Genomic DNA, 56,115 nt, shown 5'->3' on the forward strand with positions numbered 1-56,115 from the left:
AGACCACGGGCAAAGTCATCCCCCTCGCGGGTGAGGCAGGTAAACGGCTGGATCTGCAAAATCGGACAGCGCACGCCAAGGCCCTTGGGCCGCAGCCGCTGATACGCCAGGCGATAACAACCGGGCGGGATACTCAAGCGCACCGGGTCTTGCTGGCCGTTGCTGGCGTAATGCGCCGCGAGCTTGCGCCGCAGTCGCCCTACCTGCACCCGCACCACCGGGTCGTCGCCGGTGCAATACACCGCCGGATCGCGACGAAACACCGCGATGCCGATGGCGTGCTCGGTAAGAGGAATGTTTGAAGCTTGCAGGTCATGCTCGACCAGAAAACGCAACAGACTGCCCATTCGCCGGGACTTGGCAAACTGGGGACTGGCCAGCAACGACGCCAGTACCCGTTCCACCTCTTGTTGATCGAGCGGGTCGGGATGCCCGTCCGCACTCGACCCGGCCATGTGATTGATCACCATCGCCTGCCTCCGTGCAGGTTATCGACAGGAAGGGAGGTCGTACTCCGTGATTACCAACACAACGCAAGCCCGGTCGGGGTCGTGCGCTGCAACGTCCAAGCGTAGCAGCCATGGGGAGATCGGCTGGCAATCGCACTGATAGCAACCTGACATCCGACAAACGTTGAAATGAGCGTTTGCTCGTCGACGGCAGTCACGAGCCTGTCACTACTCGCTGATAACGTCCGGGGGTTTGCCCCGAAACATTCTCTTGCAAATGCCCTGCAGAGTAATCCGCCAACCGTTCAAGGTGACACTTCAGGTGTACTCAAGCCCGACTCGCAAGCCCTTCATCCTCAGGTCCGACGACATGAGCAGCGACGACTTTGGCGCGCTGTTCTCGAAGATGTTCGGCAACCGTTATTCCGACTCGCCCCCCATCCCCCGCCACATCATCATCGGCGGCGTCTACGGCAGGCACGAAGGTGTGAGTTTTCGGCGCATGCATTACCGGGGCGACTTCACGGTGGAATTTCCCGATCCCTTTGACGAGATCACCTTTGTCATCCCCACCGCCGGCAAGATCATCTTCAACCACGCCACCGAGTCGGTGGGCTTTAGCCAGGTGGGCCTGGCCATCGACAAGGTCGATATCCGCTCGATGCGCTTCATCGATGATCATGCGCAGCACGGCCTCTCGATCAGCCGGGCGCTGCTCACCGAGCGCCTGTCTGCGCTGCTGGGCAAGCCGATCCTGCACAAGCTGTGCTTCGAACCCGTGGTGGATTTGAAGGCGTCGGCGTTCCAGGGCATCCGGGCGCTGGTGGACCTGGCCACGGGCAACGAGTTCGACCTGCTGCTCAATGCAGGCTCGCTGATGCCCTCGCGCCTGAGGGAAATGCTGGTGGATGCGGTACTGGAGAGCTGGCCGCACAATTTCACCGAGGCCCTGCGTCAACCGGCTCCGCTGATCGCGCCACGCCACGTGAAGCTGGCGGTGGAATACATTCAGGATCATCCCGAGAACCTGGTCAGCGGCACCGACCTGGCCCGCTTGACCAACGTCAGCCTGCGTGCGTTGCAGGACGGTTTTCAGCGCTTCATCGGCACTTCGATCGTGGCCTACCAGCGGCAAGTGCGCCTGGAGCGTGCCTATGCAGCGCTGGCCCGCAACGCCGCACCCTCGGTGACCGACGTGGCCGTGCAGTTGGGCTTCAGCAACGTCGGGCGTTTTTGCCAGTATTTCCAGAAAGCCTATGGCGTCAGCCCGGCGGATGTCAGGAAGGGTCTGCGAACCGCCCAGTCGTGATGACGGGCCCAAGCCGCAGCCCGGGCCCTGAACGAGCGGTCAGAACAGATAGCTGGCCTTGAGACTGCCGTAACTGCCGTGGCTGTCGCCGCCACCGGCGGCACCCACTTCAGCCCCCACACTCAATGCCCCCAGACTGGCCATGATGTTGACGCCGCCGGTGAACTGGTCGCGGTTGTCAAAGGCTGCTCGCTGCTCGACATCCAGGCCCAGCAGATGGCCTTGGCTGTCCACTTCGTGATCGCCCAACACGTGCTCGTAACCCACCTGCACACCCGGCACCAGTTGCCAGGCGCCCATGCCGATGGCCGCAAATGACGCGTTGAGGTTGGCCACGGCACTGTGGCGGGTCTCATGGATGCCGTCGACATCGAGGGCCAGCTCGCTGCCCTTCTCCTGGAAACCCGACAGATCCAGGTGGCTGACACGCACGCCGAGGCTTGGCTCCAGGGTCACGGTGCTGACCGGCACACGATAGCCCAGCGCCAGGGTCAACCCCGAAAGCGTGCCATGGCTATCGCCCTTGGCCGTGCCCAGGCCACCGCCGAGCTCGCGCTTGCTCTCGTAGTCCAGATAGCCGGCGCTGGCGTCGGCATCGACAAACAGCCCGCGTTCCAGACCATTGGGTGCGAAGCGTGCGCCGACGCTGAAAAAAGTCAGGTCGGTATCCGCCTCGCCACCCGCCCCGCCGACGTTGCCACGGCTGTAACCGAAACCGCCATGGGCGCTGAGCTGCTCGGAGAAGCGCTGGGTGATGCCGACCATCATCCCCTGGCTGTGCTCGTTACTGCTGGAGGCCTGGGATGAACCGTCGGTGCCCAGGTAGCCGGCCAGCGCGGTGCTCCACAGGCGATATTGGCCGACCTTCAGGTCCGTGCCGCTGGCGTAGGGTGCCGCGGCCTGCTCGATCAAGGCGTTCTGGCGCAGCAGGTAGCTGGCAGCGTCGGCATGCACTTGCCCGCCGACGGTGGACTCCACACCCGCGAGTGTGCCGGCGTCGATTGCCGATTGCAGGTAGTAGTTGTAGGCACTGTAGGTGCCCGACAGGCCGGTGTTCTGCAACTGTTGCAGCAACTGCGCACCGGCCGCGGCGTTACCCAGCAGGCCCGCCTGCCCCGGCAGGCTGTTGTACTCGACCATCTTGCCGCGCAGCACATAGATGGTTTCCTGGGACAGCCCCAGCCCTTGCTTGAGGTAGTTGTCCATGGTGCCGTACTGCGCCGTCACCTGGTCCAGGCCAGCCTGCAGGTAACTGGCATCCACCCCGATCATCGGCGCATAGATGGCCGCCATCGCCGGTGGCATTGCCGCCAGGGTCGCCTTGATGCGGGCGGCGGTGTAGTCGTTGGTGGCCAGGTAGTTGCTCATGATGGTGGCGTCATCAACGCCGGCGATGCTTTGCAACACCGCGGCGGTCCAGCCGGTGCGGTCCTTGCCGGCGGTGCAATGGAACAGCGCGGCACCGTCGACTCCGGCCAGTTCGTTGAACAACACACCCAACTGGCCACGCATCCCCGCATCACTGACAAACGCGCGGTTGGTTTCCTGCATCAGCGCGATGGCGTTGGCGGCGCTGGTGATCGAGACCGTGGTGATGTTCGAACCGGACGTGGTGCTGCCGATGATGTCGATGTTGCTGTAGGTGGCACCTGTCAGCAGTGTATCGGGTGTGGCGGCGATTTCCGCGGGGGTGCGCAAATCGAAAATCGCCTTGATGCCCAGGCCGTTCAAGGTGGCCAGGTCCGCCGGCGACGGGGTCAGCGCATTGGAACGGTAAAACACTCCAGCGCGCATGGTGCCGTCATGGGCCGTGGTGTAGGCGGTGGTGATGCCGGCGATATCCCGGAAATTGTCGATGCTCCTGAGCCTCGGGGTATCGAGGAGCACAGGCTCGGCGGCCTGGGCGGCAGCGATGGACAGGCTTAGAACGGACAGCGAACACAGAAGACGTTGGAACACGAGACAGCCTCATTCAAAACACATTGGGCTGCCTACTATCTGTATCGAAACGCTTGCGAACATGACAAATTCCGCAAAAACGCAAATCACAGCGCGATCTGTCCGCGCCATTCGCGTTCTGTCCGTGGAGCGGGCCTTTGCGCGAATCCCGAGACGAAAAAAAACCGCATCGCTGCGGTTTTTTTGGGGCTCAAGCTTGTCGCTTCAGGCATTCACTCAATGAGACTTGTGCGAACCCGTCATTCCGGTCTTGCTCAGGCCCTTGGTGTTGTGATCGCCTGGCGTAGTGGCCGAGATAGCCCGGGCCTTGCTGATGCCGCGGGTGTCCTTGGAATGGGCGATGCCGGAAGTCGCGACGCCATGACCATTGTCATCGTTGCGCTCGCTGCCGAAGTGGTTTCCGCTTGCCCCGTGATTGCGGGTCGCCTTGCCGGCATGATCGGCGGCCAGTCCCTTGCCGTGGCCATTGCTGGACGTGTTGCCGGCGTGATCCGAACCGCTACGACCGCCGCCAACACCAGCGCCATGACCGCCACCGTTGCCACCGCCGTTTCCGCCGCCGTGACCACCGCCATTACCGCCGCCGCCACCGCCACCGCCACCGCCACCGCCGTGACCACCGCCACCTTCCTTCGCAGCTGCTGAACCAATGACTGAAAAATCAGCAGGCAGTAGTGGAGCTGCGGCCAGCATCAACGCGCAGGACATGACAGCGACGAGACTCTTGTTTTTTAAAAGCATGATGGCTTCCGTAGGGGGTTGATATCGCGAGCTGTAAGACGCGCGCCCCGCCGGACAGTTCAACTTTGTCGACGGGCGGAAGGGGTCTCCCGCCCTCTTGCCAACACTCCCGCAGATCCACTAATCGAACGCACCATTGAGCACTTCATAGATGAGCCCGGTTGCCAGCGCCACCAGGATCAAATCCGTGCCCACTTGCTGCCATTCATAACCGTCATAGTGAGGCAACTGGCCAATCAATCGGCCGTCGAGCTTTTTCGCGATCCCTGGAGGAAGCGGCTTGCCGCGCGCGAGGTTTTTCTGAATTCCGGGTGGCAAGGCAGGGCCCGGGCTCCAGTAATCCCGATAGCCATCGACAATCCCCAGAACGCTGGTGCGATTGATACTCGGGCCGTTATGCCAATCGCCCTCCCCGGACTTTTTGCCTTTGCCACCATGACCGCCCTGGTTGCCATGATCCTGGGAATGCGCCGAATTGCCCTTGGCGTTGCCCTGACCCTTGCCATTGCCGGGGTCAGCCAATGCTGTCACAGAGCCACAAACCAGCGCGAGGCAGGTAACCGCGGTCGTCATCGAGCGAAAAATGGACATTAGTCATTCCTTCGTCTGGGGGGTCTTAATGAAATATAGCTGTCGTGAAAAGACTGGCCCTGGCATGACCATCACCAGCGGCTGAGATCAAATGTTGGCGTAAACAATCTTCAGCCAAGGCCAGCGTGCCTGATAACTCTTGGCCTTCAGTTCGAACAGATCCGGTTGCAATATCCTGCCCGATACAGGTCCGCGCCACCAGATAGCGATCAACCCCCTCTCTGGAGGATTGAAGCGCCGGGTACGCTTTGCCAAAGCGCTGGCCGTACCATCGATGCGATAAAGGTGGCCTGGGCAAGGCAGCAAGCACGGGCGGTTTGAATGAACTTAACTATTGAATTCTGACACTGCCCTTTAAACAGCAGGGCAAATTCAACAGAGATTGATTTAATTATCACCGAAGGAAACGAGTATTCAAAAAACCACTTCGTGCGTTTTTTTGCGCAGTAAAATCGTTTATCAATATGCCCTGCAAACCGTCTACGCTCACCCTATCGAAGTCCCACTCCCACCAAGCAGCTCGCCGGTTTGAGCGCAGCCGTTTGCGGTGAATGGGCCATCGCGATTCTGTGCATCTCACGTCGGTGCCTGCCGTCAAGTGATGCATTCCAGTTCGACCACTATTTAATCTGGAAACATCGCAATGATTCGCATACTGCTAACCGCCTTCACACTGCTCGCCCTGAACCTCCCGGCAAACGCCGCAGTAACGCCATATCCGGAGTCATTCCGCATTCAGGACATTCCCGTCGACGGCGTCACGATGCACGTCCGCGTCGGCGGAAAAGGCCCAGCCGTGGTGCTTCTGCATGGCTTCGGCGACACCGGCGATATGTGGGCGGCGCTGGCGACTGATCTGGCGCGGGACCACACCGTCGTGGTGCCGGACTTGCGTGGCATGGGTTTGTCGTCGATTCCCGAGGGCGGTTACGACAAGAAGACCCAGGCCGGTGATATTCGTGGGGTGTTGGCGGTATTGAAGATCGACCATTCAGTGGTCATTGGCCACGACATCGGTACCATGGTCGCCTTCGCCTACGCCTCGCGCTATCCCGAGCGTACCGATCGCCTGGTGGTGATGGACGCGCCGGTGCCAGGTGTCACGCCGTGGAGCGAGATCGTGCGTTCGCCGATGTTGTGGCACTTCGATTTTGGCGGACCGGATATGGAGCGGCTGGTGGCCAGCCGCGAGCGGATTTATCTGGATCGGTTCTGGAACGAGTTTGCGGGCGATCCAGCCAAAGTCGATGAAGAGATTCGCCAGCACTACGCCAAGCTCTATGCCCGCCCCGGCAACATGCACGCAGCATTCGCCCAGTTCCGCAGCATTCGTCAGGATGCGGTGGACAATGAGGCCTCGATGAAAACGAAGTTGACCATGCCGGTGCTGGCGATCGGCGGGGAAAAATCCTTCGGGGCCAATGAAGCGATCGTGATGCGCAATGCGGCGGACAAGGTCACGGAAGTGGTGATTCCTGGCGCCGGGCATTGGTTGATGGAGGAAGCGCCGGAGCCGACCATTGCGGCGATTCGCGGGTTTATGGTGCCGTGACCGCCACACTCATGTCGCCAGCATTTTGAGCCAAGGCCAGCGTGATTGATAACTCTTCGCTTTCTGCTCAAACAGATCCGGTTGCGGATTCTTCGGGTTGATCCGCAGTATCCCCTGCTCCGTATCTTCCAAACCGTTTGGCGCATAGAGCTCGCCAGTTGCAACATCCAGCCCGATACAGGTGCCTGCCACCAGATAGCGATCAACCCCGTCTCTGGAAGACTGAAGCACCGGGTACGCTTTGCCAAAGCGCTGGCCGTACCAAAGGTGCACACGCGCCTGATTCTTGATTTCAATATTGACGCCCAGATCCTCGAACAGCGATTGAGCTGACTGGATCACCTCGTTCTCGGCTTCCCAGGACAGGTCTGTGTCGAAATAGAAAACGTCGTAATCCTTGATGCCCCAGTCCACCGGATGATCAGACTGGTGGTTCCACACGGCCTGGAACAGGCAGCCGGCGGTGAGCATGCATTGGTTCAGGCGCAGTGAAGGCATGCGGGAGGCGATTGTCGCGTTGACTGGATTGGTCATGGCGATGCTGACCAGTTTTTCGGCAGTCAATGTCATCTTCATTCCTTGAAAAGCATTGGCAATCTGGAGCGGGCGCTGCAGGAGCTGCACTACACAGCTCCCCGCAAAAGGCGTGTTATCAGAAGTTCGCCGGGGTGTTGGCGCTGATGATCTCGGCCTCGTCCTGGCCGACATTTCGGAAGCGGTGCGGCAAGGTGGTCGGGAAATAGTAGCCATCCCCCGCCCCCAGAATGCTGACCTGGCCATCCACGGTGAGCTCCACCGTACCCCGCGTGACCAACCCGCACTCCTCGCCTTCGGCGTGCACGATCGGCTCTTCCCCGGAGCTGGCGCCGGGCGCGTACTGCTCGCGCAGCAGGCGCATCTGGCGGCTCGGGATGGAGGCACCGATCAGCAGCAGGCGCAGGCCGTGGCGGCCCAGGTCAGGCTGTTCGTTGGCGCGGAAGACGTATTGGTGTTCGCGCGGTGGCTGGTCGAAAGTGAAGAAGTCCGCCAGGGACATGGGAATGCCTTCGAGCAGTTTCTTCAAGGAACTGACCGAGGGACTGACGCGATTCTGCTCGATCAGCGAGATGGTGGCATTGGTGACGCCGCTACGCCGGGCCAGCTCGCGCTGGGACAGTTTGTAGCTTTCGCGTACTAATTTGAGTCGTGAGCCCGTATCCATGACAGCCTTATGTGCCAACCCGTAGGAATGAGCTTGCTCGCGATTTGGATCTGACCTTCAACATTGATGTTGGCTGGACCTACGCTATCGCGAGCAAGCTCGCTCCTACAGTGATAATGGAAGGGTGGAGAGCAGGCGCGGATCACGCCGTTTTCCGGTCCCGGAAACGTGAAAGGCGGCTATTAAATCACGTTTGTCGGTGTTGCAAAGCAGCTTCGATAAACGGCAGAAAAAAAGACCTTGTGGGAGCGGGCTTGCCCGCGAAGGCGGAGTGCCAGAAGACATAAATACTGTCTGGTCTGGCGCTATCGCGGGCAAGCCCGCTCCCACAGGTCAGTCAGTGTTCATGCAGACACTGACAGGCATTAAAAAGCCGGCGACGGCCTTGGGGGCCACCGCCGGCGAGGTAACGCTTAGATCCCGAACCGATCGCGCAACGAGTAGTACGCAGCGCCCATGGCGGTGAGCGGCGCCGAGAACGTACGGCCGCCGAGCATCGGCATGTGTGGCAGGGAGGCGAAGGCGTCGAAGCGCTCGGCGTCGCCGCGGATCACTTCCGAGATCAGTTTGCCGGCCAGGTGCGAGCACGTGACGCCGTGGCCGCTGTAGCCCTGCATGTAGTAGGCGTTCTTCTCGATACGGCCGAATTGCGGCATGCGCGACATGGTCAGCAGGAAGTTGCCGGTCCAGCTGTAGTCGATCTTCACGTCCTTCAATTGCGGGAAGGTCTTGAGGATTTTCGGGCGGATCAGTTGCTCGATGTCATTCGGCTCGCGGGCGCCGTAGACCACGCCACCGCCGTACAGCAGACGGTTGTCGGCGGTCAGGCGGAAGTAGTCCAGCAGGTAGTTGCAGTCTTCGACGCAGTAGTTGTTGGTGATCAGGCTCTTGGCCTGTTTCTCGGTCAACGGCTCGGTGACGACGATCTGCGAACCGCACGGCATGCTTTTGCTGGTGACGCGATTATCCAGGCCTTGCGGCAGGTAGGCGTTACCGGCGATCAGCAGGTACTTGGCCCGCACCACACCCTTGGCGGTGCGCACGGTGTTCGGCTCGCCGTAGGTGATTTCCACCGCCGCCGATTGCTCGAAAATCTTCCCGCCCAGGCCGATGATCGCCGAGGCTTCGCCCAGCGCCAGGTTCAGCGGGTGAATGTGCCCACCCTGCATGTCCAGCAGGCCGCCGACGTAGTTGTCGCAACCCACTTCGCGCTTGATGTCCGATTCGCTGAGCAAGGTCAGGTTCTTGTTGCCGTAGCGTTCCCAGGTTTTCTTTTGCTCGGCCAGGCCCTTGAACTGCTTCTTGTTCAACGCAGCGAAGATGCCGCCCGGACGGTAGTCGCACTGGATGTCGTAGTGCTGTATGCGCTGGCGAATGATGTCGGCGCCTTCGAAGATCATGCTGCCGAGCACTTCAGCGGTCTTGTCGCCATAACGCGATTCGATCACATCGACGTCGCGGCTATAGGAGTTGACCAGTTGACCGCCGTTGCGACCGCTGGCGCCGAAGCCGACCTTGGCCGCTTCGAGCACGGTGACGCTGTAGCCCGCTTCGGCGAGGAACAGCGCCGAGGACAGGCCGGTATAGCCAGCGCCGATCACGCAGACGTCGCATTCCACCAGTTCTTCGAGCACCGGGAAATCGCCGGTGAAGTTACGGGTGGCGGCATAGTAGCTGTTTACATGTTTCATAAGATTCTCCGATGGCCGCCGGGTTTTACCTGCGGCCGCCGCTTTTATTGTTGTTAGAGCTTGATCCAGGTCGCCTTGAGCTCGGTGTACTTGTCGAACGCGTGCAGCGATTTGTCCCGACCGTTACCCGACTGCTTGAACCCGCCAAACGGCGCGGTCATGTCGCCGCCGTCGTACTGGTTGACCCACACGCTGCCGGCGCGCAGGCCACGGGCGAAGGTGTGGGCCTTGCTCAGGTTGCTGGTCCACACGCCCGCGGCCAGGCCGAAGATGCTGTCGTTGGCGATCTGCAGGGCTTCTTCAGCGGTGTCGAAGGTGATCAGCGACAGCACCGGGCCGAAAATTTCTTCGCGGGCGATGGTCATGGCGTTGGTCACGCCGTCGAAAATCGCCGGCTCCACGTACAGGCCACCGGTGTCTTCCAGGGTGCGCTGGCCGCCGGCAATCAGCTCGGCGCCTTGCTCGCGACCGATGTCGATGTAGCGCAGCACGTTGTCCAGCTGACGCTGGTCGACGACCGCGCCGACGGTGGTTTCAGGATCCAGGGCATGCCCCGGTTTCCAGGCTTGCAGCGCTTCCACCAGCAGCGGGATGAACTGATCGCGGATCGAACGCTCCACCAACAGGCGCGAGCCGGCGGTGCAGACTTCGCCCTGGTTGAAGGCGATGCCGCTGGCCGCCGCCTGAGCTGCCACGCGCAGGTCCGGCGCGTCGGCGAACACCACGTGCGGGCTCTTGCCGCCGGCTTCCAGCCAGACGCGTTTCATGTTGCTTTGCCCGGCGTAGATCATCAGTTGCTTGGCAATCGCAGTGGAGCCGGTGAAGGCCAGCACGTCGACGTCCATGTGCAGCGCCAGTGCCTTGCCGACGGTGTGACCGTAGCCCGGCAAGACGTTGAACACGCCTTTGGGAATGCCTGCCTCCAGCGCCAGCTGCGCGATGCGAATCGCGGTCAGCGGCGACTTTTCCGAAGGCTTGAGGATGAACGAGTTGCCCGCTGCCAGCGCCGGTGCGAATTTCCAGCTGGCCATGATCAGCGGGAAGTTCCACGGCACGATGGCCGCGACCACACCAGCCGGTTCGCGGGTCACCAGGCCGAGTTGATCGTGAGGCGTGGCGGCGACTTCATCGTAGATCTTGTCGATGGCTTCGGCGGTCCAGCGGATCGCATTTGTGGTCGCCGGAATATCGACGTTCATCGAGTCGCTGATGGGCTTGCCCATGTCCAGGGTTTCCAGCAGCGCCAGTTCTTCCCGGTTGGCCAGGATCAGATCGGCAAAGCGGATCAGGGTGCGCTTGCGCTCGACCGGAGCCAGCTTGGCCCAGACACCGGATTCAAAGGTACGGCGAGCCACCGCGACCGCGGCGTTGGCATCGGCTTCGTCGGTGCTGGCGACATTGGCCAGGAAGCGACCGTCCACGGGGCTGACGCATTCAAACGTGGCACCGCTGGCAGCCGCGCAATATTGACCGTCGATGAAGGCACGGCTTTCGATGGTGAGGGACTGGAAGCGTTGTTCCCAGTCGCTGCGGGTGATTGTCATGGTAGTGACTCGACGCAGGGAAAAAGATGAATGCCAGAGTGGTGGCAATCAGTAATTGCTTGCTGAGATCCCTGTGGGAGCGGGCTTGCCCGCGATAGCGGCGGATCAGTCACCATCAATGCTGGAGGTGATGGCCCAATCGCGGGCAAGCCCGCTCCCACAGGGATGGATGGCGTACACAGGTTTTGTGTACGCCTCCAACACCGTTAAACGGTATGCAAGTACCAGTTGTACTCAAGGTCCGAGATGGAGTTTTCGAACTCGGCCAGTTCGCTTTCCTTGCACGCCACGAACACGTCGATGTACATCGGGTCGATGTACTTGGCCATGACTTCGCTGTCGTCCAAAACGCGCAGTGCATCGCGCAGGTTGTTCGGCAGGCTCTGTTCGTTCTGCTCGTAGCTGTTGCCTTCGACCGGGGCTGGCGGCTCGATCTTGTTGGTCAGGCCGTGGTGCACGCCGGCCAGGACCGAAGCCATCAACAGGTACGGGTTGGCGTCGGCACCGGCGACACGGTGTTCGATGCGCACGGCGTCCGGCGAACCGGTCGGTACGCGCACTGCCACGGTGCGGTTGTCGATACCCCAGCTCGGCGAATTCGGCACGTAGAACTGTGCGCCGAAACGACGGTACGAGTTGACGTTCGGGCACAGGAAGGCCATCTGCGCGGGCAGGGTCTCGAGCACACCGCCGATCGCGTGACGCAGCGCGGCGTTCTGCTCGGGATCCTCGCTGGCAAAGATGTTGTTGCCTTCCTTGTCGAGAATCGAGATGTGGACGTGCAGACCGTTGCCCGCCTGGCCTGGGTACGGCTTGGCCATGAAGGTGGTGTCCATCTCGTGGTCGTAGGCGATGTTCTTCACCAGACGCTTGAGCAGGACCGCGTAGTCGCAAGCCTTGATCGGATCGGCCACGTGATGCAGGTTGACTTCGAACTGCGCCGGGGCGCTTTCCTTGACGATGGCGTCAGCCGGGATGCCCTGCTCTTTCGCGCCTTCGAGGATGTCTTGCAGGCAGTCGACGTATTCGTCCAGGTCATCGATCAGGTACACCTGAGTCGACATCGGGCGCTTGCCGGATACCGGCGAACGTGGCGATTGCGGACGACCGTTCACGTTGTCCTGGTCGATCAGGTAGAACTCCAGCTCGAACGCGGCGCAGATGGTCAGGCCCAGATCGTCGAATTTACGCACGATATTGGCCAGTACCTCACGCGGGTCGGCGAAGAACGGCTCGCCTTCCAGTTCGTGCATGGTCATCAACAGTTGCGCGGTCGGGCGCTTCTGCCAAGGCTCGATGCTCAGGGTGCCCGGGATTGGGTAGCAGATACGGTCGGAGTCGCCGATGTCCAGGCCCAGGCCGGTGCTTTCCACCGTGGAACCGTTGATGTCCAGGGCAAACAGGGACGCCGGCAGGTTGATGCCTTTCTCGTAAACCTTATGAAGACTGGTGCGCTCGATGCGCTTGCCGCGCACCACACCGTTCATATCCGCAATCAGAAGGTCGACGTACAAAACCTCAGGATGTTTCTTAAGGAATGCGTTTGCTTCGTTGAGTTGAACGGCACGCAGAGGGACCGACATGATGCACCTATTTTTTACTGTTAATTATTATGTTCACCGCCCTTTCACGAAGCCAGTCAATCCGAAAGGCCAAGTGATGTCAATAGTTAACACCTAGCCACTCAGCGTTTATTTTTGGGCCTCTCAGAGGCACTGATGTACCAATATTATTGCCAAACGTGCGTAAAGACTGGGGATCAGACGAGCGACGTTTAGAATTTTTGACATTAGAGTTGTTAATTAAAATCAACGAGGCTAAGCTCCGGAAAAGCTCGTCCAAGTGTCAAACTTCGAGGTGAATAAAAATGGCATTCAAGCCATTGATCGGCGTTACTGCGTGCGTCAAACAGATTGGCCTGCACCCCTACCACGTCAGCGGCGACAAGTACTTGCGTGCTGTCAGCGTTGCGGCGCTGGGGCTGCCCGTCGTCATTCCTTCCCTGGCCGAACTGACCGAAATCGATGATCTGCTACCGCAGCTCGACGGTCTGTTGCTGACCGGCTCGCCATCGAATGTGGAACCTTTCCACTATCAAGGCCCCGACAGCGCTCCCGGCACCGAACATGATCCCCAGCGGGATCGCACCACCCTTCCCCTGATTCGCGCGGCCATTGCCGCTGGCGTTCCGGTGCTCGGCATCTGCCGTGGATTTCAGGAGATGAACGTGGCGTTCGGCGGCAGCCTGCATCAGAAGGTGCATGAACTCCCCGGCTTCCTCGATCACCGTGAAGCCAACCATCCTGACCTGGCCGTGCAATACGCACCGGCCCATGCGGTCACCGTGCAGGCGGGCGGCGTGTTCCAGGCGCTGGATCTGCCACCGGTGTTCCAGGTCAACTCGATTCACAGTCAGGGCATCGACCGACTCGCTACCGGCCTGCGCGCCGAAGCTGTCGCACCCGATGGCCTGATCGAGGCGGTCTCGGTCGAGCACAGCAAGGCGTTTGCCCTCGGTGTGCAATGGCACCCGGAATGGCAGGTGCTGGACAACCCGCCTTACCTGAGCATTTTCCAGGCGTTCGGCCAAGCGTGCCGACAACGGGCGGCGCTGCGCAACTCGCGCTGACTTAAAGCACTGAGAATCCATTTACTGCCCCCGTGAGTCAGTCGGGCGTGCCTTCGCGCGCCCGTCCTTCACGACAACAACACACTGCAATAACAACAAGTACCGCAGCCAGGAAGGCGGCACCGAATAAACCCGAACGGATCGGAAACGCTATTCCCTGTAGGAGCGAGCCTGCTCGCGATGGATGTCCGGACAACGCGGGCATTCAGGCTGCCAGCGTCATCGTTGGCGCCCATCGCGAGCATGCTCGCTCCTACAGAAGAGCAGCGTCGACCGGAAAGCTCCGGGTTTGCAATCAACTATTAAGTCGGGCCGTGTTGGCCCGGCGACTGAAATCTGTTGGGAGTTTCACATGGCAAACGCCTCCAGCACCTACAGGAAGGCCCTCGAAGGTCACCAGGCTCCGAAAAAGGTCTTGGTGAAAGTCGATCGCGTCACCAAGAAATTCGACGAAACCACCGCCGTGGACGATGTGTCCCTGGAAATCCACCAGGGCGAAATCTTCGCCCTGCTAGGCGGTTCCGGTTCCGGTAAATCGACGCTGCTGCGCATGCTCGCCGGCTTCGAGCGCCCGACCGAAGGCCGGATTCTGCTTGATGGCGTGGACATCACCGACATGCCGCCCTACGAGCGGCCGATCAACATGATGTTCCAGTCCTATGCCCTGTTCCCGCACATGACCGTGGCGCAGAACATCGCCTTCGGCCTCAAGCAGGACCGTTTGCCCGCTGCCGAAATCGACGCCCGCGTGCAGGAGATGCTGCGTCTGGTGCACATGACCCAGTACGCCAAGCGCAAACCCCATCAGTTGTCCGGCGGCCAGCGTCAGCGCGTGGCCCTGGCCCGCTCCCTGGCCAAGCGTCCGAAACTGCTGCTGCTCGACGAGCCGATGGGCGCACTGGATAAAAAGCTGCGTTCGCAAATGCAACTGGAGCTGGTGGAGATCATCGAGCGCGTTGGCGTGACCTGCGTGATGGTGACCCACGACCAGGAAGAGGCCATGACCATGGCCCAGCGCATCGCCATCATGCACCTGGGCTGGATCGCCCAGATCGGCAGCCCGGTCGACATTTATGAAGCACCGGTCAGCCGCATGGTCTGCGAGTTCATCGGCAACGTGAACGCCTTCGACGGCACCGTGGTCGAGGATCTGGAAGGCCACGCGATCATTCACAGCCCGGACCTGGAGCAGAAGATCTACGTCGGCCACGGCGTCAGCACCTCGGTGCAGGACAAGTCGATCACCTACGCGATCCGCCCGGAAAAACTGCTGGTCAGCACCACCAAGCCCGACACCCGCTACAACTGGTCCAGCGGCAAGGTGCATGACATCGCCTACCTGGGCGGGCATTCGGTGTTCTACGTCGAACTGCCTGGCGGCAAAGTCGTGCAGTCGTTCATGGCCAACGCCGAACGCCGTGGCGCGCGACCGACCTGGGACGATCAGGTCTACGTGTGGTGGGAAGACGACAGCGGCGTGGTACTGCGCGCATGAAAACCTTCAATCAGCAATTCCTGCGCCTGGTGCCCAGCGGCCGCAAGGTCGTGATCGGTATTCCATTTTTGTGGTTGTGCCTGTTCTTCATGCTGCCGTTTTTCCTGGTGATGAAGATCAGCTTCTCGGAAGCTGCCCTGGCCATTCCGCCCTACTCGGAGATCTACACCTACGCCGAGCAGAAATTCAATCTGCTGCTCAACATCGGCAACTACACCCTGCTGGGTGAAGACGAGCTGTATCTCTCGGCCTACCTGGGTTCATTGAAGGTCGCATTCTTCAGCACCCTGATGTGCCTGGTGATCGGTTTCCCGATGGCCTATGCCATTACCAAGGCGAGCAAGGAAGCGCAAAACGTCTTGATGCTGTTGATCATGATGCCGACCTGGACCGCGATCCTGATCCGCGTTTACGCGTGGATGGGCATCCTCAGCAACAACGGCCTGCTCAATGGCTTCCTGCTGTGGACCGGGCTGATCGATCATCCGATCGAGATCCTCAACACCAACACCGCCGTCTATATCGGTGTGGTGTATGCGTACCTGCCGTTCATGGTCCTGCCGCTGTACGCCAACCTGGTCAAACACGACCAGAGCTTGCTGGAAGCTGCGTCGGACCTGGGTTCGAGCACCTTCAACAGCTTCTGGAAAATCACCGTGCCACTGGCCAAGAACGGCATCATCGCCGGCTGCATGCTGGTGTTCATCCCGGTGGTCGGCGAGTTCGTGATTCCAGAATTGCTGGGCGGTCCCGAGACGCTGATGATCGGTCGCGTGCTGTGGCAAGAGTTCTTCAATAACCGCGACTGGCCGGTGGCGTCCGCCCTGGCTGTGGTCATGCTGTTGATCCTGATTGTGCCGATCATCCTGTTCAACCGCAGTCAGGCCAAAGAGATGGAGGCACGGGGATGAAACGTTTCGGTTTCTCAAAAATGATGCTGTGGCTGGGCCTGTCGTTTATCTACCTGCCGATGCTGATTCTGGTGATCTACTCGTTCAACGCCTCCAAGCTGGTGACGGTGTGGGGTGGCTGGTCGTTCAAGTGGTACGCCGGCCTGCTCGACAACGCACAGCTGATGGGCTCGGTGGTGCGCTCGCTGGAAATCGCCTGCTACACCGCGATTGCCGCTGTGGCGCTGGGCACCCTGGCCGCGTTCGTGCTGACCCGGGTGACACGCTTCAAGGGTCGCACGCTGTTCGGTGGCCTGGTCACCGCGCCGCTGGTGATGCCTGAGGTGATCACCGGTCTGTCGCTGTTGCTGCTGTTCGTGGCCATGGCTCAACTGATCGGCTGGCCGATGGAACGCGGCATCGTGACGATCTGGATCGCTCACACCACGTTTTGTGCCGCTTACGTTGCAGTGGTAGTCTCCGCCCGCCTTCGCGAGCTGGACCTGTCCATCGAAGAAGCGGCCATGGACCTGGGTGCCAAGCCGTTCAAGGTGTTTTTCCTGATCACCATCCCGATGATCGCGCCGTCACTGGCAGCGGGCGGCATGATGTCGTTCGCCCTGTCGCTGGATGACCTGGTGCTGGCCAGCTTCGTGTCGGGCCCGGGTTCCACGACCCTGCCGATGGAAGTGTTCTCGGCGGTGCGCCTGGGCGTGAAGCCCGAGATCAACGCCGTGGCCAGCCTGATTCTGCTGGCGGTGTCGATCGTGACCTTCATGGTCTGGTACTTCAGCCGCCGCGCCGAAGCCAGCCGTAAACGGGCGATTCAGGAAGCGATGGAGCAGACGGCGAGCGAATCCTGGCAACAACCGAAAAAACCAATGGTCGGAGCAACGGCCTAGCACCACCCCCTGTAGGAGCGAGCCTGCTCGCGATGGACGTAAACGATGACGCGGGCTAGCTGAATTAACGCGTCGTCATTAGGTTTTTCGCGAGCAGGCTCGCTCCCACAGGAAGTGTGATTTTGAATAAGAAAAGAAATGGAGTTGTACCGATGAAAATGTTTGGCAGGACTCTGCTGACACTGTCCTTAATGGGCGCGATGGCAACCGGCGCCCAAGCCAATGACAAGGTACTGCGCGTCTACAACTGGTCGGATTACATTGCCCCGGATACCGTCAAGAAGTTCGAAGACGAGACCGGGATCCAGGTGACCTACGATGTGTTCGACAGTAACGAAACCCTCGAAGCACGCCTGCTGGCGGGCAAATCCGGCTACGACATCGTCGTGCCGTCCAACAGTTTCCTGGCCAAGCAGGTCAAGGCCGGTGTCTACCAGACGCTGGACAAATCGAAGCTGACGAACTGGAAAAACCTCAATCCGGTGCTGCTGAAAAACGCCTCGGCCAGCGACCCGGACAACGCTCACGCCTTCCCGTACATGTGGGGCTCGATCGGCATTGGTTTCAACCCGGCCAAGGTCAAGGAAGTGCTCGGCGCCAATGCCCCGACCAACTCCTGGGACTTGTTGTTCAAGCCGGAGAACGCCGAAAAGCTCAAAGCCTGCGGCATCAGTTTCCTCGACTCGCCGACCGAGATGATCCCGGCCGCCCTGCACTACCTGGGCTACCCGGTGAACGATCAGGACAAGGCGCATATCGCCGAAGCCGAAGCACTGTTCATGAAGATTCGTCCGTCGGTGTCGTACTTCCACTCCTCGAAGTACATCTCGGACCTGGCCAACGGCAACATCTGCGTGGCCGTGGGTTACTCCGGCGACGTGCTGCAGGCCAAGGCCCGCGCCCAGGAAGCCGGGGACACGGTAAAGATCGACTACAGCATTCCGAAGGAAGGCGCCGGCAGTTTCTACGACATGGTCGCCATCCCCCGCGATGCCGCCAACGTCGAGAACGCCTACCTGTTCATGAACTTCCTGATGCGCCCGGACATCATCGCCGAGATCACCAACAACATCGGCTACAGCAACGCCAACGCGGCCGCCACGCCATTGGTGGATGAAGCGATTCGCAGCGATCCGGGTTCGTACCCGTCGCAGGAAGTGATGGCGACCCTGTATGCGATTCCGGATATGCCGATTGGTGTGCAGCGGGTCATGACCCGGGGTTGGACCAAGGTGAAGCTGGGCAAATAATTCACTGGAAACAACTGCTGAAACTGACACCGCTATCGCGAGCAGGCTCGCTCCTACAGTTGAAATGCATTCCCCTGTGGGAGCGAGCCTGCTCGCGATGAGGCCGGAAGATTCAATACAAATTTCAGATCTGTCTTTTTCTCTTCATGCAGCGCCTTACCACCGCTGCATTGCTCACCTGGCTCCTCGGTTAAGGTGAAGTTTGGCGCCCTCGGGCGCCTTTTTTATTGCGTGCGCAACGGCCATTCGGCCAGTGCCCGATAGCGGCCCTTGTGGGACTCGAACAGGGTGAAGCGATCGGCGCGCAGGAAGAACTCCGGTGCCACGGACGACTCCGGTACGAGCGCGCGATAGTCCCGGGCCAGGGTCAGGTGCGGGCGAAATTCCTTCGATGTTTCTTCCAGGCCGAACGGCAGGAGCGCCTGCTCCAGGTCATACACCAGGCGCAACAAGGCTGGCGGCGCCTGCTCCGGGGCCAGTACCAGCACCCCTGCCCTGCGCCAGACATCCAGCCGATCCAGCACCACGGTCAAACGCTCGGCCGAGCTGCGCACAGACGCGACAGCCTCACCGATCGCAGCGATCTGCGCGGTATCGACCGAGCCCAGGAACTTCAGGGTCAGATGAAAGTTCTCCGCCGGCACCGGACGCCCGCTGCGCAGTTGCAGGGCGCTGCGCCATTGGGCGATGGCCTTGCGTTGCGCAGGCGCGCAGTCCAGCGCGAAAAACAGCCGTTTGAACGGTTCACGGGATTCGTCATTCATGACGGGGCTTTCCTCAAGGGCTTTGTTGCGACAATCCCCTGAGTGTACAACCCCACAATTCCCTGCTGGCCGTTTCTGGCGCCTGCCGACATGCGCGTTATAGTTGATGCAAGCCAATTATCCGGAGGCTGCCATGCGACAGATCCTCAGCAAGGAACCCTGGTGGGCCGCGCCGCCCAAGCCCGGCCAGGACGAATTCGAACTGGAATGGGGCTGGCTGGTGCACTACAGCGAGGGCGAGCCGCGTTTCGAATTCATCCGCGAACGACCAACGGACGACGAAATCCAGCAGCGCAAGAGTTGCAGGATCACCCCGGTGGAGTGATCCCTGGTCGAGCGGTACTTCAAGGCACCTGCATGAGCAAATCGAAACCACCATAGATCATCCGCTGGCCATCGAACGGCATCGGATTGACGTCTGGCTTCATGCGCGGATCCTGCATCATTTTTTCCATGCCGGCGTTACGGGTCGCCTTGTCCGGCCAGACGATCCAGCCAAACACCACGGTTTCGCCCTCCTTGCGCTTCACCGCCATGGGGAACGAGGTGACCTTGCCTTCCGGCACGTCCTCGCCCCAGCACTCGGCAATGCTCAGGGCGCCGTTTTCCTTGAAAATCGCGCAGGCGATTTCGCAATGCCTGAGGTATTGCTCGCGCTTGTCGGTAGGGACCGCGGCGACGAATGCATCGACATAAGACATGGGTGCTCTCCTTGATTCACGGGTTGGTCTGCTGGCTAGTCGATTGGCCAGGCTGCCATTCGACATGTTCGGCTTGCAGGCCGACCGGCGGTTGCGCGCTGCTGGCCAGGCTGCCTTCGATCTGCCCCGCCATGTACAGGGTCCCGGCCATCACTCCCGACGTCGGGTTCTGCAGCAGCTTGGCCCAGGCCTTGTCGAAGGTGTTGCCCAGGCTGCTGCGAATCAACGCCTCGCTGTCGGGCCGGTCGTTGGCCTGGATCAGCGCGCGGATGCCGGCCACACCGACCGTGATCAAGCCCCCGGCGAGCTTGCCTGCGGCGGCCGCCACGGCACTGGCGGCGCCACGGGGAGCCATTTCGGCCTCGATGCGTCGGCTGGCGCGCCGAGCCACCGGCGCCATGGCGGTGTCGGTGGAATCGACGCCTTTCTCGCCACCGGCCTTGTGGATCTTGTCGATCAAGGCTGCATACGCCGGCAAGGCATTGAGCGATTCACTGCGCACCACCTGATACAGCGAAGCATCCCGGGCCGGCGGCGGCCCCAGGGCGATGGCCGGGATTTTCTGGATACGCCCGTTGAGCTGGGCAATCGGCACGCCATGTCGCTGGGAGATTTTCTGCAGTTCTTCCTTGAGGATGTCCACGTAGAACGCCGATGCCAGGCTGAGAATCGCGTCAGGATCGATTTCCACCGCGACCGGCGCCAGCACCTTCTCCTGATAGGCCTCCAGCAGGTAGGCGGCCAGGCGCTTTTCCGAGGCATCCTGTTCGCCCTGGGCGCTGAGGGTGTACCAGCTGACTTTCATCGACAGCCATTCCTGGGTCCAGTAGCTGCTGAACCAGGGGATGAAGTTTTCTTCGGTGAGCTGATAGACCCGCGTGCGCCAGTACTCCATGGCGCCGCGAGCGTAGATTCTGGTCTGCTCGGTGGCGGACTGCGACGCCTCGACGATCTCCCGGTCCACCTGCTGCCAGGTGCTCGGTGCAATCATCACCTGCGGCACTTCCACCGGCGCGCGCGGGGGCGTGGCGCACCCCGCCAATACCACCAGCACGGCGACGATCAGCGAACGCAGGTTCAAGATCGCGGCTCCTTGAAGTCGGCGCCGAGCCGGGTAGCCGGCGCTTAAAGCCCCTGAATTGAGTATAGGTGGCGGCAGGTGGTGCCCTCACTGCCGCCATCGCGAGCAGGCTCGCTCCCACAGTGGAGCTGCTGATCGCCTCGGTTCCTTGTGGGAGCGGGCTTGCTCGCGAAAGCGGTTTGTCAGTCGCCATCCATATCGAATGAATTGGCGCCTTCGCGAGCAAGCCCGCTCCCACAGTAGTCAGTGGTGCAAATTGGATTGGTGAATGTCTGCGATTCCCTGTGGGAGCGAGCCTGCTAGCGATAAGGCCGGCAAAAACACCCTGCAAAAAAGCCGGAATCCGGACCATCACTCCCATCGATATTCACAATCGCCACGATTGCCTTCCGCCCGGCAGCCGTCAGCGTAGGATCAATCACAACCCAACACGAAACCCTGTAGCGGAGGGTCGAATCATGCTAGTTCATCTCCTGACCTGTCTGGCCCTGACGGCCTTCACGTTGAGCGCATTTGCCTGGTTCGTCCTCTCCGAGGAGCGCACGTCATGATCAACGAAGTCACCCTGGCCGTGAGCTTTCCGGTGTTCGGCAACAACTACTACGATCAGACTTTCGAGTCCCGTAAGGTGTTGACCCTCGTGTTCGACGAAAAATTCGAAGCCTTGCTGATTCCCGCTGCCGAACATCATTTCAGCAACGAAGTGGTCGGCCTCAACGATCAGTTCCGCTTCCTCAACGACGTGCTGGCCGAGCATTTGCTGGAGGTAGAACTCGCAGCGACCGCCCGTCGCAATCATCAATATTTCTGAGTCGACGCCCTCCGCCGCCGGCCCATCCTGAACTCCGTGTGCTTGCTCCCCCTCACTGAACTTTGACGGGGAGCTTTTTTTTGCGCTCGCTATTGCGCGCACACCTCCCGCAAACAACCCCGCAGCCAGCGATGCACCGGATCGGCATCCAGCCGCGGGTGCCAGAGCATGGCCACGGTAAAGCCCGGCAACGTCAGTGGCAGCTCGAAGCTGTGCAGGCCCGCCCGCAGATTGGCCGTGTGGCGTTCCGGCACGCTGGCGATCAGTTCGCTGGTCCGGGCCAGTGCCAGTGCGGTGGAGAAACCGGGGACGATGGTCGCGATTTGCCGCGAAAGGCCCAGCGGCGCCAGGGATTCATCGATCGGCCCCTTGTCCAGCCCCCGTCGCGAAACACTGATGTGGCTGCCGGCCGCATAGCGCGCCGGGGTGATCCTGCCCTCGCCCAGCGGATGGCCGATCCGCACCACGCCGATGAAACGATCACGAAACAAACCCTGGGTGCGCAGCTCCGGGCTGGCGGCCTTGCCGACGACGCCGGTTTCCAGATCGACGGTGCCGTCGCGCAGTGATGAGCTGTCCTTGTCGGGCTTGTGCATGAAGCGCAGGCGCACGCCCGGTGCCTGCTCGGCTATGCGGGCGATCAGTGCGGCACCGAAGTTTTCGACAAAGCCTTCGCTGGTGCGCAGGGTGAAGGTACGCAGCAGATGCTGGAGGTCTGGCTGCTCGGCTGGGCGCAGCACCGCTTGGGTGTCCTGCACCAACTGGCTGACCCGCTCGCGCAACTCCAGCGCCCGCGGTGTCGGCACCAGCCCGCGCCCTGCCCTGACCAACAGCGGATCACCGGTGGTTTCCCGCAGGCGCGCCAGGGCCCGACTCATGGCGGACGGGCTCAGACGCAGGCGCTTGGCGGCTGCGGCGACGCTGCCTTCGGTCAGCAGGACATCGAGAGTGATCAGCAGGTTGAAATCGGGCGTGGACATGCCTGGCCCCTTTTGGCTTAAGTGAGGTGGCGTTCAATGCATGTATTGAGTGCAACCCATGCGTCTTCCGCCATGTTAGGCGTGGACGTAGATTTGCGGTAGCTCCAATCGGGAGCGGGCACAAAGGGCTACACCATGAATTCCACGGCAACCGTCACTGCAGATGGCCAACGAACCCGGTCAACCAGGTGGGCGCTGGCCAGCCTGTCGCTGTCGATGTTGTTGTCTTCCCTGGGCACCAGCATTGCCAATGTCAGCCTGCCGACGCTGGCCCAGGTATTCGATGCCTCTTTTCAGCAAGTGCAATGGATCGTTCTCGCGTACTTGCTGGCCATTACCACGCTGATTGTCAGCGTCGGCCGGCTGGGCGATCTCATCGGTCGGCGCCGCCTATTGCTGTCCGGCATCGGCCTGTTCAGCCTGGCCTCGGCCCTGTGCGGCCTGGCGCCGAGCCTGGAATTGCTGATCGGTGCGCGGGCGCTCCAGGGTCTGGGCGCGGCGATCATGATGGCGCTGACCCTGGCGTTTGTCGGGGAGACGGTGGCAAAGGACAAGACCGGCAGCGCCATGGGCCTGCTCGGCACTATGTCGGCCATCGGTACGGCGCTGGGGCCATCGCTGGGTGGCTTGTTGATTGGTGAATTCGGCTGGCGCGGGATTTTCCTGGTCACCGTGCCGCTGGGGCTGCTGACCTGGCTACTTGCGAAGCGTTATCTGCCTGCCGATCAACTGAAAGCCAGAACCCCTGAGGCGGCTTTCGATTCTCTGGGCACTGTGCTGTTGGCCTTGACCCTCGCCACCTATGCGCTGGCCATGACTCTTGGGCGTGGGCATTTCGGCGCGCTGAATCTTGTTTTGCTCGCCCTGGCTTGTGCGGGTATCGGGGTGTTCGTGCGGGTTGAACAGCGTGTCGCGGCGCCGTTGATTCGCCTGGCGATGTTCCGTGATCGGCAACTGCGCGTCAGCCTGATCATGAGTCTGCTGGTGGCCACGGTGATGATGGGCACGCTGGTGGTCGGGCCGTTCTATCTGGCGCAGGCGCTCGGGTTGGGCGCGGTCGAGGCAGGATGGGTGCTGTCGGTCGGCCCCCTGGTCGCAGCCCTGACGGGAGTGCCGGCGGGACGCATTGCCGATCGATTCGGCGCCCGGCGCATGTCCATTGCCGGGTTACTCGGCATCGCCCTGGGCTGCCTGTTGCTGGCGGTGTTACCGATGAGCCTGGGTGTTGCCGGCTATATGCTGCCGATGGTGCTGATGACCCTGGGTTATGCGGTGTTCCAGACCGCGAATAACACGCTGGTCATGGCAGATGTTCAGCCGCAACAACGGGGCGTGGTGTCGGGCCTGCTCAATCTGTCGCGCAACCTGGGCTTGATCACAGGCGCCTCGGCGCTGGGTGCGGTGTTTGCCTTCGCTTCGGCGACGATGGAAATGGGGGCTGGCGCAGGGATGCGCGTGACCTTTGCGGTTGCGGCGGGATTGATGGGCGTTGCCTGCCTGATCGCCATTTCCCACTGTAGGAGCGAGCCTGCTCGCGATGGTCGTTAACGATAACGCGGGGGGAGCTGATGCCCCGCGGCGCTCTCGGGTTCATCGCGAGCAAGCTCGCTCCCACAAAGGAAACGCGCTGTCGAGTGAAACGAGGCTGCGATCTTTTGAAGGCAAGATCAAAAAATCGCAGCCTGCGGCAGCTCCTACTTGAGGATCACCAGCGGTACATCTTTCTTGACGATGTAGGTCGCCAGTTCCGAGGCCTTTTCCTTGCCGATGTTCGTCGCCACATGGGCAGTACCGGCCGGGATGTACAGGGACTCGCCGGCCTTGAGCACGACGTTCGGCTGGCCTTCGAGTTGGTATTCGAAGGTACCCGAGAGCACGTGAGCCACTTCCACGCCCGGATGGGCATGCCGTGGCGAAACGACGCCCGGATCGAAATCTACGATGACCTGAACCACTTCCTGCCCTTCGACACCCAGATCGCGCTTGATCAGGTCGGTACGCTTGAGGCCGGTCTGCCAGCTCTTGGCGGGCGCCTGGCCGGTGGCGGCTGGCTTGGCTTCATCGGCGTGGGACAAACCGGCAAAAGCGGTCAGCGCCGCCGCGACGAGGGTGGCGCCGAGCAAGCGGGCGACTTGGGTCTTGTTGTTTCTGTGCATCGCAATTCTCCAATGAGCGCAGGGTAAACAGCGCGGGGTGCCTTGATCGGGCAGCGCCATTACGCGGTCACCGTGTATCTCGCTCGTGTCGCCCGGGGCAGTTTTTGTATGCGCAAGTAGCTGCCTTCCAGCGAGATACACTGCGATACACCCGCAGAACTTTTTTTCAAATTCATTGATACCTTTTTCGTCGTCGTTCGGTGTGTAGAGAAATTCTCATTATTCTTTGCATCCACAGGCATGCCGCATGACTTCCAGTTCACCGCAGTTGCGCTCCAGAATCCGCCCCGCCCGCCTCTCTCTGAATATGCACAGCCTGAACCTGCTCAGCCTGGCCATCACCCTGACCGCCATGGCCCCGGTGCACAGTGCCCTGGCCGCAGACACCAGCCAAAGCGAAGCCACCCGCAACTACGCCATCGGCCCCGGCTCGCTGGCCGGTGTACTGGCGCAATTCGCCGTGCAATCGGGCGTGCTGCTGTCGTTCGACAGCAACCTGCTCAACGGCCAGCAAAGCCCCGGCCTGCAAGGCAACTACAGCCTGTCGTCGGGCTTCGCACGCCTGCTGCAAGGCAGCGGTTTTTCCCTGATCAACACTGGCACCGACAGCTACACCGTGGCACCGCAGGTGGACAGCGGCACGGCGCTGGAGCTGGGCGCCACCACGGTCAACGGTGTCACCGAGGATGCGGACACCTACGCAGGCGGCCAGGTGGCAAAGACCGCGCGCCTCGGTTTACTGGGCAATCGCAGTATCAATGACGTGCCGTTCAGCGTGGTCAGCTATACCGCCAAGACCATCGAGGACCAGCAGGCGCGCACCGTCGGCGATGTTCTGCTCAACGATGCCTCGGTGCGCCAGTCGGCCGGCTTCGGCAACTTTTCCCAGGTGTTCACCATTCGCGGCCTGCCGCTGACCACCGACGACATTTCCTTCAACGGCCTGTACGGCGTGTTGCCCCGGCAGATCATTACCACCGAGGCCCTGGAACGGGTCGAACTGTTCAAGGGCCCGAACGCCTTCATCAACGGCGTGGCGCCGGGCGGCAGCGGTATTGGCGGCAGCGTCAACCTGGTGCCCAAGCGCGCGCAGGACACCCCGACCCGCAGCGTGACCCTCGACTACGCCAGCGACACGCAGGTGGGCGGGCATATCGACCTGGGCCAGCGCTTCGGTGAGGACAATCGCTTCGGCGCCCGGGTCAACCTGGCCAATCACGGCGGCGATACCGCCGTGGATGACGAGTCCGAACACTCGCAACTGGTGGCCGTTGGGCTGGACTATCGTGGCGATCGCCTGCGCGTGTCCACCGACCTGGGTTACCAGAAGCAGCGCATCAACAACGGCCGCTCCGTGGTCTACCCCACCGGCACCAAAGTCCCGCACGCGCCGTCGGCCAAGGACAACTACGCCCAGGACTGGAGCTGGTCGGAACTGGAAGACACCTACGGCATGGTCAACGCCGAGTACGACCTCGACGACAACTGGACGGCCTATGCCGGTGGCGGCGCCAAGCACACCCGGGAAAACGGCGAATACTCCTCGCTGTATGTGGCCAACGACGGCAGCGGCAAGGTCGGCTTTCTCTACTCGCCCCATGACGAAGACAACAAGAGCGCGATGGCTGGCTTGAACGGCCACTTCGCCACCGGCCCGATCACCCACCAGATGAACTTCGGCCTGTCCGGCACCTGGGGCGAGCAGCGCTCGGCGTTCGAAGCGATCCTGGTGGCTAACCGCCCGAACGGCAACCTGTACAACCCGGTGCAGGTGCCGCGCCCGACCAACACCTATTTCGGCAGCGACATCCATGACCCGCGCATCGTCGGCAAAAACCGGATCAAGAGTGCCGCCGTATCCGACACCCTGGGGTTCATCGACGACCGTGTATTGCTGACCCTTGGCGTGCGTCGGCAGACCATCGAAGTCGATAGCTGGAACACCACCAGCGGTGCGCGTACCGCCAACTATGAAGAGTCGATCACCACCCCGGTCTACGGCCTGGTGATCAAACCCTGGGAGCACGTGTCGTTCTATGCCAACCGCATCGAAGGCCTGCAACAGGGCCCGACTGCGCCAACCACCGGCGTGACCAACCCCGGCGAAGTCTTCGCGCCCAACCGCAGCAAGCAGACCGAAGCCGGGGTCAAGCTCGACTGGAACAGCTTCGGCGCGACCCTGGGTGTGTACCGCATCGAGATGCCGAACAGCTCGACCTCGACCCTCACCGGCAACCGCCTGCCGACCTTCAGCGTCGACGGTGAGCAGGTGAACAAGGGTGTGGAACTGAACCTGTTCGGCGAGCCGCTGGACGGCCTGCGCGTGCTGGCCGGGGCGACCTGGATGGACACCGAACAGAAGAAAACCTCCAACGGCCTCAACGACGGCAATCGTGCCGCCGGTGTTCCGCGCGTCCAGTACAACCTGGGCGCCGACTGGGATGTTCCGGGGATTCAGGGTGCTGCGCTGAACGGGCGCCTGCTGCGCACCGGCGGCGAGTACGTCAACGCCGCCAACAGCCTGAGCATCCCGGCCTGGACCCGCGTGGACCTGGGTGCCCGGTATGGCTTCAAGGCCGATGACAAGTACATCACCTTGCGGGCCAACGTCGAGAACGTGGCGAACAAGGCGTACTGGTCTGCGGCGTCCACTGCCAACAACTATCTGACCCAGGGCGAGCCACGGACGCTGAAGTTGTCGGCGACTGTGGATTTTTAAGCCTGATCATTTCCCCTGTAGGAGCGAGCCTGCTCGCGATGGTCGTCAACGATAACGCGTGTTGTCTGAATGGACGCGTTGTCCTTGCCACCATCGCGAGCAGGCTCGCTCCTACAAGGGTTTTGCGGTGATGTCGGGAATCGTGGCTTTACGCCAACTGCTCCCGATGCTGTTCGATGAACTGCGCCGGGGTCACCAGTGGCTGGCCGATGATGGCGGTGCCGGTGCTGTCGAGACCTTCCAGGCGTTTTTCGCGCTGGTCGATTTTCACCGCATTGAAGTGCACCGCGAACGCCGGGTCGCCATCGATACCCAGTTGCTTCACGAAGTCTTCCACCGAAACCTGTTCGTACCGCACCGGCTTGCCCAGGGTCTCACCCAACAAGGCTGCCAGTTCCAGGTGGCTGTATTCGATCGGGCCGTGCAAGGGGTAAGCCTGGCTGCCGTGACCTTGCGGCTTGATCAGGATGTTGGCCACCACCAGCGCGATATCGCTGGCCGCCATCGGGGCAAAGCGGCTATCGGCATCGAAAGGCGTCAGGTAGCGGCCTTCACGAATAAACGGTGCGATGTAGAGCATCCACTGGGCGAAGAAGGTGACCCGCAGGTGCGTGGTAGGGATGCCTGACCAGGTAAAAATCTGTTCCGACATCCAGTGATTCAAGGTTGCCTGGCTGCGCGCATCGGGCCGCGACTGCTTGTGCGACATGTTGACGATGTGCTTCACACCCTGCTCTTTCGCGGCCTGGGCAAACAGCGCCGCCGCTTCGATCAGGCCCTGGCTGAGCGGGTAACAGAAGTAGGCACCGTCGACACCTTCCATGGCGGTGCGCAGGGACCTGAGGTCCAACAGGTTGCCCACACAGATTTCCGCGCCGAGGGCCTTCAATTGCGCTGAGCGCTCATCTTCACGGCGCACCAGCGCCTTCACGCGATAGCCCTGTTCGAGCAGGTATTTAACGGTCGGGGTTCCGGTATCGCCGGTCGATCCGCTGATCAAAAAAGTTTTCATCGTCTGTCTCCACATCAATAAAACAAGGGTGTCGGTTTATTCGGATCGCAGCGGGCCGGCAGGCACCACCGTGTCGATGCGGCCGGTGGCCACGTCGTAGACCAGGCCGGTGACGGTGAAGCCGCCGGGCAGGTTCGGGTTGGCCTTGAGCGCCGCCACATCGACGGCGACCGCCTGGTAGGGATCGTCGATGGCCAGCGCCGGCAGCTCTTCGGGAGTGACGCCCATGTGTTTGGCCAGCAGTTGCGGAGCGTGGTGCAGGCAACCGGTGATGCCGCAGTCGGTGTGGTGCAGCAGGATCAGGTTCCAGCCCTCTCCCACCTCCGAGCCGCCGACCCGCGACACGGTGCGCAGGATGGCCATGGTTTCCAGCAGCGCCGGATTGACCCGGCCGCCGACATTGCGAATCACCGCCACTTCACCGGGTGCAAGCTTGAGCACATCCATCGGATCGACCCGGGGATCGACGCAGCCGACAATCATGGTTTTGCGCGACGGGATGATCTTCAGGCCAGCATCGAAGCCGGTCTCGGCGAACGTTGAATTGCGCTGGGCAAGGGTCTGTAGAAAGTCCATGAATCACCTCGATCGTTAAACGTGACTGCGGGGCTGTGGCAGCCGGGTGGACATCATTGCCTGGACCTTTTGCGGGTCGGCGGTGAAGGCCTGGTGGATGCCGCGTGTCTGGGCGCCGGCGATGACTTCGTCATTGGTTCCGGCTTCGAGGGCGTCCAGCGCATCGGTGACCACCTCGACCGGGCTGAGGCGCGGTTCCGGCAATTTGGCGCCCATGGCGGTTTCGGTTTGCACGGCGAGCACGCCCACCACCTGCGTACCCTGCGCGGTCAGTTCGGCACGCAGACTGCGGGTCAGGGACAGCCCCGCGGCCTTGGACGCCGAGTAGGTCGCGGCCATCGGCAGGCTGATCAGCGACAGCATCGACAGCATGTTCAGCACCGCACCACCCGACCTGGCCAGCACTGGAGAGAAGGCCCGGGTCAGCGCCAACGGGCCGAAGTAATTCACTTCCATTTCCAGGCGGGCATCGTCCATGTCCGGGGCGGAGATGGCGCCGTCGAATGCGGCATACCCGGCGTTGTTGATCAGCAGCGTGACGTCGCTGGCGACGCTGGCTGCTGCGGCCACCTGGTCGGCATCGGTCACGTCCAGCGGCAGTGGCACCAGGCGGCGATCGCCACTCTTTAGCAGTTCGGCCAGCGAGGCGGTATCGCGGGCGGCTACGTAAATCTTGGCCACGCCGCGCTTGAGCAGTTCTTCGACAAAGGTGCGGCCGATGCCGCGGTTGGCGCCCGTAACCAGGGCAATGGAGTTTGCGATTTTCATGATGAGTTCCTGAAGGAATGAGTCGGGACCGTCCGGCGAAGCAGGCTGCTTCGTCGCCGATGGACCCACTATCCCTTCCTGCCCCACCGTCCGGTAGCGGTCGGTTTCGGCTAACATCTATCACCATTACGCATCAATCGACGTTCACGCGGACGCGCCGCAACAGCGCGCTTGCACAGGAAACGGCATGCCTTTGAAAGACATCCTCAGCCTGCGGCTGTACACCCGTGTCGCGCACCTGGGCAGCTTTTCTGCGGCCGCCCGGGAAAGCGGGCTGACCCAGTCCCAGGTCTCGCGGATGATCGCCGAGCTGGAAGCGGGCCTGGGCGTACGGCTGCTGTCTCGCACCACCCGCGCCGTGGCGCCGACCGAGGCCGGCCTTGAGTTTCTGGCGCGCATGGAACCGATCCTCGCCGCCCTCGACGACGCCGAGAACAGCGTGCGCGAAACCGGTGAATTGCGCGGTTTGCTACGCATCGGCATGCCCTCGACCATGGGCATCCGGGTGATCATTCCAAGGCTGTCGGCCTTTACCGAACGTCACCCGTTGCTGCACCTGGAGTTGATGCTCGAAGACAAATGGCAGGACATGGTCAAGGAAGCGGTGGATGTCGGGATCCGCGTGGGCAACCTGCCGGACCTGTCCGGCACCGCCCGGCTGATCGGCACGATGCATCGTGTGATCGTGGCCTCGCCGGGGTATCTGGCGCGCCATGGCACGCCGCTGTTGCCGGAAGATTTGCAGGGGCATCGCATCGTCGGCGGTCCGGCGGGCGCGCATGCGTCGTCATGGCAGTTCGAGCGTGACGGGCAAACGGTGTCCATAGACCTCGGTCCGCAGCTGACTATCAACGATACGGCGGGTGCGCTCGCGGCGGCCTCAGGCGGGTTGGGGGTGGTCTCGACCACGTCCTGGGCTTGCCGGCTGGAACTGGAAAGCGGCGCCCTGGTGCAGCTGCTTCCCGACTGGAAAATGGCTGACCTGCCGGTGCACGCCTACTTCCCCATGGGACGCTCGACGCGTTTGGCGGCGCGGGCGTTTGCCGATTTTCTCGCCCATGAACTGGGCAGTCCTTCGGACGCGCTAGTGCAGGAGTGAGCCAGGCTTCCCGCGTCATCGTTGACCACCATCGCGAGCAGGCTCGCTCCTACAGGGGGTTTTCTGTCGACTGCGGGTTTGGCGTCCGCCGCAGCCCAAAACTGTGGGAGCGAGCCTGCTCGCGATAGCGCCGGGTCAGTCAGCATTGACGTTGAATGTGCCGCCCTCTTCGCGAGCAAGCCCGCTCCTACAGGGGGTTCTCTGTCGACTGCGGGTTTGGCGTCCGCCGCAGCTCAAAACTGTGGGAGCGAGCCTGCTCGCGATAGCGCCGGGTCAGTCAGCATTGACGTTGAATGTGCCGCCCGCTTCGCGAGCAAGCCCGCTCCTACAGGGGGTTTTCTGTCGACTGCGGGTTTGGCGTCCGCCGCAGCCCAAAACTGTGGGAGCGAGCCTGCTCGCGATTGCGCCGGGTCAGTCAGCATTGATGTTGAATGTGCCGCCCTCTTCGCGAGCAAGCCCGCTCCCACAAGGGGTGGTGTCAGGCGTTCATTTCCGCTGCGAGCAGTTTCACCAGGGCCGCTGCCGGCATTGGCCGGGCCAGTGGCGCGCCCTGCCCGGCCCATTGCACGGCGAAGCCGGTGTTGGCGCGGGTTGCGGCTGCGGCATTGAGCGCCTTGTTGGCGTCGTAGGCGATGGGATAGTCCGGCAGTGCCGGGGCGTTGGTTTCCAGGTCGATGTAGTTGCGGTTGACCATGCCCCGGGCCGGACGGCCCGATATCGCGCTGGTGACTTTGGTCTGATGGGCGCGCGGGCCCTGGAGGGCTTCGCGATAGGCCGGATTGGCGGAAGACTCGGGGCACAGAATGAATGCCGTCCCCAGTTGCGCCGCGCTGGCACCCAGCTGCATGACGGCCTTGATGCCGACGCCGTCCATGATCCCGCCCGCCGCGATCACCGGCAGCTGGCAGGCACCGGTGAGCACTCGCACCAGGGCGAAGGTGCCCATCTGGCTATCCTGCTGCGGGTCGAACACCCCGCGATGGCCCCCGGCTTCGTAACCTTGCGCCACCAGCGCGTGCACACCGGCGCGTTCCGCCTGCTGCGCTTCGGCGAGGTTGGTGACGCAAGCGAGCAGGACGATACCGGCATCCTTCAATGCATCGATGAACGATTGCGGCGGCAGGCCGAAATGGAAGCTGACCACTGCGGGCTTTTCTTCCAGCAGCATCTCCAGCATGCCGACGTCTTCGACGAACGAGGTGTAGATCTCGCGCAGCGCCGTGGGCGGTGAAGTTTCGAACTCGGCAAACAAGGGCGCGAGGAATTCCAGCCACTGCGCTTCGCGCTCAGCGTTTGCCACCGCAGGCGCGTGGCAGAACAGGTTGACGTTGAAGGGTCTGTCGGTCAGCGCCGTCGTCTCGCGCAGCATGGCTCGCGCCTGTTCGACGTTACTCGCGCCAATACCGATTGAACCGAGCCCGCCGGCATTGGACACCGCTGCCGCGAGTTTGGGAGTGGAGACGCCGACCATGGGCGACTGGATGATCGGCAGTTCGATGTTCAACAGCGACAGCAGAGGATTGGTCATGACGACACCTGAACGAAATATGTGAAAAAAGGGCTAGAGCTCACCGGTGAGAAACTGCGCTCGCCCACCGCCGAACGACCAGTCGGCATCGCTGTTTTCCACCAGCGAAACGATCAGGTCAGCGGGGGACAGATCGCAGGCCGCTTGCAGCCGTTCGGCCAGCAGGCGGTAGAACGCGGTTTTCTGCTCCTGGGGGCGCGGTCGTGACACCACGGTCAGCAGCACCACCCTCGCCGAGCGTGTGTACCCCAGGCCGGTGTCATGCAGGATCAACTCACCCGGACGGTGTTGTGTGACGCTCTGATAGCGGTCGCTGAAAGGCACTTCGAAGGCGTGGACCATGGCCTGATGCGCCACATCCAGCAGGGTGCGCAGTTGTTCATCGGTGCGGCCCTGGATGACGTCGAACTTGAGCAGTGGCATGGCGCTTCACCTCGCAGGAAATCGGGAGCGAAGAAACCGCCCCCTGGGATAAAGGACCGCGTGTCAGCCCGCGCCGGCACGCTTTCCAACCCGAAGGCTTTAAAATAGGCGCAGCCTGTCATCATGTAAAATGATGATTAATGATCTTATGATTCACTAATGGTGAACTGTAAATTCTGTGGGAGCGAGCCTGCTCGCGATGGACGCGTGGACGCCGCGGGGCATCAGGCTGTCCGCGCTATCGTTAGCGTTCATCGCGAGCAGGCTCGCTCCCACAGGGGTTCAGATGGGGATTTCCGGAGCGCGCTTTTGCAGGTAGGTCGCCCGCTCGCCCAGTCGCCGCTTCCAGTCCTCGCACAGGCCGGGTGTCGCCGCCAGCGCAAACAAATCATCGATCACCGGCCGGTGCGACAACTGCACCTGCCAGAACTGGTCGATGGAAAAGCGTTCGGTGTGGCGCTCCAGCAATTCGATGCTGTCCCCCGCTTGCAGGCAGCCCGGCTGAAGAACCCGGTAGTACCAACCGGTAATGCGCTCTTTGGCCACGAACATCGACATGTGCTCGGCATCGAAGCGGTGGTTGATTTTCCAGCACGGGCTGCGGGGCTGGGAGACCTGCAACAGCGCGCTGCCGACCCGGAACACATCGCCAATGTGCACGTTGCATTCCGAAAGGCCGAACGCGGCAAGGTTCTCTCCCAGGCTGCCCGCCACCAGTTGCGGGGCGCTGTGGGCGAAGGCCTGGGCCAGGCGTTCGTAGTTTTGCGTGGCGTACTGGTGCACGGCTTTTTCCGGCCCGCCATGGACACGGGTATCGCCGTGCTGGTCGCCGACAATGCCGTGCAACTCCACGCGCACGGGTTCGGTGTGGCGCTGTTTGAAGATGCCGGTGCGCTGCCCCTCGGGCTGTAGCACACCCAGGCCACCGGCGAAGACATGGTCGATTTTCGTAGTCAGGGTCATGGGACGAACGGCGCTCATTTGCGGGGTCCTGGCCACTTTACTAACCGCCGACAACGGCCGTAAAGTGATCGTTAGATATGTCCATAATCACTTTTAGAGATGGATGAAAATAATAATGGAAATGCGCCAACTGAAGATTTTCTGCGCCGTCGCCGAGCTGGGCAGCTTCACCGCCGCCGCGCTGCAGGTGAACACCGTGCAATCCAACGTGACCATGCGCGTGAAAGAGCTGGAAGCCGAGCTCAACCGCGAGCTGTTCATTCGCAAGAAGTCCGGAGTGATGCTGACGGCGGCGGGAGAAATCTTCCTGGGATATGCGCGGCGCATCCTGCAATTGACCGAAGAAAGCCGCAGTGCCCTGCTCGACACCGGCAGCCCGACAGGCCTGTTGCGCCTGGGCTCGATGGAAACCACCGCCGCCATCCGCTTGCCTCAGGTGCTGACCAAATACCGCGAGCAATACCCCGACGTGCAGTTGTCGTTGCAGACCGGCACCACCATCGAATTGATCAAGGCCATTGAAAGCCATCGCCTCGACGGTGCTTTCGTCGGCGGCTTTCACCAGAACTCGGCACTGGCCCAGGAAGAGGTGTTCAGCGAAGAACTGGTGCTGGTCAGCAGCAACCAGTTCGACTCCCTGGAGGCGCTGATGGAGAAAATGCCCCAGCAGACGGTGCTGGTGTTCCGCACGGGCTGCTTCTATCGCTCGACCCTGGAAAACTGGTTCTACCAGGTGGGGCTGGTGCCGAACCAGATCATGGAACTGGGCACCCTCGACGGCATCCTGTCGTGCGTCGCGGCGGGCATGGGCGTGACCTTGCTGCCCAGGGCCATCGCGGAGAATTGCAGCGTACGCCACGGTATTCGCTGGCACGCCTTGCCGCCGCAATTCGCCAACGTCTCCACCGTGTTCATCCGCCGCAATGATTCGATGATCACCTCGGCGATGAGTGCATTCATTGGGTTGGCGCAGCAGCAGATATCGCGGCCGGCGACAATTTGAATAACACCGATAACCCCTGTAGGAGCGAGCCTGCTCGCGATGGCGGTGTGTCAGTCACCGCTGAAGTCGACTGAGCTGACGCCATCGCGGGCAAGCCCGCTCCCACAGTGATCGGAGTCGTTCACAAATTCTGTGTTTGAAACCAGAACCTGTGGGAGCTGGCTTGCCAGCGATGACGGTGTATCCGTCAAAGATGAACCCGACGACCTGACGCCATCGCGAGCAGGCTCGCTCCCACAGGGGATTGGGTGGACGATCGACCCGGTGCAGCCGCAAGACCGCTCACCAGTTCCGCCACCCGCTCCGCCGCCGGCACCACGCTGTGAATCTTGCCCACCCCCTGCCCCGCATACAGCGACAGCTTATGCGCCATGCGCGGTTTGTCGATGGCCCGGGCGCCGCCGCCGATGAAGCGCAGCAGGTTCCATTTGTCCCGATTGGGGATCACCCGATGCGGGGTGCCGTAGGTCCAGCCGAACGAATAGCCGGTGCGGTACTCGGTGTCATCGGTGCTCGCCTCGACGATCTTCTGCTTGTACAGCGGATGCGCGTTCGACTCATCGGTGGCGATGAAGGCCGTGCCCACCACCACCCCGGACGCGCCCAAAGACATCAGCGCCCGCACGTCGTCGCCGTGGGTCACGCCACCGGCCGCCAGCACTGGCCGCCCCTCGGAGATAGCGAGGATCGAGGTCAGCAACGGCATGATGCCGATGGTGCCGCGATTGAGGTGCCCGCCGCTTTCACTGCCCTGGGCGATGATGATGTCCGCGCCCTGCGCCAGGGCGATGTGCGCCAGCTCCACCGACCCCGCCTGCACCATGACCAGCAAGCCTGCGTCCTTGGCCCGGGGGATCATGCCGGCGGAATACTTCTCGGCGTAGAACAGCGACAGCAGCTTGGGCTTTTCCTTGAGGATCACCTGGAACTGCGCCTCGAACACGTCCGGGCCACCGAATTGCGGCACCAGGTTCACCCCGAACGGCCGGTCGGTCAGCGCCCGGGTTTCCTCGATCCAGCGGCGCAAGGCCAACGGCGGCAGGCGCAAGCCACCGATCACGCCCATGCCCCCGGCATTGGCCACGGCCGCCACCAGTTGCGGGCCGGAAATGGCCGCCATGCCACCGAGAAAAATCGGGTACTTCACCCCGCACAGCCGGGTAATGGCGTTACCGGCAAAATCGGATCTGATTTCGTTCATGCCTCACAGCTCCACGTGTTTGCCCAGCATGCGCTTGAGCGTGTTGTTCTTCAGGAGAAAGTGATTCTTGACCGCGCCGAAAATGTGCAGCGCCAACCCGGCAAGGAACGCCGAGGCGCCGATGTTGAACAGCACATCGACCACGTGCTTGAGCGCTGCATTGACCGGCAGCACGCTGGGAATCCACCAGCCGCCAGGGAGTTCCACCAGCTCGCCGCCCGCCGATCGCGATGCCCAGACCGCGATGGGCAACAGCACCATCGCCAGGGCCAGCGACACTGCCACCGAGCGGCTGATGATCACTTCGATAGGGTTGGGGGTGCCCACGGGCAGCGGATGGTAGGCGGTGATCCGCGCCCAGAAGCGGTAGATCGAGACGAGGAACAGCACCAGGCCGACCAGGTTTTGCCCGCGAACCAGGGCCGCGCGCAGTACATCGTCGGACGCCTGGCCGATCATCAATTGCAGGCCGAATATCGCCAGCAGGGAAAACGCCACGACCCAATGCAGGGCGATGGTGATGGGGGAAAATCGCAAGCCATTGTCTTTGAATTGCATGGCTGACTCCTTTTGCAGCAAACGCCAATCAGGAAAGAGGAAGCTTCAGGAAAAAGAGCGCGACAGGACGACTCAGTGATTGACCGCCTGCGCGGCGCCGAGGCCGGTCTGGGCACGAATCAGCTGGTCGTCGAAGCGTTCGCGCTCAAGCCCTGCCCCGTGACTGCGGTCGGTGACCGAACCCAGCCAGGTGAAGAAGAACGCCACGTTCATCGAGATGATGGCCGGGTAGTCGTAGGGGAAGATCGCCTCGGCGTTGCCCAGCACCTTGACCCAGACCGCCGGCGACAGAATCACCAGGCCCACCGCACTGATCAGCCCGGCGACACCACCGATCAACGCGCCGCGCGTGGTCAGGCCTTTCCAGTACATCGAGAGCACCAGGATCGGGAAATTCACCGACGCCGCGACGCCGAACGTCAGCGCCACCAGGAACGCGATGTTCTGATCCTTGAACACAATCCCCAGCACCACCGCGACAATGCCGATGCCTACCGAAGCCAGGCGCGACACGCGACGCTCGTCCCGCGCATCGGCCTTGCCCTTCCTGACCACCATCACATACAGGTCATGGGAAATCGCCGAGGTGCCCGCCATGGTCAGCCCGGACACCACCGCCAGGATCGTCGCGAACGCCACGGCGGAAATGAAACCGAGCAACAGGTCGCCGCCCACCGCCTTGGCCAGGTGCATCACCGGCATGTTGCCGCCGCCGATCAACTTGCCTGCCAGATTGCCGGACTCGTAGAAAGCCGGGTCCTGCCCGACGATCACGATGGCTGCCAGGCCGAGCACAGCGACGATCAGGTAGAAGAAGCCTATGAAGCCGGTGGCGACGAACACCGATTTACGCGCCTGCTTGGCATCGGGCACGGTGAAGAAGCGCATCAGGATGTGCGGCAATCCTGCGGTGCCGAACACCAGGCCCAGCGACAACGAGATCAGCGACAGCGGGTCGGCCACCAGTTTGCTCGGCAACAGGATCTTCTCGCCGTCGTGGTGCGCGGCCACGGCTTTCTCGAACAACAGATCGAAGGAAAAGCCGAATTTGCTCAGTGCCAGAAACGCCAGCAAGGTCCCGCCCAACAGCAACAGTCCGGCCTTGATTATTTGCACCCAGGTGGTGGCGACCATGCCGCCAAAGGTCACGTACACCGCCATCAACAGGCCCACGGCAATCACCGCGTAGTTGTACGGCAGGCCGAACAACAGCTGGATCAACTGCCCGGCACCGACCATCTGCACCACCAGGTAAAAGCACACCACGGTCAGTGAGCCGAAGGCGGTCATGGTGCGGATGCGGTTTTGATCGAGACGGAAGGACGCGATGTCCGAGATGGTGATACGCCCCAGGTTGCGGATGCGTTCGGCAAACAGAAACAGCAGCAACGGCCAGGCGACGAAGAAGCTGATGGAGTACAGCACGCCGTCGAAACCGTTGAAGAAGATCATGCTGGTGACGCCCAGCAGCGCCGCCGCCGACATGTAGTCACCCGCCAGTGCCAGGCCGTTCTGAAAGCCGGTGATACCACCACCGGCGTTGTAGAAATCGTCCATGGATTTGGTCTTGGAGGCCGCCCAGTACGTGATGCCGAGGGTGGTCACGACGAAGACCAGGAACATGCTGATCGCCGTGAGGTTGATCGGTTGTTTCTCGACGTGCTGCAATACATCGCCTGCCATGGCGCGAGCCGCAAATGCACTCAGCAGGACGGGAAGGATGAGGTTACGCAGGAGGTGCTTCATACGATGGCCCCCGCCCGGATTTGCGCGGTCAGTGCATCGAACTCACCGTTGGCCCGCAGGATGTAGAGCCCGGTGAACAACCAGGCGCCGACGATGAACACCAGGCCCAAAGGCCAGCCGATGTTGATGATGCTGGTGGCCGAAAGCTTCGTCGCCAGCAACTGGGGTGCGAAGGCCGCGACGAGGATAAACGTGAAGTACGGGACAAGGGTTGCAGCGGTCAGGCCGGCGACGAACCTGCGTTGCCGGGAAACCAGTTCCCTGTACCGGGGGTGGTTGCGAATTCTGGCTGATTCAGTTGCATGGTTCACGTTGACTCCGTGTAGCAGTGGTTGCGTTATTGTTGTTCCACAGCCTCAGATTCAGACTCGATCCGCCACTGGCTGCGGTATCTGTGCCCCTTCAACCTATGCCCGACATGTGATCATGTAAAATGATCATTTGTGATTCAGTTGATCTGTTTTCGTGAAGTCTATTTTCTCCGAACGGCGCTATCACTAATCTTCCTGAAGCCTTAGATTGGCCATCTGTTATGCTTTTTATAGATAGGAGATAGAGATGGATGTGGCAGATCTGAAGGTGGTGGACGCCGTGGCGCGTCACGGCAGCATGAACAAGGCCGCCAACGAGCTGAACACCGTGCAATCCAACGTCTCGGCGCGGATTCGTTCGCTGGAGGACGAGCTTGGGGTGGCGCTGTTTCAACGCAGCGCCAAAGGTGTCCAGGTGACGCCTGCGGGGCGGCGTATCCTGCCCTTCGCCGCTCGGCTATCCAAACTGCTGCTCGATGCCTCCAGCGCCGCCCGGGATGATGGCCAGCCCAGAGGCGTGCTGGAAATCGGTACGCTGGAAACCACGCTGGCCATGCGCCTGCCGCGCCTGATCGCGCAGTTCGCCAAGGCTTATCCCGAGGTTCGCCCGGTGGTGCGCACCGGCACTACCTGCAGCCTGATCCAGGGCGTCATCGACTGTAAGCTGGAGGGCGCGTTCGTGGCCGGCCCGGTCAATCATCCGGAGTTGCACAGCGAAGAAGCGTTTCGCGAAGAGCTGGTGCTGGTGACCTCGCCTGCCCTGCACAGCCTGCAAGCCATCGCCGGGGTGGAGAACCTCAAGACCGTGGTATTCCGCATCGGCTGCTCCTACCGCCAGCGCCTCGACACGCTGCTGACCAGCCTCGGCATCGTCGCCCCCGAGCCGCTGGAGTTCGGCTCCATCGAAGCCATCCTCGCCTGTGTCTCGGCGGGTGTCGGCATCAGCCTGTTGCCCCGGGGCGTGGCGGCCAGTGCGGCCCGCGACGGCCTGGTCGCGGTGCACGATCTACCCGCGGACATGGCGCAGGTCGAGACCGTGTTCGTGCGCCGCATCGACGGTTATTACTCCAGCGCCCTGGCGACTTTCCTGCAAAGCGTGCGCGATGACGAGGTCGCGGCCCCGTCACCTGTGTTGGCTAGCGTAGTGCTGTAGACCGTTCAACACCGACGGGCGCGGCACCGAAACGGCTCTTGATCCAGGCATTGATGCCGGCACATAGCACCAGCAGCGCACCGGTCACCAGAAACACAGGCTGCAAGCCGAAATGCGCGCCGATCTGGCCGCCGAGCAGTGGCCCGATCACCTGTCCGGAAAACTGCGCCGATTGCAGGTAACCGAGGATTTTGCCGGTGCTGTGCTCTGGCACCGAATGACGAATCAGCTTGGCAATCGCCGGCAACAGTCCGGCGATGGTCATGCCCATCAGGCCGCGCAGCACCGCCAGCTGCCACCATTGCGTGACGTACGCCTGGGGCACCATGACGATGCCGGTCAACACCAGGCAACCGATGATCACATTCCAACTGCCAATGCGATCGGCCAGTGCGCCCAGGCGCGCGGCGGTCAGAATACTGCCCAGGGCCGAGCCGGCCATCACCACCCCGGCCACCCGCGCCTGATCGTCGAAGGCCACGCCCAGATGACCGATGTAGACCGTGATGATGGGTTCGATCGACATGTTGGCCAGCAGCACCATCATCGCCGTCACCAGTAGCGCGGCGATGATCGGCCAGCGAGCAGTGTCGCCTTCGACCGCCGCGGCTTTCGGACGCCGCGAGCCATCTACGCCGGGTTGGAAATCCTCGCGAACCAACAGGATGGTGGAGATCGCCGCTACGGCGATCATCGCGCCGCCAACGAAGAAAGTGCCGCGAATGCCCACAAGCTGCGGCAGGAAACCGCCCAACAGTGGCCCGATCAGGTTGCCCGACAAGGCGCCGGTCGACAGCACGCCCAGCGCCCAGCCAGCTTTTTCCCGAGGCACCTGGGAGCCGATCATTACAATCGAGGCCGAGGCATAGCCACCGATCAAACCGGCGATCAGGCGCAGCACTACAAGATCGGTGACGTTGCGCGCCAGACCGATCAGCGACATGACAATCGCCATGCCGATGGCGGCGCGGATCAGCATCGGCTTGCGCCCAAAGCGATCTGCCAGCCGGCCCCAGAGCGGCGCGGTAATCGCCGTGCCGAAAAAGGTCGCACCGAAGGCCACCGCCGACCACTGCACCACATCGGCCTGGGCGGTGACGCCCAGTTGTTGAACATAGAGCGGCAGGAACGGCAACAGCATGCTCAGGCTCACCAGCGTGGTGAACGAGCCGAACACGCAAACCGCCAGGTTGCGCCGCCAGTAGGAAAGATTTCGCTCGGCATATTTCACGAAAAAAGTGCTCCGTTGGCCACCGTTAGAGGGCTGATGATTCGGCTGAGCGGGCGCTTCGCAGCGCCGCCAGCACATCGATGACAAAGGCGATCAACATGGCCGCCGTGCCGATGCCGAACAGCAGGCGGTAGTCACCACCGCTGTACGAAAACAGGAATGAAAGGCCATAGGCGGCGACGGCCTGGAACAGCGCGAAGCCCACCGTGGCGGTTTGCCAGGCGGCGGCTTGTTGCGCGGGGTGCCGGGCGAGCACTTCCTGCAGGCGACCCAGCACCAGCGGCACAGTGCCGGTGACAAAGGCGCCGACGATCACACTGGAAGCCATCAGCCAGACCGTGCCCAGCTCCAAATCCAACTGCAGCGCCGGCACCGCGACGCTCACTGCCTCGATGAGGAACGCCGCCCGCAGCGCGCGACCGAAGCCGATCCGGTCAGCCACAGCCCCCGCCAGCAGCGGGCCGACGGTGGCGCCAATACCGAACAGCACCCAATATTGCGCGCCAGTCTGCAGCCCCTGCCCCAGGCCCCGGGCGACGAAATCCACCAGGAAAATCATGTGTGGCACCCATCCCGCAGCATTGAGCGCGTACTCGACATACAACGCCTTGAGGGTGCCCTGAGGTGGTGGGCGACGGTGATGCACGGCCTTGTCGGCTGGGGCGTCTTGCGCCGGCCATCCACCCCAGGCAACGGCCGTCAGCAACAGTGCAATCAACCCCAGGCCCAACCAGGTTTGCGCAAGTCCCTGTTGCAGCAGCAAAGGCACCAGGGTGCCGGATGCCGCAATCCCGACCCCGACGCCCATGAAAATCACCCCGCCCACCAGGCCCCGACGCGATGGCGGCACATGGGCCAGGACGGTCGGCGCAGCCAGCACCATCAATGCCCCGCCGGCGACGCCCGAGAGCAATCGCCAGGCAAAAAACCAGGCAAAGGACACGGGATAGGCGCAGGCAAAAAACGCGATGCTCGCCAGCAGCATCATCGCCCTGAGGGTGAAACGGGTTGAGGTTTTCGCCGCCAGCGAACGCCCGAACAGCGCCCCGGCCAGGTAACCCGCCAGATTTGCCGCGCCCAGATAAGCCGCCCTGGAGGCATCGAACCAGTGAGCGCCGACAATCGCCGGCAGCAACGGCGTATAGGCAAACCGCGCCAGCCCGATGCCCACCAGACTTGCCGAAAACCCCGCCACCGTGCCGCGCCATGGGCTGGCGGGCTGGAGTGCCGTTGCTGATTTCACGCTATTCATCATCTGCCCTTCCATTCTTCAGTCGGGCCGACTCTACGCGCGAAGGCGATATCTCAATAAACGAATTAATCAGGCAACTGCTATCTCTTCAAACGATATCTTCCATCTGTAGGAGCGAGCCTGCTCGCGATGGTCGTTAACGATGACGCTGGCTGCCTGATGCCCCGCGGCGCTCCGTCATCCATCGCGAGCAAGCTCGCTCCTACAGGGGGGGGCGGTGTCCGGCATTTGATTACATGGTGTATCAACAGTAATTCCCAAACAGCCGTATATCTTCATCAGGCGCCTTTCTACAGTGGCCGATGCTCTACGTTCATCTACGCCCAAGAGTGATCCTTCATGCCACACGATTTGAGTCATCTCGATGCCGCGCTGGCCACCTACCCACGAGTGGCGCTGCTCGAAGGCCCGACACCGATCCAGAAACTGCAGCGACTGAGCCGACTTCCCGAGTTGAACGGCTGCAATATCTACGTCAAGCGCGACGACCTGACCGGCCTCGGCGGGGGTGGCAACAAGCTGCGCAAGCTCGAATTCCTGCTCGGCGAGGCATTGGCCGCCGGTGCCGAAACCCTGGTGACCTGGGGTGGTTTTCAATCCAACCATGCCCGCCTGACCGCGGCCGTCGCCGCCCAGCAAGGCCTGGCCTGCGAGCTGATCCTGACCCCGTCGGCCGTGCGCAGCGACGACGACTTCTGCCACAACGGCAATGTCGTGCTCGACGCGCTTTTCGGCGCGAAAATCCATCGGCTGCCTCGCGGCGTCGCACCTGATGCCTATGCTGCCGAGCTGGTCGACAGGCTCAAACAACAAGGCAAGCAACCTTTCGTCATGCCCTTGGGCGGCTCCAGCCCCCGAGGCAGCCTCGGTTACGCCGCCTGCGCCAGTGAAATCCTGCGCCAGGCCGATGCACTCGGCATCCAGTTCGAGCAAATCACCCTCCCCAACGGCAGCGCCGGGACACACTCCGGACTGCTGGCCGGCGTCACCCTGGCCCAGGCTTCGACGAAAATCCTCGGCTACTCCGTGCTGGCAACCGAAGAACAGGCATCGGCCCTGACCCTGGAAAAAACCGGGCAAGTCCTGCAACTGCTCTCCCCCTCCACTACGCTGGCCGAAGCCTCGATCAAGGTCGATGGCAGCCAACGCGGCGAAGCCTATGGCGCACCGACCGAAGCCATGCTGGAGGCCGTGCGCCTGCTCGCCTCCCACGAAGGCCTGCTCACCGATCCGGTCTATGGCGGCAAGGCCTTTGCCGGTCTGCTGGCCGCGGTGCGCCGGGGGGATTTCCCGGCGGGCAGCAACCTGCTGTTTGTGATGACCGGTGGATTGCCGGGGATATTTGCCTATCGCAGTGCGTTTGACTGATTAGCCTGTTGGAGCTGCCGCAGGCTGCGATCTTTTGATCCTGATCTTGAAAGGCGAGATCAAGATCAGAAGATCGCAGCCTCGTTGCACTCGACAGCTCCTACACAGCTCCTGCACCGCGCCTGTATTTGCCTTTTGCCAGGCACAAAAAAACCTCCCCGGCCAAAAAGCCGGGGAGGTTTTTTTACAACCGCTTCAAGCAATCAGTTCTGCGCCTTGCTCATTTTGGTGAACAGCTCGGTCGGTACTTTCTTGCCGTTGGAGATGTACTGGTTGGTGCGGAATTTGTAGACCTCGGCTTCGGAGAGGTAGCCGTCACCGTTGGTGTCCATCGCCTTGAACTCTTCACCGCCCTGTGGCGCTACAGCCAGCAGTTCTTTAAGGGATACGCGGCCATCGTGGTCGGTGTCGGTGCGGGCGAAGGAGGCGTCGCCGCATTTGCCTTCACCGCATTTGCCTTCGCCGGCCTTGGTGACTTTGGCGCCGGCTTCGCCGGCACCGCACTTGCCTTCGCCACACTTGCCTTCGCTGGTTTTTTCCGCCGAGGCCAGTTGGTAGCCTTGTGGCAGTGCTTCAGCGGCGAATGCGGAAGAAGCGAGGTTCATGGTGCCGGCCAGTGCAACTGCGATCAGGCCAATGCGGGATTTGTTCGACATACGGGACATGGTTATTTCTCCAGATACAGTGTGCGGCCCAGCCGCTTCGGTCTTGCCACAAGGGCGATAAGCCGTGGTGCGAGTCGCATCTGCTTTCTCGCTAAGGCAGGGCTATTTGACTGCAACCGTGTATCCCGGATGTATCCGGATCGAGGGGCATTTGTAAGCCAGTCTGCGAACAGCGGCTTCGGATACACAGCGATACACAAGTACCTCGCAATGCCCTCCCCCTCAAAAAAAGAAAGATCGCAGCCGGCGTCGGCGCCTGTATGGAAATGCATTCCAGGACAGGCACCGACGCCAGCTGCGATCTTTTTTGAACCCGCTGTCAAACCGCGGCAACGCCTCCATCGATCAAATAAATCGCCACGGAGAACGTCACGATCGACAGGACGGTACTGACCAGAATCGAGGTCGCGGCTTCGCTCTGATAGGCGCCGGTCTGGTTCGCGAACATCGCCGGAATGGTCGCCGATGGCAGCGCGCACAGCAGGATCATCTGTTGTGCGTAGAGCCCATGCGTGCCCAGCAGAATAGTGGCGCCGAACATCAATACAGGGTGGATGAACAGCTTGAGGCCAAGGTTGGTCCAGACCTCGCCCGACATCTTCAGCTTCTCCGACGACATGATCAGGCCCAGGCACAGCAGGGACACACCTGGCGTCGCCTTGCCCAGCAGATTGAAAGACTCGGCAGCCAGCGGCGGCAACTTGACCTGCAGCAGCGAGAGCAGAATGCCCAGGGCCGGTGCCCACATCAGCGGACGGCGTACCGCACCGGACAGGCTCGACACGAACGCCTCCCTGCCGCTGCCCTTGCCATCGGCGATGGTCAGCAACATGGTGGTCAGCGGAATCATCACCAGGCTCGCGACCAGGTTCAGCACCAGCACCGAATAGATGCTGCCCACGCCGTACATGGCACCCAGGATCGGAATACCCATGAAGGCCGCGTCGGGGTAACCGTTGACGAACCCCTTGAGCGTCGCCACCTTCAGATCGCGCGTGCTGTACCAGCCGATCGCCAGCGCGATCAGGTACATGCCCATGATGCCGATGAACGTGGCCACGACGAATTTGAAGTCGAACAGTTGTTCACGGGGCGTGCTCGCCATCCCGACAAACAGCAGCGCCGGGAAGATCCAGCCGAGCACCAGCCGGCTGATCAGCAGGCTGTCCGACTGGCTGAGTCGTCCGCGCTTGCCGGCGATGTAGCCAAGCGCAATCACGAAGGCGACGGGCAGGATGGGCCCTACGATTCTGTCTAACATTTGCTCAATCCTCGTATTTATTTTTATCAAGAATGCGGCCATGACTGATCGAGGCCGACGCAGCGGTTGCGGCAGCGGCCTCGATCAACGGGGTCAGGGTTTGAAGCGGTAATCGCGGATGACGTCCTGGTTCGGCTCGATGCCGAGCCCCGGGCCTTGCGGCACCTTGATGCGTCCGTTGTGCGGAATGATGGCGTCGCCATAGAGCTGCGCTTCGAGATCGAAGTAACGCCACTCGACGAGCGACTTCGCCCCGCCGAGGGCCGCACTGCCGTGCACCGCAGCCAGCAGGCCCGGGCCGTCGTAAAAGGCGTGGACCATCACGGTGACGCCATGGGCGTTGGCCAGTGCATAGACTTTTTGCAGTTCGGTGATGCCGCCCATTTTCGCCGGGCTTGGCTGCACGAAATCCACTGCGCCGGCCTCAAGCAGGTGCTGGAAGTCCATGAGGGTCGAGGCGTTCTCACCCGCCGCGACGGGAATCCCGCCTTGCTGGCGAACCCGCGCCAGACCGGCATAGTCTTCCGGTGGCCAGACGGGTTCTTCTATCCAGCGCAGGTTCAGCGGGCGCAGTTTTTCGGTCATGTCCAGGGCTTCGCGCACTGACCACGGCGCGTTGACGTCGAGGGTGATTTCCACTCCGGGACCAGCGGCTTCGCAAGCGGCACGAATGACGTCGGGATCCACCTCATGCAGCTTGAGATGGCGGAAGCCGTCGTTGACCGCACGCTGCACATTGACGCGGATCAGCTCGGGGTCGGCATAACGGATCAGGCTCGCATAGGCCGCAAGCGACGTGGCCTCGCTGCCGCCCAGCAACTGGTAGATCGGCTGGCCGGCAGCTTTGCCTGCGATATCCCACAGCGCGATATCGATCGCCGACAGACCGTAGATGAACGCGCCGCTGCGACCGAAAACGTGGAATTTCTTCTGCAGGTCGCCCTGCAATTTCTCCCGTCGCGTGACGTCACTGCCGAGCAGTTCAGGCGCAAGGATGTTGTCGATCACCACTTTCACCGCCGGAATCGCGGTGAAGCCGAAGGTCTCGCCATAACCGACGATGCCGTCATCGGTAGTGATCTTGACCACCAGGGAATCGACCATCTGCAGGTCTTTCGGCCCCCAGACCCCGCCGGCTGACTTGCCCCCCGTGGTGAAGGGGATGCGAAGCGGAATGGTTTCAATGCTGGCAATTTTCATAAGGCCGGGCCTCAAGCAGGTTGCAAAATCGGCGCGGTGATTTGGATTTTTGCCGCGTCGGGTTGAGCACAACCTACATGACGTCCTGTTGTTCTTCAACTGAACAACTTGTGCTTTTTCGTAGACTTTGACTTTCACCAGATTAAGCTATTGTTTTTATTGATATTATTGTTTATGTCGGCATTGAACTTCAGTTTTGACTGTCTGGAACAAGTCTTCTGATGTAGATTAAGTAGACAAGTGAGAGGGATGAACATGAGTGAAATGAACCTGCAACCCGTGGCGCGCCGACCCCATCTTGCCGAGCACATCGCCCGTTCTTTGAGCGACGAAATCGCCTCCGGCCGACTGCGCCCGGGCGACCGTTTGCCGACCGAGCAATTTCTCTCGCAAAACTTCGGTGTCAGCAGGAACGTTGTCCGGGAAGGGATCGCGACGCTTCGGGCGCAGGGGCTGATCCAGTCGCGCCAGGGTGTGGGCGTATTCGTCTCGGCCCCGGCTCAATCCGCGGAACCTGTATCGGCAACGCCGCGTGCCAGTGAGCCGATGCTCGACGGTGACAATACGGTGCGCAACATGTTCGAAGTGCGGGCGGTACTGGAAAGCCAGGCCGCTGCACTCGCGGCCTCGCACATGACACCGGGCAAACTGAAAATGATTCAGGCAGCGGTCCTGCGCATGCAGTACGAAGGCGAGCCGACGCTGGAGACAGTCAACGCCGACCTCGACTTTCACCGGGCGGTGGCCGCCGCATCGGGCAATGATTACCTGGAGACAATGATTCGCACGGTGCTCGAACCGATGCGGGCCTTGATCACGATGAACTTCGCGCGGCGGGGCCCGATGTTCAGCAATATTCCCCATGCGGCGCGCGGGGAACATGAAGAACTGGTGCAGGCGCTGGTCGATCGCAATGCAACGGCGGCGCGGCAGATCATGGGGCAGCATATCGTTGCCGCGGCATCACGCTTCGGCTACGAGATCAATTTCTTCTGACAGGACCGCCGGAAGGCGGTTGTCTCATTGTTGAACAAGTGGATCACAAGATCCTGCTTATTCCCTGTCTTTCGTCGAGCGGATGAGATTTGTGCGTAATTTGACGATGGCTTTCTGCATTTGCTCGAAGTCATCGGGATCCAGCCCGGTCTGCGGAAAGCCGTCTTCCGTCAGGCCTTCGCGCAGTTCGCGCCCTTCCCTGGTCAGGCTGATGCGTACCTGGCGTTCATCTTCCGGGTCGCGTTGACGCAGCAAATACCCCATTGCCTCAAGCTTCTTCAGGATCGGCGTCAGGGTGTTGGATTCGAGGAACAGCTTTTCGCCGAGGCTGCCAACCGTCTGGTTGTCTTCTTCCCACAGCGCAACGAGGGTGATGTATTGCGTATAGGTCAGCCCGAGCCGTTCAAGCATCGGCTTGTAGGCCTTGCCGAAGGCGAGGTTTGAGGAATAGACCGCAAAGCACAGGAATTCAGAGAGCTTCAGGTCGAGGGCGGCTGGCTTCTTGGTCGATTTCATGAGCGTTCTCTGTGGCCAAAAACGAATGGATTGCGAGGCCCGAATATACATCGCATGCGATGGTATCGGTAGTGCTCGCTTTCCATGTCGCCTATGAAAGAGCACCACCGGTCCACCAGGGAGGCCCTGATGAACCGGCAGCGTGTCGCCTCAAGCAGTGATGACGTTGATGGCGACGTCGATGTTGCCGCGAGTGGCCTTGGAGTACGGGCAGATCGAGTCGGCGCGGTGCGCAAGTTCAGTCGCGACCTCGTTCGACAGGCCCGGCACGCTCAGGGTCAGTCGGGCCTGGAGGAAGTACTCCGCGCCGGTCTGGCCAAGATCCACTTCGATGTCGACAGCGGTATCGGCCGGCAGTGTCACCTTCAACTGTTGGGCCGCCAGCCCCACTGCCGCGATGTAGCAGGCCGACCAGGCCCCGGCGAACAGTTGCTCGGCTTTCGGGTGGGGCTGCACGCCGCTGAACACATGTGCCGGCGTGGTGCTGCCAGGCGAGGACAGCTCGATGTCGAGGCTGCCATTGTGGCCGCGCGAGGTGTTGCCGGTGCTGCTGTGAGTGGTGTGGGTTTTGCCGCTGGCCAGTACTTTTTCGATCTTGCTCATGATGATTGCCTCGGGTTTACAGGGATTAAATTCGTATGCGCTTGTATCGTACGCGATATATTAGCCAACTATTCAGGCGTTACGCCGTGATCACGTTCAGGGCAACGTCGATGTTGCCGCGCGTGGCTTTGGAGTAAGGGCAGATGGAGTCAGCGATGTGCGCAAGCTCGGTTGCGACGTCATGTGCCAGCCCCGGTACGCTCAGGGTCAGGCGAGCCTGGAGGAAGTAGGCCGGCCCTGTCTGGCCCAGGTCCACTTCAATGTCTACCGCCATATTCGCCGGCAACACGATATTACGCTCTTGAGCGACCAGTCCCACTGCTGCGGTGTAGCAGGCCGACCAGGCGCCGGCGAACAGTTGCTCGGCTTTCGGGTGCGGCTGGGTGGCGGCGAACACGTGGACTGGCTGGGCAGCACCAGGCGAAGACAGTTCGATGTCGAGGTTGCCGTTGCCGACAGCGCTGTGGGTGGTATGGGTTTTGCCGGTAACCAGGACTTTTTCGATCTTGCTCATGGGTGCTTCCTCACTGTTAAATTTTCTATGCGATAAGATCGCATGCGATGTTTATGGTGTAAAAAACGTGGTTCATCAAGCCGCTGGTGCAGTGATCCAGTTATTGCCGTTGTGGCCATCGAAAGCGTGAGCGGAAGAACGGGGCATTTTGTGGCTGCTTTCGATGTTCATGGCTGGGTCTCCAAAGGGCTGTGTATTTTTGATCGCTTTCGATTAGATCGCATGCGATGTACAAATACTCGTCCAAACGCCGGATGATGTCAAAGATTATTTTTCGTTCGGGCGACGAGCGGTAGATGATCTTTCAGCCGCAAAAAAAGATCGCAGCCTGCGGCAGCTCCTACAGAATGCGTGATCCTGTAGGAGCTGCCGCAGGGCGCGATCTTTGCCTAGCAGCGCACTGCGCCAATTTCATTGTTCAAGGGAAGGACCTAGTTCTGTGCCTGAACCGGTGCGCCTGGAGCGGCCGCCCCATTTCTTGCGGCATTCCTGGTCGCGTCAGCAGCCGCTCTGGCCGCATCCCGGGTTGCGTCCGCGTCTCTCCTGGCGGCGTCGCGGGCTGCATCGGCCGCGGCCCTCGCAGCATCTCGGGTTGCGTCAGCGTTTGGATCGCCAGCGGCTCTTGCAGCAGCCCTGGCGGCGTCCGCATCGGCTCGGGCGGCATTCCTGGTCGCATCCGCTGCTGCCTTGGCGGCATCACGAGCTGCGTCTGCATCCGCGCGGGCGGCGTCTCGGGCGGCGTCTGCATCGTTTCTGGCAGCGTCCCTGTCGCGATCGTTGTCATCATTGTCGTCGTTGTCACGGGCGTTGCCCGGACCTCTGTTGCCGGCTACGCCGCCATTGTCATCATTGGCATCGTTGTCACGGGCATTGCCCGGGCCTCTGTTGCCATTGCCAGCCACGCCGCCATGGTCATCGCCGTGCCCCTGGCCTGCATGACCGCCACCGTCTCCATGGCCGCCATTGCCAGCGCCGGCGCCGCCACCACCGTTGCCGCCACCGTTACCGCCGGCGCCACCGCCACCGTGGCCACCTCCGCCACCGTTGCCGTTACCACCGCCTCCGTTGCCATTACCGCCGCCTCCGCCGTCACCGTGGCCACTACCGCCGCCACCGCCACCGTTACCACCACCGGAGCCGCCGCCGTGGCCACCGCCACCGCCTCCGCCGCTACCGGAGCCGCCACCACCATGGCCGCCACCGCCGCCGCCTCCACCACCCCCGCCGCTACCGCCATCTCTGGCGTATACGCTGGAGAAACCACTGATGTAGTCCGGTACCAAGACAGTCGATGCCGACAGGACTCCGCCTATGGCCAGAGCCAGTAAACATTTGTTGATATGCATGATGAACCTCCGCTTGGAGCTGCGTAGTCATCTCCGTATCGAACGCAATATCCAGTGAGTTTCCAGCCGCCCAAAGTGCGGCCAGCCAACCGGCACGGCCATAAATCTGCAGCACTGACGAGCTACTGCGGTACCCGCACGATCCCTCGAAGCCAGTTAGCACATTTGCGTGGGAAATTTTCCCACATTTTCTTTAGAGAGGTACTGTCAACCCAAGTTCAACGGACGAATGGCTAGATTCAAACAAGCAGCCGATTCGAAAACCACTTGCCCGTCCCTCCTCGCCTTTCGCATCTCCCCTGGCTCTACTACGGTGGTTACATCACTTCCCGACCAGAGGGGCGCAGAGCATGTTCAAGATTCTGTTTTTGATGTTCTCCGGCTTGATCCTGTGCAGCGGCCAAGTCGCCGCGGACACCCTGAAAATCGGCGTGATCGGCGCCGGCAAGGTCGGCGGTACGCTCGGCACGCTGTGGGTCAAGGCCGGGCATTCGGTGATGTTTTCGTCACGCCACCCCGAGGAGTTGACCGAGCTGGTCAAAAACGCCGGCGCCAACGCCCGGGCCGGCACGGTCGCCGATGCGGCGAAATGGGGCGATGTGATCGTGCTGAGTGTTCCCTACGGCGCCATGCCGGCGCTGTCGGAACAGCTCAAGGGCCAGCTCAACGGCAAGGTGGTGTTCAGCACCAGCAACCCCTTCAGCGGACGTGACGGCGATATCGGGCGCAAGGCGCTGGAGACAGGCGTTTCATTGGCCGACCAGCAGTATCTGCCCGGCGTGCATCTGGTACGGGCCTTCAACGCCATTGGTTACCTGTCCATGAAAGACCAGTCTGGCCAGGGCAAGGCGATTCCGGTTTTCGCCGACGACGCCCAGGCCCGTGAAATGGGTGCCCGCTTGGTGCGCGATGCCGGTTTCGTCCCGGTGCCCTTCCCGCTGTCGCGAGCCGCTGAAGGCTTGCCGGGTGGCCCGCTCAGTGGCGTCTGGAGCGAAGCTGATCTCAAGCAAAAACAAAGCAACTGATGTGTATCACCGGACCGCAAAAAAGGAGCTTGCGTCATGACCGAAGAGACAAAAGTAAAAGGCCCCGCATCGTATTTCCCCTCGATTGAAAAGAAGTATGGGCACCCAGTCACTCACTGGCTGGACCTTCTCAAAACCCTGGAGGGCAAGAAGCACATGGAGATGGTGGCCGTTCTCAAAACCGAACACGGCATGGGACATGGGCATGCCAATGCTTTGGTGGCGTACCATTTGGCTTCCACCGCAAACGGCTGATTCACAACCAATGGTTGAAGCTGTCACAAAGACCAGTGGGCTACAGGTTGTGGATTGGGCGGACTACATTAGCGCCATCCACCCCATTCCTGTCGCGAGCGTCCCATGAAAAAAATCGGCTTCCTCTCCTTCGGGCACTGGACCCCGTCTGCGCATTCGCAAACACGTTCGGCTGCCGACGTGCTTCTGCAATCCATCGATCTGGCCGTCGCGGCCGAGGAACTGGGCGCCGACGGGGCGTTTTTCCGCGTTCATCATTTCGCCCGGCAACTGTCGTCGCCCTTCCCCCTGCTGGCAGCCGTCGGGGCCAGAACCAGCCGGATTGAAATCGGCACCGGCGTCATCGACATGCGCTACGAGAACCCTTACTACATGGTCGAAGATGCCGGCGCGGCTGATCTGATCGCCGGTGGGCGCTTGCAACTGGGCATCAGTCGAGGCTCCGGCGAGCAGGTCATCGATGGCTGGCGCCATTTCGGCTACGCGCCAAACGAAGGCGAGACCCATGCCGACCTCGCACGGCGTCATACCGAAGTGTTTTATGAATTGCTGCGCGGCAAGGGTTTCGCCGAGCCGAACCCGCGGCCCATGTTTGCCAACCCGCCCGGGTTGCTGCGGATCGAGCCGCACTCCGAAGGCCTGCGTGACCGGATCTGGTGGGGTTCGGGCTCGGTCGCGACGGCGGTGTGGGCGGCGCAAATGGGCATGAACCTGCAGACGTCGACACTGAAGAACGATGAGAACGGCCGCCCCCTGCACATCCAGCAAGCCGAACAGATCCGCGCTTATCACGAAGCCTGGAAACAGGCCGGGCATACCCGGCAGCCTCGTACGTCGGTCAGCCGCAGCATCTTCGCGATCACCAACGACATGGACCGGATGTACTTTGGCCGAGACAGCCAGAATGAGGATACGATCGGCTTTCTCGACGGTGACATCCAAACGATCTTCGGCCGAAATTACGCGGCAGAACCCGAGGCCCTGATCGAAGCACTCGCCAGGGATGAAGCCATCGCGGCGGCCGATACCCTGCTGCTGACCATCCCCAATCAACTGGGCGTGGACTATTGCGCGCATGTCATAGAATCCATCCTCAAGCACGTCGCACCCGCCCTCGGCTGGCGCTGAAGCGCGCCTTGTCCACACAGGAGACTGAACATGACCGGTATTGAAGACGTTGGATTCCTTGGCTTCGATGTCTTTGGCACCGTGGTTGACTGGCGTACGAGTATTGCCCGGGAATCTGCACCGTACTTGCAAAGGCTTGGCGTGCAGATCGACCCACTGGCCTTCGCCGATGAATGGCGGTCGCTCTACCAGCCCTCGATGCAACGCATCCGCTCGGGCGAGCGTGCCTTCTTGACACTGGACATTTTGAACCGGGAGAATCTCGAGGCGTTGCTGATCAGGCACGGCGTCGAGGCCGGACGACTCGAAGAATCGGATATCGCCGCCTGGGGTGCTGCCTGGGAGAGGCTCGACCCATGGCCTGACTCGGTCGAAGGCCTCACACGCTTGAAGCGACGCTTCGCCATCGGCCCGATCTCCAACGGCCACATCGCCGGGATGATGAACCTGGCTCGCTTCGGTGGTTTGCCTTGGGATGTCATCACCGGTGCGGGACTCGCCCGCGCTTACAAGCCTCAGCCAGAGGTGTATTTGAGGTCAGCCGAAGCCGTGGGATTGCCACCGCATCGTGTGGCCATGGTCGCGGCACACAACGACGATCTTGTCGCTGCACGAGCGTGCGGTTTTCGCACGGTATTCATCCGGCGTCCCACTGAATATGGCCCTCAGCAGACATCGGATCTGCATCCCACTCAAGACTGGGACATCGTTGCGGATTCGCTGAGCGAGTTGGCCGCAATGCTCAACTGTTGACGGAAAAAAATCGCAGCCTTCGGCAGCTCCTACAGGGGAACGCATTCCAAATGTAGGAGCTGCCGAAGGCTGCGATCTTTTGACTTTAAACAACGCCCTCGAAATACCGCGAAATTGCTTCGTTCACTGGGGCTCCCGACGGTAACTATCGTTCATCCATTACAACGTTGATGGAGAGCAATGGAATGCCAGTCGCTGCGAATGGATGCCACCTGCGTAAAGGTCGGTACTCGGAACCGGGACGCATTTATCTGATAACGACGGTTACCCATAATCGCCAACCTGTTTTTTCCGACTGGCGATCAGCACGCCTGCTCGTCGAACAACTGCGCGCAGCGGATGAAACTGAAATTGTCACGTCAATGGCTTGGGTAGTGATGCCCGATCACTTGCATTGGCTGTTACAGCTTCAACAGGGCTCGCTGGCTGACTTGGTGTGCCGCATCAAATCCCGAAGCTGCCGATCGATCAATCTCATGCGCGGCGTACAAAGCCGCCTATGGCAAAGGGGTTACCACGACCGAGCCTTGCGCCGGGATGAGGATCTGCAAGCCGCCGCCCGTTACATCACCATGAATCCGTTGCGCGCGGGCCTGGTGACGCGCGTGGGGGATTATCCTTTGTGGGATGCCATCTGGATTTAGAAGATCAAAATCAAAAGATCGCAGCCTTCGGCAGCTCCTACATTGGAACGCATTCCCCTGTAGGAGCTGCCGCAGGCTGCGATCTTTCAAGGCACCTGCGTGCACCCGCTGCATTTTCATAATACGAAAATTGCACTTCAGCCCCTCGAACCCGCGGCGTAAGGTTTTCACGATTCATTTGAGTCGAATCCATACCCTGCCATCGAGAACCCCAAATGCCCCCTGCTGAAAAACACCCTGCCCCGTTGTCTGTCCGGCTTTTGCTGACAGCGGCGATCGCGATCACCTCTTTGTCGGGCACCGGCACGACATTCGCCGCCGATGAACAACCTGCCCAGGATGACTATTTCCATACCGGTGCCGGCCATCATTACTTGCTGCGTGCCGACACGGACATCATCACCCACAGGCTTCGCAGCAATATCAGCGTGCTCGAAGGCTCCGGCGGCAACATCGTGGTTTTGTCGGGCAAGGACGGCATTTTCCTGGTGGATGCGGGCATCAGCAAATCCCGGGAAAAGGTCAAAGCGGCGCTCAAGGCGATCAGCGACGCGCCGGTCAAATACGTGGTCAACACCCACTGGCACTGGGACCACACGGACGGCAATGCCTGGCTGAACGCCGACGGTGCAACCATCGTCGCGCAGGTCAATACGTTGAAGAATCTGTCACAGACCACCCACGTCGACGACTGGAACTGGACGTTCCAGCCGGTTGCCAAAGGGGCCCGACCGACTGTGCTGGTGGATCGGGAAAAGACCTTCAACTTCGACTCAAGCAGGATCAAGGTCGAGAACTTCGGCCCTGGCCACTCCGACGGTGACCTGTCGATCTACTTTGAAAAAGCCGATGTACTGGCGATGGGCGATACGTTCTGGAATGCCGGTTATCCGTTCATCGACAACCAGGACGGCGGCAGTATCGATGCGGCCATCCATTGGGCCAACGAGGCCATCGAACGCACCACGGATCACACGCTGGTAATCCCTGGCCATGGTCCGGTGGGTACGCGGGCGCAGGTGATCGAGTTCCGCGACATGCTGGTGGCGGTGCGCGTTAACGTGGCGCGGCTCAAGCAGCAAGGGAAAACGCTGGAGGAGACTGTCGCCGCTAAACCCTCGGCGGCCTTTGATCAGAAATGGGGCCACTTCGTGATCAAGCCGGATTTCTTTGTAAAGCTGGTGTATGCCGGGTTGAAGTGATTCATCATTAGCGCTTATAGATCGCAGCCTGCGATCTTTTGCTTCAAGCGAACCCCATCAAAGGGCACCCATCAGCCAAGACCAATGGGTGCCTGCTTTTCGCCTGGTCAACCGAATCTATCTGATCCCATTACTCGATTCACCGTCATCTACTCCCGCAATACACTGTTGGAAATCCCCGACAGCCCATTGCACGATCGACCGTTCAGATGACTCACGAAAACAGTTTCGCCTTCTTTCTCAGTTCCCTTTTACCGCTAGTTTCTCGTCGTGCTCACAAAGATAATTTGCAAGATTTGCGGCAATTCTATTCAGAATTTCTTCTTTTTTCTCTTTTGCACTGTCCGTACGATTGTTTGAAAGATCGTGGGGCGTTTCGAGCTTAATTTCATCGTCCTTT

General features: G+C 61.3%; 55 protein-coding genes and 2 pseudogenes (2 of these 57 only partly in view). 22 read left to right on the top strand and 35 right to left on the bottom strand.

The window, feature by feature from the left end; translation table 11 throughout:
* Positions 1-470, bottom strand: the 5' portion of a protein-coding gene (locus ABTV29_RS18035) for a hypothetical protein (RefSeq protein WP_433765977.1). It extends 334 nt beyond the left edge of the window; the window shows 470 of its 804 coding nt (coding positions 1-470); its start codon is at positions 468-470; the stop codon falls past the left edge of the window.
* Positions 471-819: 349 nt separating this feature from the next.
* Between ABTV29_RS18035 and ABTV29_RS18040 the strand changes: the two genes are divergently transcribed.
* Positions 820-1,758 (top strand): AraC family transcriptional regulator, encoded by a 939-nt coding sequence (locus ABTV29_RS18040; protein ID WP_433765979.1) that lies wholly within the window; start codon positions 820-822, stop codon positions 1,756-1,758.
* A gap of 39 nt (positions 1,759-1,797) precedes the next feature.
* On the opposite strand, the gene ABTV29_RS18045 is transcribed toward ABTV29_RS18040, so the two are convergent.
* The 4 genes and pseudogenes from ABTV29_RS18045 to ABTV29_RS18060 form a co-directional block, all read right to left on the bottom strand.
* Positions 1,798-3,717, bottom strand: coding sequence for a tyrosine-protein phosphatase (locus ABTV29_RS18045; RefSeq protein ID WP_433765980.1), 1,920 nt, complete (start codon positions 3,715-3,717; stop codon positions 1,798-1,800).
* Between the two features lie 216 nt (positions 3,718-3,933).
* Positions 3,934-4,086 (bottom strand): annotated as a pseudogene (locus ABTV29_RS18050) (hypothetical protein); the annotation flags it as partial.
* 492 nt (positions 4,087-4,578) lie between these two features.
* The gene (locus ABTV29_RS18055; RefSeq protein ID WP_433765981.1) at positions 4,579-5,049 is read right to left on the bottom strand and encodes an anti-virulence regulator CigR family protein; all 471 of its coding nucleotides are present in this window, start codon (positions 5,047-5,049) and stop codon (positions 4,579-4,581) included.
* Between the two features lie 87 nt (positions 5,050-5,136).
* A pseudogene (locus ABTV29_RS18060) lies at positions 5,137-5,326 on the bottom strand (nucleotidyltransferase family protein); the annotation flags it as partial.
* 366 nt (positions 5,327-5,692) lie between these two features.
* On the opposite strand from ABTV29_RS18060, the gene ABTV29_RS18065 reads away from it, so the two are divergent.
* Positions 5,693-6,601 carry an alpha/beta fold hydrolase gene (locus ABTV29_RS18065; RefSeq protein WP_433765983.1) on the top strand — a complete coding sequence of 303 codons (909 nt, stop codon included), beginning with the start codon at positions 5,693-5,695 and terminating at the stop codon, positions 6,599-6,601.
* A 9-nt stretch (positions 6,602-6,610) separates the two neighbouring features.
* On the opposite strand, the gene ABTV29_RS18070 is transcribed toward ABTV29_RS18065, so the two are convergent.
* From ABTV29_RS18070 to ABTV29_RS18090, 5 genes are all read right to left on the bottom strand, one after another.
* A complete protein-coding gene (locus tag ABTV29_RS18070; RefSeq protein ID WP_433771925.1) occupies positions 6,611-7,171 on the bottom strand; it encodes a nucleotidyltransferase family protein in 561 nt (186 codons plus the stop codon).
* Positions 7,172-7,253: 82 nt separating this feature from the next.
* Positions 7,254-7,802, bottom strand: a complete 549-nt coding sequence (locus ABTV29_RS18075; RefSeq protein WP_110962374.1) for a cupin domain-containing protein — start codon at positions 7,800-7,802, stop codon at positions 7,254-7,256.
* Between the two features lie 413 nt (positions 7,803-8,215).
* A complete protein-coding gene (locus tag ABTV29_RS18080) occupies positions 8,216-9,493 on the bottom strand; it encodes an NAD(P)/FAD-dependent oxidoreductase (protein WP_433765985.1) in 1,278 nt (425 codons plus the stop codon).
* A gap of 53 nt (positions 9,494-9,546) precedes the next feature.
* Positions 9,547-11,037 (bottom strand): aldehyde dehydrogenase, encoded by a 1,491-nt coding sequence (locus ABTV29_RS18085; protein ID WP_433765987.1) that lies wholly within the window; start codon positions 11,035-11,037, stop codon positions 9,547-9,549.
* A 206-nt stretch (positions 11,038-11,243) separates the two neighbouring features.
* Entirely contained in the window at positions 11,244-12,620 is a 1,377-nt protein-coding gene (locus ABTV29_RS18090) for a glutamine synthetase family protein (protein ID WP_433765989.1), read from the bottom strand.
* 284 nt (positions 12,621-12,904) lie between these two features.
* Between ABTV29_RS18090 and ABTV29_RS18095 the strand changes: the two genes are divergently transcribed.
* The 5 genes from ABTV29_RS18095 (at position 12,905) to ABTV29_RS18115 (ending at position 18,203) form a co-directional block, all read left to right on the top strand.
* Entirely contained in the window at positions 12,905-13,666 is a 762-nt protein-coding gene (locus ABTV29_RS18095; protein ID WP_433765991.1) for a gamma-glutamyl-gamma-aminobutyrate hydrolase family protein, read from the top strand.
* 352 nt (positions 13,667-14,018) lie between these two features.
* Entirely contained in the window at positions 14,019-15,161 is a 1,143-nt protein-coding gene (potA, locus tag ABTV29_RS18100; RefSeq protein ID WP_433765993.1) for a polyamine ABC transporter ATP-binding protein, read from the top strand.
* A gap of 29 nt (positions 15,162-15,190) precedes the next feature.
* Complete coding sequence (locus ABTV29_RS18105; RefSeq protein ID WP_433771927.1) at positions 15,191-16,072, top strand: ABC transporter permease subunit; 882 nt, start codon at positions 15,191-15,193, stop codon at positions 16,070-16,072.
* Entirely contained in the window at positions 16,069-16,953 is an 885-nt protein-coding gene (locus ABTV29_RS18110; RefSeq protein ID WP_433765995.1) for an ABC transporter permease subunit, read from the top strand. Before ABTV29_RS18105 ends, ABTV29_RS18110 begins: the two co-directional genes overlap by 4 nt.
* Positions 16,954-17,105: 152 nt before the next feature.
* Entirely contained in the window at positions 17,106-18,203 is a 1,098-nt protein-coding gene (locus ABTV29_RS18115; protein ID WP_433765997.1) for a polyamine ABC transporter substrate-binding protein, read from the top strand.
* Positions 18,204-18,427: 224 nt separating this feature from the next.
* Here ABTV29_RS18115 and thpR read toward each other — a convergent pair whose 3' ends face one another.
* A complete protein-coding gene (thpR, locus tag ABTV29_RS18120; RefSeq protein ID WP_433765999.1) occupies positions 18,428-18,967 on the bottom strand; it encodes an RNA 2',3'-cyclic phosphodiesterase in 540 nt (179 codons plus the stop codon).
* Positions 18,968-19,100: 133 nt separating this feature from the next.
* Here thpR and ABTV29_RS18125 point away from each other — a divergent pair, with 133 nt between their 5' ends.
* Entirely contained in the window at positions 19,101-19,292 is a 192-nt protein-coding gene (locus tag ABTV29_RS18125) for a hypothetical protein (protein WP_433766001.1), read from the top strand.
* A 19-nt stretch (positions 19,293-19,311) separates the two neighbouring features.
* On the opposite strand, the gene ABTV29_RS18130 is transcribed toward ABTV29_RS18125, so the two are convergent.
* Both ABTV29_RS18130 and ABTV29_RS18135 read right to left on the bottom strand, forming a co-directional pair.
* Entirely contained in the window at positions 19,312-19,668 is a 357-nt protein-coding gene (locus ABTV29_RS18130; RefSeq protein ID WP_433766003.1) for a DUF1428 domain-containing protein, read from the bottom strand.
* Between the two features lie 16 nt (positions 19,669-19,684).
* The gene (locus tag ABTV29_RS18135; RefSeq protein ID WP_433766004.1) at positions 19,685-20,749 is read right to left on the bottom strand and encodes a hypothetical protein; all 1,065 of its coding nucleotides are present in this window, start codon (positions 20,747-20,749) and stop codon (positions 19,685-19,687) included.
* Positions 20,750-21,296: 547 nt separating this feature from the next.
* Here ABTV29_RS18135 and ABTV29_RS18140 point away from each other — a divergent pair.
* A complete protein-coding gene (locus ABTV29_RS18140) occupies positions 21,297-21,560 on the top strand; it encodes a hypothetical protein (protein WP_433766005.1) in 264 nt (87 codons plus the stop codon).
* Positions 21,561-21,649: 89 nt separating this feature from the next.
* Here ABTV29_RS18140 and ABTV29_RS18145 read toward each other — a convergent pair whose 3' ends face one another.
* The gene (locus ABTV29_RS18145) at positions 21,650-22,540 is read right to left on the bottom strand and encodes a LysR family transcriptional regulator (RefSeq protein ID WP_433766006.1); all 891 of its coding nucleotides are present in this window, start codon (positions 22,538-22,540) and stop codon (positions 21,650-21,652) included.
* Between the two features lie 135 nt (positions 22,541-22,675).
* On the opposite strand from ABTV29_RS18145, the gene ABTV29_RS18150 reads away from it, so the two are divergent.
* A complete protein-coding gene (locus ABTV29_RS18150) occupies positions 22,676-24,088 on the top strand; it encodes an MFS transporter (protein ID WP_433766007.1) in 1,413 nt (470 codons plus the stop codon).
* 146 nt (positions 24,089-24,234) lie between these two features.
* Here ABTV29_RS18150 and ABTV29_RS18155 read toward each other — a convergent pair whose 3' ends face one another.
* Positions 24,235-24,696, bottom strand: a complete 462-nt coding sequence (locus ABTV29_RS18155) for a cupin domain-containing protein (RefSeq protein WP_433766009.1) — start codon at positions 24,694-24,696, stop codon at positions 24,235-24,237.
* A 307-nt stretch (positions 24,697-25,003) separates the two neighbouring features.
* Here ABTV29_RS18155 and ABTV29_RS18160 point away from each other — a divergent pair, with 307 nt between their 5' ends.
* Positions 25,004-27,415 carry a TonB-dependent siderophore receptor gene (locus ABTV29_RS18160; protein WP_433771929.1) on the top strand — a complete coding sequence of 804 codons (2,412 nt, stop codon included), beginning with the start codon at positions 25,004-25,006 and terminating at the stop codon, positions 27,413-27,415.
* Positions 27,416-27,563: 148 nt separating this feature from the next.
* Here the strand turns inward: ABTV29_RS18160 and ABTV29_RS18165 are convergent, their stop codons facing one another.
* From ABTV29_RS18165 to ABTV29_RS18175, 3 genes are read right to left on the bottom strand one after another with little or no spacing between them, the layout of a single operon-like run.
* Complete coding sequence (locus tag ABTV29_RS18165; protein WP_433766010.1) at positions 27,564-28,427, bottom strand: NmrA family NAD(P)-binding protein; 864 nt, start codon at positions 28,425-28,427, stop codon at positions 27,564-27,566.
* Between the two features lie 36 nt (positions 28,428-28,463).
* The gene (locus ABTV29_RS18170) at positions 28,464-29,003 is read right to left on the bottom strand and encodes a carbonic anhydrase (protein ID WP_433766012.1); all 540 of its coding nucleotides are present in this window, start codon (positions 29,001-29,003) and stop codon (positions 28,464-28,466) included.
* A 15-nt stretch (positions 29,004-29,018) separates the two neighbouring features.
* Positions 29,019-29,771, bottom strand: coding sequence for an SDR family NAD(P)-dependent oxidoreductase (locus tag ABTV29_RS18175; protein WP_433766014.1), 753 nt, complete (start codon positions 29,769-29,771; stop codon positions 29,019-29,021).
* Between the two features lie 187 nt (positions 29,772-29,958).
* Between ABTV29_RS18175 and ABTV29_RS18180 the strand changes: the two genes are divergently transcribed.
* Positions 29,959-30,870, top strand: coding sequence for a LysR substrate-binding domain-containing protein (locus tag ABTV29_RS18180; RefSeq protein WP_433766015.1), 912 nt, complete (start codon positions 29,959-29,961; stop codon positions 30,868-30,870).
* Between the two features lie 478 nt (positions 30,871-31,348).
* Here the strand turns inward: ABTV29_RS18180 and ABTV29_RS18185 are convergent, their stop codons facing one another.
* The 3 genes from ABTV29_RS18185 to ABTV29_RS18195 form a co-directional block, all read right to left on the bottom strand.
* Entirely contained in the window at positions 31,349-32,398 is a 1,050-nt protein-coding gene (locus tag ABTV29_RS18185; protein WP_433766016.1) for an NAD(P)H-dependent flavin oxidoreductase, read from the bottom strand.
* A 33-nt stretch (positions 32,399-32,431) separates the two neighbouring features.
* Complete coding sequence (locus ABTV29_RS18190) at positions 32,432-32,821, bottom strand: tautomerase family protein (protein WP_433766017.1); 390 nt, start codon at positions 32,819-32,821, stop codon at positions 32,432-32,434.
* 282 nt (positions 32,822-33,103) lie between these two features.
* On the bottom strand, positions 33,104-33,802 hold the full coding sequence (locus ABTV29_RS18195) for an MOSC domain-containing protein (RefSeq protein ID WP_433766019.1): 699 nt from the start codon (positions 33,800-33,802) through the stop codon (positions 33,104-33,106).
* Positions 33,803-33,899: 97 nt separating this feature from the next.
* On the opposite strand from ABTV29_RS18195, the gene ABTV29_RS18200 reads away from it, so the two are divergent.
* Positions 33,900-34,787 (top strand): LysR substrate-binding domain-containing protein, encoded by an 888-nt coding sequence (locus ABTV29_RS18200; protein ID WP_433766021.1) that lies wholly within the window; start codon positions 33,900-33,902, stop codon positions 34,785-34,787.
* A gap of 187 nt (positions 34,788-34,974) precedes the next feature.
* Here the strand turns inward: ABTV29_RS18200 and ABTV29_RS18205 are convergent, their stop codons facing one another.
* The 4 genes from ABTV29_RS18205 to ABTV29_RS18220 form a co-directional block, all read right to left on the bottom strand.
* A complete protein-coding gene (locus ABTV29_RS18205; protein ID WP_433766023.1) occupies positions 34,975-35,988 on the bottom strand; it encodes an NAD(P)H-dependent flavin oxidoreductase in 1,014 nt (337 codons plus the stop codon).
* A gap of 3 nt (positions 35,989-35,991) precedes the next feature.
* Positions 35,992-36,546 (bottom strand): cytochrome b, encoded by a 555-nt coding sequence (locus tag ABTV29_RS18210; RefSeq protein ID WP_433766025.1) that lies wholly within the window; start codon positions 36,544-36,546, stop codon positions 35,992-35,994.
* Between the two features lie 72 nt (positions 36,547-36,618).
* Complete coding sequence (locus ABTV29_RS18215; RefSeq protein WP_433766027.1) at positions 36,619-38,292, bottom strand: cation acetate symporter; 1,674 nt, start codon at positions 38,290-38,292, stop codon at positions 36,619-36,621.
* Positions 38,289-38,603, bottom strand: a complete 315-nt coding sequence (locus tag ABTV29_RS18220; protein WP_433766029.1) for a DUF485 domain-containing protein — start codon at positions 38,601-38,603, stop codon at positions 38,289-38,291. Before ABTV29_RS18220 ends, ABTV29_RS18215 begins: the two co-directional genes overlap by 4 nt.
* Before the next feature lie 247 nt (positions 38,604-38,850).
* On the opposite strand from ABTV29_RS18220, the gene ABTV29_RS18225 reads away from it, so the two are divergent.
* On the top strand, positions 38,851-39,756 hold the full coding sequence (locus ABTV29_RS18225) for a LysR substrate-binding domain-containing protein (protein ID WP_433766031.1): 906 nt from the start codon (positions 38,851-38,853) through the stop codon (positions 39,754-39,756).
* Here the strand turns inward: ABTV29_RS18225 and ABTV29_RS18230 are convergent.
* Entirely contained in the window at positions 39,740-40,987 is a 1,248-nt protein-coding gene (locus ABTV29_RS18230; RefSeq protein ID WP_433766033.1) for an MFS transporter, read from the bottom strand. The genes ABTV29_RS18225 and ABTV29_RS18230 overlap by 17 nt on opposite strands.
* A gap of 25 nt (positions 40,988-41,012) precedes the next feature.
* Positions 41,013-42,239 carry a YbfB/YjiJ family MFS transporter gene (locus ABTV29_RS18235; RefSeq protein WP_433771931.1) on the bottom strand — a complete coding sequence of 409 codons (1,227 nt, stop codon included), beginning with the start codon at positions 42,237-42,239 and terminating at the stop codon, positions 41,013-41,015.
* A 339-nt stretch (positions 42,240-42,578) separates the two neighbouring features.
* On the opposite strand from ABTV29_RS18235, the gene ABTV29_RS18240 reads away from it, so the two are divergent.
* Positions 42,579-43,607 (top strand): D-cysteine desulfhydrase family protein, encoded by a 1,029-nt coding sequence (locus ABTV29_RS18240; protein ID WP_433766035.1) that lies wholly within the window; start codon positions 42,579-42,581, stop codon positions 43,605-43,607.
* Between the two features lie 203 nt (positions 43,608-43,810).
* Here the strand turns inward: ABTV29_RS18240 and ABTV29_RS18245 are convergent, their stop codons facing one another.
* The 3 genes from ABTV29_RS18245 to ABTV29_RS18255 form a co-directional block, all read right to left on the bottom strand.
* Positions 43,811-44,272, bottom strand: a complete 462-nt coding sequence (locus ABTV29_RS18245) for an HvfA family oxazolone/thioamide-modified RiPP metallophore (RefSeq protein ID WP_433766037.1) — start codon at positions 44,270-44,272, stop codon at positions 43,811-43,813.
* Between the two features lie 319 nt (positions 44,273-44,591).
* The gene (locus tag ABTV29_RS18250; protein ID WP_433766038.1) at positions 44,592-45,533 is read right to left on the bottom strand and encodes an AEC family transporter; all 942 of its coding nucleotides are present in this window, start codon (positions 45,531-45,533) and stop codon (positions 44,592-44,594) included.
* Between the two features lie 93 nt (positions 45,534-45,626).
* Positions 45,627-46,733, bottom strand: a complete 1,107-nt coding sequence (locus tag ABTV29_RS18255) for a mandelate racemase/muconate lactonizing enzyme family protein (protein WP_433766039.1) — start codon at positions 46,731-46,733, stop codon at positions 45,627-45,629.
* Positions 46,734-46,982: 249 nt separating this feature from the next.
* On the opposite strand from ABTV29_RS18255, the gene ABTV29_RS18260 reads away from it, so the two are divergent.
* On the top strand, positions 46,983-47,729 hold the full coding sequence (locus ABTV29_RS18260) for a FadR/GntR family transcriptional regulator (RefSeq protein WP_433766041.1): 747 nt from the start codon (positions 46,983-46,985) through the stop codon (positions 47,727-47,729).
* 57 nt (positions 47,730-47,786) lie between these two features.
* Here the strand turns inward: ABTV29_RS18260 and ABTV29_RS18265 are convergent, their stop codons facing one another.
* From ABTV29_RS18265 to ABTV29_RS18280, 4 genes are all read right to left on the bottom strand, one after another.
* Positions 47,787-48,245 carry a MarR family winged helix-turn-helix transcriptional regulator gene (locus ABTV29_RS18265; RefSeq protein WP_433766043.1) on the bottom strand — a complete coding sequence of 153 codons (459 nt, stop codon included), beginning with the start codon at positions 48,243-48,245 and terminating at the stop codon, positions 47,787-47,789.
* A gap of 150 nt (positions 48,246-48,395) precedes the next feature.
* Positions 48,396-48,848 carry an Ohr family peroxiredoxin gene (locus tag ABTV29_RS18270; RefSeq protein ID WP_433766045.1) on the bottom strand — a complete coding sequence of 151 codons (453 nt, stop codon included), beginning with the start codon at positions 48,846-48,848 and terminating at the stop codon, positions 48,396-48,398.
* Positions 48,849-48,927: 79 nt separating this feature from the next.
* A complete protein-coding gene (locus ABTV29_RS18275) occupies positions 48,928-49,362 on the bottom strand; it encodes an Ohr family peroxiredoxin (protein WP_433766046.1) in 435 nt (144 codons plus the stop codon).
* A gap of 431 nt (positions 49,363-49,793) precedes the next feature.
* A complete protein-coding gene (locus ABTV29_RS18280) occupies positions 49,794-50,708 on the bottom strand; it encodes a hypothetical protein (RefSeq protein WP_433766048.1) in 915 nt (304 codons plus the stop codon).
* Between the two features lie 350 nt (positions 50,709-51,058).
* Here ABTV29_RS18280 and ABTV29_RS18285 point away from each other — a divergent pair, with 350 nt between their 5' ends.
* The 6 genes from ABTV29_RS18285 (at position 51,059) to ABTV29_RS18310 (ending at position 55,715) form a co-directional block, all read left to right on the top strand.
* Positions 51,059-51,733, top strand: coding sequence for an NADPH-dependent F420 reductase (locus ABTV29_RS18285; protein WP_433766050.1), 675 nt, complete (start codon positions 51,059-51,061; stop codon positions 51,731-51,733).
* A 36-nt stretch (positions 51,734-51,769) separates the two neighbouring features.
* On the top strand, positions 51,770-51,988 hold the full coding sequence (locus ABTV29_RS18290; RefSeq protein ID WP_433766052.1) for a DUF4287 domain-containing protein: 219 nt from the start codon (positions 51,770-51,772) through the stop codon (positions 51,986-51,988).
* Between the two features lie 105 nt (positions 51,989-52,093).
* Positions 52,094-53,116 (top strand): LLM class flavin-dependent oxidoreductase, encoded by a 1,023-nt coding sequence (locus ABTV29_RS18295; protein ID WP_433766054.1) that lies wholly within the window; start codon positions 52,094-52,096, stop codon positions 53,114-53,116.
* Between the two features lie 30 nt (positions 53,117-53,146).
* The gene (locus tag ABTV29_RS18300; protein WP_433766056.1) at positions 53,147-53,869 is read left to right on the top strand and encodes a haloacid dehalogenase type II; all 723 of its coding nucleotides are present in this window, start codon (positions 53,147-53,149) and stop codon (positions 53,867-53,869) included.
* A 185-nt stretch (positions 53,870-54,054) separates the two neighbouring features.
* Positions 54,055-54,513 carry an REP-associated tyrosine transposase gene (locus ABTV29_RS18305; protein ID WP_433766058.1) on the top strand — a complete coding sequence of 153 codons (459 nt, stop codon included), beginning with the start codon at positions 54,055-54,057 and terminating at the stop codon, positions 54,511-54,513.
* 215 nt (positions 54,514-54,728) lie between these two features.
* A complete protein-coding gene (locus ABTV29_RS18310; RefSeq protein ID WP_433766060.1) occupies positions 54,729-55,715 on the top strand; it encodes an MBL fold metallo-hydrolase in 987 nt (328 codons plus the stop codon).
* Between the two features lie 240 nt (positions 55,716-55,955).
* On the opposite strand, the gene ABTV29_RS18315 is transcribed toward ABTV29_RS18310, so the two are convergent.
* A protein-coding gene (locus ABTV29_RS18315; RefSeq protein WP_433766061.1) for a hypothetical protein crosses the window boundary here: on the bottom strand, positions 55,956-56,115 show its end. 1,406 nt of this gene lie beyond the right edge of the window; the window shows 160 of its 1,566 coding nt (coding positions 1,407-1,566); its start codon lies off the right edge, out of view — the gene reads right to left on this strand; the stop codon is at positions 55,956-55,958.

It is taken from the genome of Pseudomonas putida (assembly GCF_050989985.1).
Taxonomy (GTDB): domain Bacteria; phylum Pseudomonadota; class Gammaproteobacteria; order Pseudomonadales; family Pseudomonadaceae; genus Aquipseudomonas; species Aquipseudomonas putida_AI.

Coding starts and splice junctions, on each gene's coding strand:
- ABTV29_RS18285 (WP_433766050.1), top strand. CDS start 51,059: ATGTTCAAGATTCTGTTTTTGATGTTCTCCGGCTTGATCCTGTGCAGC.
- ABTV29_RS18215 (WP_433766027.1), bottom strand. CDS start 38,292: ATGAAGCACCTCCTGCGTAACCTCATCCTTCCCGTCCTGCTGAGTGCA.
- ABTV29_RS18185 (WP_433766016.1), bottom strand. CDS start 32,398: ATGACCAATCCTCTGCTGTCGCTGTTGAACATCGAACTGCCGATCATC.
- ABTV29_RS18245 (WP_433766037.1), bottom strand. CDS start 44,272: ATGTCCCGTATGTCGAACAAATCCCGCATTGGCCTGATCGCAGTTGCA.
- ABTV29_RS18210 (WP_433766025.1), bottom strand. CDS start 36,546: ATGCAATTCAAAGACAATGGCTTGCGATTTTCCCCCATCACCATCGCC.
- ABTV29_RS18190 (WP_433766017.1), bottom strand. CDS start 32,821: ATGCCACTGCTCAAGTTCGACGTCATCCAGGGCCGCACCGATGAACAA.
- ABTV29_RS18090 (WP_433765989.1), bottom strand. CDS start 12,620: ATGTCGGTCCCTCTGCGTGCCGTTCAACTCAACGAAGCAAACGCATTC.
- ABTV29_RS18095 (WP_433765991.1), top strand. CDS start 12,905: ATGGCATTCAAGCCATTGATCGGCGTTACTGCGTGCGTCAAACAGATT.
- ABTV29_RS18145 (WP_433766006.1), bottom strand. CDS start 22,540: ATGTCCACGCCCGATTTCAACCTGCTGATCACTCTCGATGTCCTGCTG.
- ABTV29_RS18075 (WP_110962374.1), bottom strand. CDS start 7,802: ATGGATACGGGCTCACGACTCAAATTAGTACGCGAAAGCTACAAACTG.
- ABTV29_RS18290 (WP_433766052.1), top strand. CDS start 51,770: ATGACCGAAGAGACAAAAGTAAAAGGCCCCGCATCGTATTTCCCCTCG.
- ABTV29_RS18265 (WP_433766043.1), bottom strand. CDS start 48,245: ATGAAATCGACCAAGAAGCCAGCCGCCCTCGACCTGAAGCTCTCTGAA.
- ABTV29_RS18155 (WP_433766009.1), bottom strand. CDS start 24,696: ATGCACAGAAACAACAAGACCCAAGTCGCCCGCTTGCTCGGCGCCACC.
- ABTV29_RS18295 (WP_433766054.1), top strand. CDS start 52,094: ATGAAAAAAATCGGCTTCCTCTCCTTCGGGCACTGGACCCCGTCTGCG.
- ABTV29_RS18260 (WP_433766041.1), top strand. CDS start 46,983: ATGAACATGAGTGAAATGAACCTGCAACCCGTGGCGCGCCGACCCCAT.
- ABTV29_RS18110 (WP_433765995.1), top strand. CDS start 16,069: ATGAAACGTTTCGGTTTCTCAAAAATGATGCTGTGGCTGGGCCTGTCG.
- ABTV29_RS18055 (WP_433765981.1), bottom strand. CDS start 5,049: ATGTCCATTTTTCGCTCGATGACGACCGCGGTTACCTGCCTCGCGCTG.
- ABTV29_RS18235 (WP_433771931.1), bottom strand. CDS start 42,239: ATGAATAGCGTGAAATCAGCAACGGCACTCCAGCCCGCCAGCCCATGG.
- ABTV29_RS18225 (WP_433766031.1), top strand. CDS start 38,851: ATGGATGTGGCAGATCTGAAGGTGGTGGACGCCGTGGCGCGTCACGGC.
- ABTV29_RS18280 (WP_433766048.1), bottom strand. CDS start 50,708: ATGCATATCAACAAATGTTTACTGGCTCTGGCCATAGGCGGAGTCCTG.
- ABTV29_RS18165 (WP_433766010.1), bottom strand. CDS start 28,427: ATGAAAACTTTTTTGATCAGCGGATCGACCGGCGATACCGGAACCCCG.
- ABTV29_RS18300 (WP_433766056.1), top strand. CDS start 53,147: ATGACCGGTATTGAAGACGTTGGATTCCTTGGCTTCGATGTCTTTGGC.
- ABTV29_RS18085 (WP_433765987.1), bottom strand. CDS start 11,037: ATGACAATCACCCGCAGCGACTGGGAACAACGCTTCCAGTCCCTCACC.
- ABTV29_RS18205 (WP_433766023.1), bottom strand. CDS start 35,988: ATGAACGAAATCAGATCCGATTTTGCCGGTAACGCCATTACCCGGCTG.
- ABTV29_RS18130 (WP_433766003.1), bottom strand. CDS start 19,668: ATGTCTTATGTCGATGCATTCGTCGCCGCGGTCCCTACCGACAAGCGC.
- ABTV29_RS18160 (WP_433771929.1), top strand. CDS start 25,004: ATGCACAGCCTGAACCTGCTCAGCCTGGCCATCACCCTGACCGCCATG.
- ABTV29_RS18180 (WP_433766015.1), top strand. CDS start 29,959: ATGCCTTTGAAAGACATCCTCAGCCTGCGGCTGTACACCCGTGTCGCG.
- ABTV29_RS18270 (WP_433766045.1), bottom strand. CDS start 48,848: ATGAGCAAGATCGAAAAAGTACTGGCCAGCGGCAAAACCCACACCACT.
- ABTV29_RS18275 (WP_433766046.1), bottom strand. CDS start 49,362: ATGAGCAAGATCGAAAAAGTCCTGGTTACCGGCAAAACCCATACCACC.
- ABTV29_RS18065 (WP_433765983.1), top strand. CDS start 5,693: ATGATTCGCATACTGCTAACCGCCTTCACACTGCTCGCCCTGAACCTC.
- ABTV29_RS18170 (WP_433766012.1), bottom strand. CDS start 29,003: ATGGACTTTCTACAGACCCTTGCCCAGCGCAATTCAACGTTCGCCGAG.
- ABTV29_RS18255 (WP_433766039.1), bottom strand. CDS start 46,733: ATGAAAATTGCCAGCATTGAAACCATTCCGCTTCGCATCCCCTTCACC.
- ABTV29_RS18240 (WP_433766035.1), top strand. CDS start 42,579: ATGCCACACGATTTGAGTCATCTCGATGCCGCGCTGGCCACCTACCCA.
- ABTV29_RS18310 (WP_433766060.1), top strand. CDS start 54,729: ATGCCCCCTGCTGAAAAACACCCTGCCCCGTTGTCTGTCCGGCTTTTG.
- ABTV29_RS18250 (WP_433766038.1), bottom strand. CDS start 45,533: ATGTTAGACAGAATCGTAGGGCCCATCCTGCCCGTCGCCTTCGTGATT.
- ABTV29_RS18080 (WP_433765985.1), bottom strand. CDS start 9,493: ATGAAACATGTAAACAGCTACTATGCCGCCACCCGTAACTTCACCGGC.
- ABTV29_RS18305 (WP_433766058.1), top strand. CDS start 54,055: ATGCCAGTCGCTGCGAATGGATGCCACCTGCGTAAAGGTCGGTACTCG.
- ABTV29_RS18140 (WP_433766005.1), top strand. CDS start 21,297: ATGATCAACGAAGTCACCCTGGCCGTGAGCTTTCCGGTGTTCGGCAAC.
- ABTV29_RS18040 (WP_433765979.1), top strand. CDS start 820: ATGAGCAGCGACGACTTTGGCGCGCTGTTCTCGAAGATGTTCGGCAAC.
- ABTV29_RS18150 (WP_433766007.1), top strand. CDS start 22,676: ATGAATTCCACGGCAACCGTCACTGCAGATGGCCAACGAACCCGGTCA.
- ABTV29_RS18195 (WP_433766019.1), bottom strand. CDS start 33,802: ATGAGCGCCGTTCGTCCCATGACCCTGACTACGAAAATCGACCATGTC.
- ABTV29_RS18125 (WP_433766001.1), top strand. CDS start 19,101: ATGCGACAGATCCTCAGCAAGGAACCCTGGTGGGCCGCGCCGCCCAAG.
- ABTV29_RS18115 (WP_433765997.1), top strand. CDS start 17,106: ATGAAAATGTTTGGCAGGACTCTGCTGACACTGTCCTTAATGGGCGCG.
- thpR (WP_433765999.1), bottom strand. CDS start 18,967: ATGAATGACGAATCCCGTGAACCGTTCAAACGGCTGTTTTTCGCGCTG.
- ABTV29_RS18175 (WP_433766014.1), bottom strand. CDS start 29,771: ATGAAAATCGCAAACTCCATTGCCCTGGTTACGGGCGCCAACCGCGGC.
- ABTV29_RS18200 (WP_433766021.1), top strand. CDS start 33,900: ATGGAAATGCGCCAACTGAAGATTTTCTGCGCCGTCGCCGAGCTGGGC.
- ABTV29_RS18070 (WP_433771925.1), bottom strand. CDS start 7,171: ATGACATTGACTGCCGAAAAACTGGTCAGCATCGCCATGACCAATCCA.
- potA (WP_433765993.1), top strand. CDS start 14,019: ATGGCAAACGCCTCCAGCACCTACAGGAAGGCCCTCGAAGGTCACCAG.